The sequence below is a fragment of the Sphingomonas psychrotolerans genome (assembly GCF_002796605.1).
Classification (GTDB): domain Bacteria; phylum Pseudomonadota; class Alphaproteobacteria; order Sphingomonadales; family Sphingomonadaceae; genus Sphingomonas; species Sphingomonas psychrotolerans.
In genome coordinates this window covers 115343-170467 of sequence record NZ_CP024923.1, presented here as the reverse complement: position 1 = coordinate 170467, position 55125 = coordinate 115343, and the positions used below count along the sequence as shown (strand labels likewise).

Genomic DNA, 55125 nt, shown 5'->3' with positions numbered 1-55125 from the left:
GCCAATAAGAACGATGGCTCGTCCTCAGGTCCAGATCGTGCAGTGCCCGGAACCGGCAGAAGGGTGGGAGACGTCCGACCTGTCGAAGTCGTCGACCGGCGTGGCTACCAGTTCGCAAAAGACTGGAGCCCGCAAGCTGGCGACGTTCGTCGCATGGGCCTTGCTCTGCTCACGCTGACCGGCTGGACAGTCTAACCGGTATATTGATGACCGCTTTTAAGAGCAGCTGTTCCGCCCTGCAACGACCCCAAGTGCGCGTTAGCGGACTGACGGCCTTCTGTCTCCAGGCCACAGGGGAGTTTGCGAGGCTCCAAGGTGCGTTGGCCATCCGTGACCGAGATCGCGGCCAAGAAAGTCCGAAGACATTCCACCAAATCGTGGAATGGAAATGGGACCGTCAGTGGGACCGAAATCCCCCCACTGAGAAGTTTCCTTCGATATCAGTCGGATAGAATGAGGAAGTGGCGGAGAGGGTGGGATTCGAACCCACGGTACCCGTGAGGGCACGCCGCATTTCGAGTGCGGTACATTCGACCACTCTGCCACCTCTCCGCGAGGTCTTTGATGTCGTTTGTCGGGGTTTCCGACGAGCGCCACCGGTCGATGAGGGCGGGCCATTAGCGCAATGAATCGAGCCCCGCAAGCGCGGTGCTTGTACCGCGCTGCATAAGCATTAAATTATTGGCATGCCGCGTCAGCCAGTATCCAGCCTTCCCCTCGAAGCCGCCGTCCCGATGCCGCCGGTCTCTTCCGCGCGTTTCGCGATCGGCGATATCGTGCGGCACCGGCTGTTCGATTTCCGCGGGGTGGTCTTCGACGTCGATCCGGTCTTCGCCAATTCCGACGAATGGTATGACGCGATCCCGGAGAATGCCCGTCCGCGCAAGGACCAGCCCTTCTACCACCTGCTCGCCGAAAATTCGGACTCGAGCTACATCGCTTATGTCAGCCAGCAGAACCTCGTCGTCGACGACACCGACGAGCCGGTCGACCACCCCGCGATCAGCGGCCTGTTCGAGCATTATGCCGGCGGCCGCTACAAGCTGAAGCCCCACCACCGGCACTAGGACCGCGGCGGACTGCGCTCGCTTTTTGCGCCCCCCTCCCGTTTACGGGAGGGGTCGGGGGAGGGGCTTGGCCGCTGGCTGTATCGCGCTCGGGGCGTCCCCCCTAACCCCTCCCGCAAGCGGGAGGGGAACGTTCGCGTCAGAAGGTGAAGGCGATCCGCGAATAGACGAAGCGTCCGTTGAACCCGAACGGCGAGAAGGACGAATAAGGCAGGAAATAATTGTTGTTGCCGTACACCCCGCCTGCCGGTGCCTTGGTCGGATAGACGTCGAACACATTGTCCGCGCCCACCGCCAGCTGCACGCCGGGCAACGCCTGAACACGCAGCTCGACGTCGGTGATCCATTTCGGCTCGAGCCAGTAATCGGCGACACCCTGCCCCGCCGGGATCGTCAGAGCGGTCGAGCTGCCGGTCGAGAGCACCCGGCCATAGCGGTTGGTGCGCACCGTCAGCCCGACCGGATCCGCATCCCAATCGAGCGACACATTGATCTTGTCGCGCGGCTGGCCGTCGGTGAGGCGGAGCGATTCCGAACGGCCGAACACGATCAGGCCCGGCAGCGACGGCAGCGAGGCGCGATCGATGATTTTGGTCTGGTTGTGGTTATACCCCGCGGACAGTGTGAACCGCCCCGCCCCGAACTCGGGCACCTTGTACGTCGCCACAACATCGACGCCCTGCGTCCGCGTATCGACGCCGTTGACGAAGAACCGCGCCGAGGTCGCGTTGGTGATCCCCGCGCCGGTGAGCAATGCGACGACCGCCGCGCCGCTCAGCGATTCGCTCAGCACCACACGATCGCGGATCTTGATGTTGTAATAGTCGGCGGTGAGGGTGAGCCCGGGCACCAGCGAGAAGACCACGCCCGCGCCGAGATTGGTCGACTTCTCGGGCTCCAGATCCTTCGCGCCGAGCGCCCGCGAAACCGGATCGGAAACCGCGAAAGTGCCGGTCTCGATCAGATTGCCGCCGGTGAACACGGTCGAGGTCGCAGTGAAATATTGCTGGGCGAGGCTCGGCGCGCGGAAGCCGGTCGAGACCGAGCCGCGGATCGCGATGCCCTCCACCGGCTCGAGCCGCGCGGCGATCTTGCCGTTCCACGTATCGCCAAAGTCCGAATAATGCTCGTAGCGCCCGGCAAGCTGGACCGAGAAGAAGTCGGTCACGTCGGCATCGGCCTCGGCATAGCCGGCCCAGCTGTTGCGCGACACGTCGGTCGCGTTGTTCGGGCGGAAGCCGGGGAACACCTGCGATCCGCCTGCGGCGTTGAACGGCGCCGCCGAAAACGGTCCGTTGACGTAGCTGGCGACGTCGCCCGCGACGATCTTGTAATTCTCGTTGCGATATTCGCCGCCGAACGCGATGCCGAACGATTGCAGCCCGGCAAAGTCGAACTTCCGGCTGAGGTCGAGATTGACCACGGTCTGCCCCGAACGCAGCCCGCCCGCATAGAAATTGCGCGGGCTGTTCGCCGCGCCGAGCGAGACGTTGACGCTGTTGGTCACTTTATAATCGAGCTGGTTCGAACCATAGACCACCGAGAGATCGCCGGTGAAGCCGCCGACATCGCCGCGAATGCCGACCGCGCCCGAGACGTCCTCGACCTCGGTGGCGATGTACGGCAGATACCCGTCGGCATAGATCGGCACGAAGCTCGTGGTCGAAGCCGACCAGTCGCGATTGCGCACATCGTTGGCACGGCGATAGAAGCCGCCGCCCGAGGCATCGCGGATGCCGTAGCTGCCGAATGCGTAGAGCTCGAATCCGCCGCCGAATTCGTAGCCGGCATTGGCGAACAGATTATAGTCGATCGCCTCGCCGTCGCCGTAGCGATGGGTGAAGCGGTCGATCGTCAGTTCGCGCGGATCGCCGGCGGTGAGATATTGCCGCCGAGGATCGGCGCCCGAGCGATTGGTCGGGTCGCGGTCGCGGAATTGGGCGGTGAGGTTGAGATAGCCTCCCGCGCCCACCGGCAGCCCGAAATTGGTCGCCAGGGTCAGCGTGTCGCCGTCGTGGCGCTCGCGCTCGCCGCCGGTATTGAGCTGGAGGATGTCGTTGTTGGTGCCGCCCGGGGTGAGCACCGTCGGGATCCCGCCGGTATTGGCCACACCGGTCACGTCCGACACGCCGTCCATAGAGGTCAGATATTTGCCATAGGTGATGCTGGCGCGCACGCCCTCGCTGCGGCGCAGCCGGAGGTTGATCACCCCGGCGATCGCATCCGAACCGTAAAGCGACGACGCACCATCGCGCAGGATCTCGACCCGGTCGATCGCGATCGCCGGTATCTCGTTGAGATCGACGGCCGACGAGCCGCGGCCGACCGAACCGTTGAGGTTGAGCAGCGCCGACTGGTGCCGGCGCTTGCCGTTGACCAGCACCAGCACCTGATCGGGCGCGAGGCCGCGCAAGGTCGCCGGACGCTGCGAATCGGTGCCGTCGACCAGCGACGGCTGAGGGAAATTGAACGAGGGCACCAGATCGCGGAGCACGCGGTTGGTCTCGGTCGCGCCCGACCTGGTCAGCGCCTCGCCGCCGATCACGTCGACAGGGACCGGGCTGTCGGCGACGCTGCGCTCGGCAACGCGCGAGCCGGTGACGACGATATCCTCGCCGGCCGCTTCTTCAGCCACAGGATCCGCGGTCTGCGCGGCCGCCGAAGTTGCGAAGGCGACGAACGAAATGCCCGCAAGAAGCGGGGAAATACGTGAAAACATGGGCTACTCTCCTGGAAGCCTCAGGTACAACCTACCCTGATTCCAGCAACATGCTCCGCAATCGCCTCGGAACGAACCCGAAACCTCCTCCGGATCGGTATAGATTTTCTTGTCGCCACGGCCGGTGTCACAGTGACGTCAAACATCAAAGAATCGCCTGCGCGGCGGTTGACTTCCACACCCTCTTCCCTTAGCTGCGCCCTTCCTCCTGCCGAGGCATTCCTTGGCGGGCACATGCTTTTGTTAGAGAAGAGACCCATGTTCGCTATCGTGCGCACGGGCGGCAAGCAGTATCGCGTAGCCGCCGGAGACAAGATCGTCGTCGAGAAGCTCGAGGGTGAGGCGGGTTCGTCGATCTCGCTGACCGACATCCTGCTCGCCGGCGAAGGCTCGGACCTGCAGTCGGTCGAGGGACTGACCGTCTCGGCCGAAATCGTCGCGCAGGCGAAGGCGGACAAGGTTATCGTCTTCAAGAAGCGCCGTCGGCACAATTATCGCCGCAAGAACGGCCATCGCCAGAACCACACGATCCTGAAGATCACCGCGATCGGTGCGCAGGAAGAGAAGAAGAAGCCTGCGAAGGCAAAGAAGGCCGATGCTGCTCCCGCCCCGGCGGAAGCTCCGGCTGCCGAAGCCTGATCGCAAGACACGAGGAGTATAGCAAATGGCACATAAGAAAGCAGGCGGCTCTTCGCGCAACGGTCGCGATTCGGCAGGCCGTCGTCTCGGCGTCAAGAAGTTCGGCAGCGAAGCCGTGATCGCGGGCAACATCATCGTGCGCCAGCGCGGCACCAAGATCTATCCGGGCGTGAATGTCGGCATGGGCAAGGATCATACCCTGTTTGCGCTTACCGACGGCCGCGTGTCGTTCAAGGTCGGCAAGCTCGGCCGCAAATTCTGTTCGGTAGACATGATTGCGGAAGCAGCCGAATAACATCGGGTAACCGGACGGGTTGCCCACCAGGGTGACCCGGGTCCGGCGAACGGACCAGCTGAAAAGGGAGACGGGTCACCCCGGCTCCCTTTTTTATTGCTCCCTCGAAATGCGACTGCAAACTGGCTGTCACAGTGACACGTCAGGGGCACCGCTAGACCGAGGAGACTGGTCATGTTCGTGCGTACGCAAAGATTGACGTTACGGCCCGGCTGGCGCGAGGATGCCGCCGAGCTCGCCCGCGCGATCGGGCATGAAAGCGTGGTGCGCAATCTCGCCCGCGCGCCTTGGCCCTATACGATCGAGGCGGCCGAAACCTTCGCGGCGGGCTTCGGGGAGCCGCTGGAGCCCAAGTTCCTGATCTTCGAGCATCAGGGCGGCGGAGTGCGGCTGATCGGAGTCGCCAGTATCGGACCGTTCGAGGATGAACCGCATGAGTTCGGCTATTGGATAACGCCCGATGCCTGGGGGCGCGGCTATGCCACGGAGGCCGGCGCGGCCGTGCTGCGCGCAGCACGTGCGGTCGGAATTCGGCACGTCGGCGCGGGGCATTTCCTCGACAACCCGGCCTCGGGACGCGTTCTGCGCAAGCTCGGCTTCCGCCCCACCGGGCGGGGGACCCAGGTCTATTCGCGCGGCCGCGGCGCCCCGGTGCCGTCGGCCCGCTTCGAAATCGATCTCGCCGATACCGGAGCGGTCGACAATGATCCGCGAGCCCGCATGGCGGCGTGATCCGTCACGCCGCCAGGATCGCCAGCCCGGACGCGTCCCGATCGCGAATAGCATTGCGCATTCCGCGCTTTCGCCGCCGCGCGTCGTCGCCTAAGCCGGGGTCTCCCCAAGGCAAGAGTGCTTTTCCGTTGATGGCTTCCAGTGCACGCAAGCGCCTGTCTCCCGAAGAATCACGCGACGCAGCGATCGAGGCCGCGCGCGCGCTGTTGCTCGAAGCCGGTCCGCAAGCCGTCACGCTGAAGGCAGTCGCGGCGCGGATCGGCCGCACCCACGCCAATTTGCTTCACCATTTCGGCTCGGCCGCCGGGCTGCAGAAATCGCTCGCCGCGAACATTGCCTACACCGTCACTGCCGAGATCGGCGCCGCGGTGCTGCGCGCCCGGAGCGGCGATCACGATCCGCACGAAGTCGTCGACCTGACCTTCGACGCCTTCGGCAAAGGCGGCGCCGGTGCGCTGGCGAGTTGGATGATCCTCAACGGCAACGAGGATGCGCTCGACCCGATCCTCGAGGCCATCCACCGGCTGGTCGACGAGATCAGTGCCGACGATGGCATCGATCCCCAGCTCCTGCGCGAAGAGACTCTCCAGCTCACGCTGATGGCCTTGGGCGACGCGCTGCTCGGCGGCCCGATGGCCCGCGCGCTCGACCTGCCGCGCGAGCGTGCGCGTGAGATCGCCGTGGGGCAGCTCCGTCAGTCGGTCGCGAACGGGGGCTAGGAAGCCTCCTCTCCCTGCTTACAGGGAGAGGAATTTCGACGAATCTCAGGCCGCCTGCTGGGCCGCCCGTCGCGCCTCATACTCAACCGCCTCGCTCACCGCGCGCGCCAGCGAGGCCATGGTGAACGGTTTCCGCAGCACCGCGCGCCCGCCGAACAGCTCGGGATCGGCCTCGCCTGCGAAACCGGTGACGAACAGCACCGCAACCCCGTCCAGCCGTTCGCCGAGTCCGGCGATCATCTCGGGCCCGGTTTGTCCGGGCATCAGCACGTCGGAGATGATCAGGTCGAGCGCCGACATCCTCGCGACCGCCGCGGGCGCCTCCAGCGGATCGGGGCACGACGTCACTCGATGCCCGAGCTCGTGCAACGCACCGACGGTCGCCCCCAGCACGCGCGGATCGTCTTCGACGACGAGGATGTCGAAGCTGCGCATCGGAACAGGCTCCTCGGCTGCTGCGATCGGCACCGCGGATTCGGCCGTGGCGCTCGCCGGCTCACCGACGTGGCGCGGCAGATACACCTTCACCGTCGTGCCCTTGCCAGGTGCGGTGTCGATGGCGATCTCGCCGCCCGACTGACGGACGAAGCCGAAGATCTGGCTGAGCCCGAGCCCCGTCCCCTTGCCCACCGGCTTGGTGGTGAAGAACGGCTCGAACACGCGATCTGCGACTTCGGGCGACATGCCGCAGCCCGTATCGGTCACGCTGATCGTGACATAATCCCCTGCCGGACATTCGCCGACCTCCTCGGCCTCGAGCGTGCTGCCGCCGGTGGCGATCGTCAGCGTCCCACGCCCTTCCATCGCGTCGCGCGCGTTGACCGCGAGGTTGAGCAACGCGTTCTCCAGCTGGTGGCGATCGACCCACACCGTCCAGCCGACGCCCGCGTCGCGCGTCCGGACCTTGATCGTGTCGCCCAATGTCCGGTCGAGCAGATCGGACATGCCGGCGATCAACCCCCCGGCCTCGACCGGCTCGGGCAGCAAGGGTTCGGAGCGCGAGAAAGCGAGCAGCCGGCGGGTCAGCGCCGCGGCGCGGTTGGCGCCCTCCATCGCATTCTCGATATGCTGCTGCGCGTCGGGGCCGCCATTGTGCAGATGCCGCTTGGCGAGTTCGAGTCCACCTAGAACGACCGCCAGCATATTGTTGAAATCATGCGCAATTCCGCCAGTCAGCTGGCCTACCGCTTCCATCTTCTGGACTTGGCGAAGCTGCGCCTCGGCGTGCGCGCGCTCATGCGCTTCGGCACGCAGGTCGGCGGTCGCGGCATCGACGGCCAACTGGAGTTCGGCGGCGCGCTCGCGCTGCGCGGTCGCTTCCGCGTCTGCAGCGGCGCGTTCGCCCTCGGCGGCGATCGCGAGCCAGCCGAGCAGTACGGCGCCGACCACGATCATCACCCCGAACAAAGTCAGGATCCGCGAGGCGAAGCTCGAATTGTCGATCAAATCGCCGGCGGCGCGTGTCCGGTCGCGCAACAGCACGCGCTCGGCATCTACGACCCGGGCGAGCAATGCCTCCATATGCTGCCGCGCCGGGCTCTGCCGCACGCGGTAATAGGCGCCCCAGGCATCGTTGTGCCGCTTGTAGGTCGAATAAAGCGCGGTTTCCGCCAGTTCGCGGCCCCGCGCCTCGAATGCCCGCCGCAGCTGGGCGATCTGCGCCTGTTGGCGCGGGCTGTCGCGCGTGAGCTGCTGGAGCCGGGTGAGTTGCTCGGCGGCGCGCGCCCATTGCTCCGAATATTGTTGCCCCAGCGTTTTGTCTGCACTGACCACATACCGCCCGAGCGCGGCTTCGGCCGTGGATACCGCGCCCGAAAGCTGGTTGGCGCGGATCACGACCTCATAGGTGTGTTGCTGCCGCGCAACGGCGCGGTCGCGTTCATTGTCGGCACGCTGCTGGAGTACGATGATCGCAGCGAGCACGCCGAGCCCGAGCAGGGCCAGCAGCCCGAGCAGCAAGATGCGCCAGTTCGTCACGCGACGAACGCGCTCCAGCGCAATGCCCTGCCCCTCACTCATATAATTGAATTTAGGGCGGCTTTGCAGTGGAAGGAAGCTAATCCTTTCCGCTCAGCTTATCGCACCCACGCTTTGACCCGCAACGCGGAACATTCTCAGGATTCGTTCCACCTGGTCACTGCTATGTTCGGCGCAAAGCGAGCAGCGCAGCAGATAGGTGCCCGCCGGGGTTGCGGGCGGGCGGGCCATGTTGACGTAGAGTCCGCCGTCCAGCAGCACCTGCCACATCGCGACTGCCTGCTCCTGATCTTCGAGGATCACTGCGATGATCGCGCTGTCCGGCGTCTCGGTGCCGAGCTTGAAGCCCATTTGCTTGAGGCCGCCGTGCAGCGTCCGGGCGTTTTCCCACAGATGCTGGCGCTTGTTGTGGGCGAACCGGAGCTTGCGGATCGACGCCGCGGCGGTGGCGACCACCGAAGGCGGCAGCGACGCCGTGAAGATATAGGCCCGGCACGCCAGCCGGATCGCTTCGAATTTGGGATGGTTCGACACGCAGAAGCCGCCGACCGTGCCGACCGATTTGGAGAAGGTCCCGACGATGAAATCGACGTCGCCCTCGCATCCCTGCGCCTCGTATACGCCGCGCCCGTTAGGGCCGAAAAACCCCATGGAATGCGCCTCGTCGCTGAGCACCATCGCCCCGTGCCTCTTGGCCACGGCTACCATTTCCTTGAGCGGCGCGACGTCGCCGAGCATCGAATAGACGCCCTCGAGCACCACCAGTTTCCCCGCGTCCTTCGGCAGCCGGCCAAGCCTTTTGTCGAGATCGGCGATGTCGTTGTGGCGGAAGCGGACGATCTCGGCATTGCCCTGCTTGCAGCCGTCATAGATCGACGCATGGCTGTCGGCGTCGAGGATGACGTACTCGCCCTTCCCCGCCAGCGTCGAGATCATGCCGAGATTGGCCATGTAGCCGGTCGAGAACACGATCGCGCCGGTGGTGCCGTAGAATTCGCGGAGCGCCTCCTCGACTTCGACATGGTCGCGGAAAGTGCCGTTGAGCATCCGGCTGCCGTTGGTCCCCGAGCCGAACTGGTCGAGCGCATCCTTGCCGGCCTGGATCACGTCCGGGTCGAAGGTCATGCCCATATAATTGTAAGTGCCGAGCAGGATCGTATCCCTGCCCTGGATCACGGCCTCGGTCGGCGATTTCACCTGATCCATCACGATCGCGAAGGGATCGGTGACGCCGCTGTCGAGCAGTGCCTGGCGTTCGGCGATGAGCCCGTCGAACTTGGACATCAGGTCGCGCTCGGGAGCCACTGCCTCAGGATTCTCGGGAAGCGCGTCGGCGGTCTGGATCGCGTCGGTCATGTCAGGCCTTCAGTTTCTGCACCGCATCGACGAGCTGGCCGACAGTCTCGATCTCGGCCTGCATGTTCATCGTGATCAGGATGTCGAACTCGTCCTCGACCGCCGCGACGAAATCCATCACGGTCAGGCTGTCCCATTCCAGATCGCCAGCGAAGGTCGTGCTGTCGGTGAGCGCGACGCCCTTCTTGTTGAACGGTTCGATCTGGGCTTTGACAGTCTCGAAAACTTCGGCGCGGTCGCTCACGGTCGTTCCTCGGCAAGTGGAGCTATGCCGCCTGCCAAGCAAATGCGGCAGGCGTGGGGCGCGCCTATAGCAGCCCTTGACGGCGTTGCCATGCCGGACTTGCCTCTCCTCTCCCCGGAGAAGGCTGTGGTGACCCGGAGAGGATTCGAACCTCCGACCTCTCGATTAGGAATCGCTTGCTCTATCCTGCTGAGCTACCGGGCCACGCCGCCGCTGGTACCCAGCGCGGTGTTCAGGGTCAATTGCGCCGCTCGGGCGGCACCACCGGCACGAGCAAAGGTGCAACCGGCACGCCCTCGTCCACCAGTTCCTGCGCCTGCTCGGGCGTGGCCTGGCCGTGGATCTGCGCGGTCGGCTCCTCCCCCAGATGCATCGCACGCGCCTTGTCGACAAAGGCAGCGCCGACCCATCGCGACGTTTCGAGCATCTTCGCCTGCGCCGAGGCGATCATCTCCATCGCCGCCTTGATCACTTCGGGTGGCGGCGCATCAGCCGAAGGTGCCGGTGCCGGAGCGCGCTGATTGCCCTTGGCACCGACATTGGGCGCCATCACCGCCTTGGCGACATCACCGCTGCCGCAGATCGGGCATCCCACCAGCCCGCTCGCGCGCTGCGCCTCCCAGGCCGCGCTCGAGCCGAACCACGCCTCGAAGACATGCCCGCCGCCGCATTTGAGGTCAAAGACGATCACAGCCTTTCCACCGGCGGGATCGCGCGGCGATGGCGAAGCACCGGCACGCGGCTGCGCGCCGCCTCGGTCCGTGCCGGGTCGATCTCGGCAAACCCCACGCCGGCGGGCTCGCCCATGTCGAGCAGCAATTCGCCCCACGGATCTGCGACCAGCGAATGGCCCCAGGTCGCGCGGCCGTCCTCGTGCATTCCGGTCTGTGCCGCCGCGATCACGAACGCCGCCGCCTCGATTGCCCGCGCCCGCAGCAGTACGTGCCAGTGCGCCGCGCCGGTCGGCCGGGTAAATGCCGCCGGCACCGCCAATAACGTCGCGCCGGCATCGCTCAGCGAACGGAACAGGTCGGGAAAGCGCAGATCATAGCAGATCGCGAGCCCGAGTATCCCGAGCGGGGTCTGCACCGTCACAGCGCGCTCGCCCGGCGCATAGCTGTTCGATTCGCGCCAGCTCTCGCCGGTCGGCAAGTCGACGTCAAAGAGGTGCATCTTGTCGTAGCGCGCCCGGATCGCGCCCGAATCGTCGATCACGAAGCCGCGATTGGCGAGCCTGCCGTCCTCGCGCAGCACCGCGAGGCTGCCGAGATGCACCCACAGCCCATGCTTCACCGCCGCCTCGCGCACTGCCGCGAGCACGCGATCCTCATCCTCGTGCACCAATGATCCCGCCGCGCGGTCGCGATCCCGGTCGAGCAACCCCGACATTTCCGGGGTGAACAGCATCGCCGCCCCGCCCGCTTTCGCCTGCTCCACGCCGCCGACCAGCATACGGGCATTCGCCGCGGGATCGATCCCGCTGGTCATCTGGAGCAGCGCTGCCCTCATGCGGTCAGCAGCGGATCGAGCCCGCCTTGATGGTCGAGCGCGGCAAGATCGTCCGATCCGCCGATATGCTTGTCGTCGATGAAGATTTGCGGAACCGTGGTGCGGCCATTGGCGCGCTGGATCATCTCCTGGCGTCGCGGCCCGCCCATGGTGATGTCGATCTCTTCATACTCTACCTGCTTGGAATCGAGCAGCGCCTTGGCGCGGGTGCAATAAGGACAGAATGCCTTGGTGTAGATTTCGATCTTGGCCATTGGTGCCTCGAATTGTGGACCCGGGGGCGCTTGTCAATCCAGCGCCTCGTCTCCGAGAACGCGCGCCCAGCACAGAAGGATCACTTTGGCCGCCCCGCCGCGCTTGAGTACCCGCGCGCAGGCCGCCGCGGTCGCGCCGCTGGTATGCACATCGTCGATCAGCACCACGGTCTTGCCGGCCAATTTTGGCTTCGCATCACTCGCCAGCGCGAACGCCCCCGCCACCGCCTTTGCCCGGCCCCGCGGACCCAGCCCGCGCAGCACCGGCGTCGCCTTCACTCGCCGCAGCAGCTCGACATTGGCGGGCACTCGGGTGGCGCGGGACAAGGCGCCGGCGATCAGCGCGGCCTGATTGAACCCGCGCGACCAGATCCGCCAGCGGTGCAGCGGCACCGGCACCAGCAGATCGGCCCCCTCCGGCATCAGCCGCGCCATCGCGCGCGCCATGGTCTCGGCGCAGGCCAGCTTCCCCGAATATTTTAGCTTGAGCGCCACCTCGCGCGCGACATCGCCATACGCCACCGCCGCGCGCACGCCGTCATGCGGCGGGGGATCGGCGAGACACTCCCCGCAAAGCGCGCCCTCGCCGCGATCGAACTCGAACGGCAGCTGGCAGCCCGCGCACCAGGGCGGACCGAGGAAGCGCAGGCTCCCCCAGCAGCGCGCGCAGAAGCGATGGGGCGCCGCAATGACTTCGCCGCAGCCCGGGCAGCGCGGCGGCAGCGCAAGGTCGGCGAGCCGTGCAAGGGAAGCGAGCGCAGCCATGCCGCTCCTTGTCGCGGGCGCAGCCACGCGGCACAAGCCGCACGTGCCCGACTCCGAAACACCCTCCGAAATCTTCTCCCGCGCGCTCCGCCGCCGCCGCCGCGATCGCGCCGCGCCCGGTTTTGCCGGCTTTTCGTTCCTGCGCGAACATATGCTCGACGGCCTGCTCGAGCGGCTCGACGGCGTAAAGCGCGATTTCCGTGACGTGCTCGATCTCGGCAGCTTTGCCGGCGACCTGCACATTCCCGGCGCGCGCATCGCCCGGCTCGATGCCGGGTTCGGGTTCGCGCGCGCGGCGGGCGGAGTACAGGCCGACGAAGATCGCCTGCCCTTCGCCGACGCCGCATTCGATCTGGTGATCTCTGTCGGCGTGCTCGATCAGGTCAACGACGTGCCAGGCGCACTCGCGCTCGCACGGCGGATACTGCGCCCCGACGGGCTGTTCCTCGCTGCCTTTGCCGGTGCCGGCACGCTCGCCACGTTGCGCGGCTGTCTGCGCGAAGCCGAGACCGTGCGCCCTGCCGCCCGCTTCCACCCGCAGATCGACGTTCGCGCCGGCGGCGATCTGCTCAGCCGCGCCGGCTTCGCCTTGCCGGTGTCCGACGTCGAGACTTTGGTGGTGCGCTATGCCGGACTGCCCAATCTGCTGCGCGACCTGCGCGGCATGGCCGCGACCAACCTGCTTCCCAACCCTGCGCCGCTCACTCGCGACACCCTCGTCCGTGCATCGGCGGCCTTCGCCGATCGTGCCGAACCAGACGGCCGCACCCCCGAACGCTTCGAGATCGTCTATCTCACCGGCTGGGCGCCCGATCCTTCGCAGCCCAAGGCCGCGCGTCGGGGCAGTGCCACAGCCTCGCTCGCCGACGCGCTGAAGCCGAAGCGGCCGGACTAGAGCAGCCGCTCCAGCGCATCGACCAGCGGCACGTCCGCCGGGGGCATCGCCAGCGTCCGCATCTCCGCCGGGCGCACCCATTGCAGCGCGCTGGCATGCCGCGGTTCGGGAGTCCCTGCCCATTCATGCGCCACATAGAGCAGCAGCAGCAAATGCCGTTCGCCCAGCCCCTCGCTGGCGAAGGCGATCGGAGCCAGCGCCCCGGTTGCAACGTCGATCCCCAGTTCCTCGGCGAGTTCGCGCACCAAAGCCACCTCGGGCACTTCGCCCGCCTCGACCTTGCCGCCGGGGAATTCCCACAGCCCCGCCATCGGCTTACCCGGCGGGCGCTGCTGGACCAGCACGCGTCCTTCACGGTCGACGAGCGCGACCGCCACCACCAGCAATAGCCCGGATATCTCGATCGACACTTCGTTAACGCTCCTCGTTTATCTCCGCCAAATCCTGTGGGGGAGAAGCGGGCGTGATGCGAGCCCTTGTGAAGACGATCCACCGCCTCGCCGGCAATACGAAGGCGGCCACGGCAATCGAATATGGCCTGATCTGCGCACTGATCGTGCTTGCCATCATGGCAGCATTGGTCGCGCTCGGCTCAGTGACCAGCGAGATGTGGAACAGTGTCAGCAGCAAGGTGCAGACCGCCGGCTAAACATCGTTAATGGCTACGTAATTGTCCGATTTAGCCGTTTCTTTACTTCCCTTCCCTAAGGTTGTTGATGCCGTACCGGATCTCCGGGCCGGCCGGGTGAATGAAGTACTTCCTGAACGTTGGAGACCGGTTATGCAGAAGATTCGCAACTTCGTTAAGAATTCCAAGGGCGCCACCGCAATCGAGTACGGCCTTATCGCCGCTCTCATCGCCGTCGCCGCGATCGCCGCGATGCAGGGTCTGGGCAATCAGCTCAACAAGACCTTCAGCAACGTCACGTCGAACATGAAGGCTACCTAGGACTTTCTGGTCCAAGGACACGAAGGGCGGCGGAACTCGGTTCCGCCGCCCTTTTTGATTCCGGTCGCCACCAGGCGCACGGGGATATCTTCATTTTTCGTTGATTATTGTTCCGCATATGAAACGAGACTCGCGCAGAGGCGCCGGTCGCGATTTCTGTGGGAGAGTATCGATGATCCGCAAGTTTCTGAAGAACACCAAGGGCGCCACTGCGATCGAATATGGTCTGATCGCCGCGCTGATCGCCGTTGCCGCAATCGCAGCGATGCAGGGTCTGGGCAATCAGCTCAACAAGACCTTCAGCAACGTCACGTCGAACATGAAGGCAGAATAGGCCTCCTTGTCTGAAACTATGAAAAGGGCAGCGGAACTTCGGTTCCGCCGCCCTTTTTCTTGCTCGATCTAGGGGTAAGTTCAGATCCGCCCCATCGCCAGGAATTTGGCGCGCCGCGCCTGCCGCAGCGCCTCCGGCGGGAGGCCGTCAAAGCCGTCCAGCGCCGCCTCCACTGCGTCGCCCAGCGTCCGCACCGCCAGGCCGGGATCGCGGTGTGCGCCGCCCAGCGGCTCGGGGATGATGCCGTCGATCACCTTGAGCTCCTTCAGATGCTGCGCCGTCACCTTCATCGCTTCGGCGGCATCGGAAGCCTTGTCGGCGGTGCGCCACAGGATCGAGGCGCAGCCTTCGGGGGAGATCACCGAATAGACCGCATGCTCCATCATCAGCACCTGGTTGCCCGCCGCCAGCGCCACCGCCCCGCCCGAGCCGCCCTCGCCGAGGATCGTCGCCACCAGAGGCACGCCGAGGTTGAGGCACATTTCGGTCGAGCGCGCGATCGCTTCGGCCTGGCCGCGCTCCTCGGCCTGTACCCCGGGAAACGCGCCCGAAGTGTCTACCAAGGTGATCACCGGCAGCCGGAACTTGTCGGCGAGCCGCATCAGCCGGATCGCCTTGCGATAGCCCTCTGGCTTGCCCATGCCGAAATTGTGCTTGAGCCGACTCGCGGTGTCGTCGCCTTTTTCGTGGCCGATCACCATCACCCGGCGCCCGCGAAAGCGCCCCAGCCCGCCGATGATCGCATTGTCGTCGGCAAACGCGCGGTCGCCGCCCAGCGGCATGAAGTCTTCGATCAGCCCCGCGACATAATGTTTGAAGTGCGGCCGCTCGGGATGCCGCGCGACCTGCGTCTTCTGCCACGGCGTCAGCTTCGCATAGGTGTCCTGCAGCAGTCGCTCGGCCTTGGCCTGCAGCGGCGCGATCTCCGCGTCGATGTCCACCGCGCCGCCCTCGGCGGTGCGGCGCAGTTCGTCGATCCGGCTCTGCAGCTCGGCGATCGGTTTCTCGAAGTCGAGGAAGGTTGCCATCGTTGCGCGGCTAGCCCCGCCGCTCGGTCACGTCAACGCGTGCCGATGTCCAATCCTCCCCGGCCAAAGGGAGGATCATTTCCCCTTCCGCCCCAGCGCCTCGCCCAGTGGATGCCGCTCGTTCACCAGATCGACCAGCCGTTTGCTGTCGACATGCGTATAGATCTCGGTCGTCGCGATATCGGCATGGCCCAGCATCGCCTGCAACGCGCGCAGATCGGCCCCGCCTTCGAGCAGGTGCGTCGCAAAGGCATGACGCAGCACGTGCGGGCTCACCCGATCGGGCGGAATCCCCGCCTCCGCCGCCAGCGCCCGGACGAGCTGATAGAGCCGCACCCGCGAGAGATGCGCCTTGCCCGAAGGAAACAGCCACGGCCGGCCGGTTGCGACATGCTCGCGCCACGCCGCCACAGCCGCGCGCGCGCGATCCGAAATCGGCACCAGCCGCTCGCGCCCGCCTTTGCCCTTCAGAATCAGATACGGCCGGTCCGGCGCCACGGCGTTGCGCGGAAGCGACACCAATTCGGTCGCGCGCAGCCCGGATCCGTAGAGCAGTTCGATCAACGCCGCGAGCCGCAGGTCGAGCGGGTCGGCGGGCACCCGCGCCTGCCGCGCCGCGATCGCCGCGAACATCGCGTCGACATCGTCGGTGCTCAATATCTTGGGCAATGCCCGCGTCGTGCCTGGCCGGGGCAGCGCGGCGCCCGGATCGTCCTTGCGCAGCCCCTCATCGGCCAGAAAGGCGAAGAAGCGCCGCAGCGCCGCCGCCTTGCGCGCCACCGTCGAGCGCGCCAGCGCCTGCCATTCCCCGGCCACCTTCTCGAGCTCGCGCGCCCCGGCGTCGCCGAGCCGCCCGTCGAGCGTCGCCGAAGCCAGCCGCAAGTCGGTGCCGTATGCCGCGACGGTGTTCGCCGCCGCGCCGGCTTCCGCTCGCATCATTTCCAGAAAGCGCTCGATCAGCGCGCGGTCGTCGGCTCGGCTCAAGCCGACCGCGTGACCGCCTCGACGGCGATCATCCGCGCATAATTGCCCATCCCCGCCGCGCGCATCGCCGCGACGATGTGGAACAACGCCTCGGGGGAGACATAGTCCCAGCTGAGCGATTGCATGCCGACCCCGGCAAGCAAAGCCACCGTCGCCGCGTCGCCGCGCTGCCCGGCCGCATCGATCGCCTGCGTCCACGCATTCGCCCCGCCGATCTGCACGTCCAGCGCGGCCGCGGCATTCTGCGCCTCTCCCGCGCTCAACTTGCCGAGCCCGGCCAGCCCGGCGGCCAGCATCTGCGCCTTGCGCCGCGATCCGCCCTCGGCAAAGCCGGTGACGTCGCCGGCCGCGACGCTCGCGCCGCCCGGATCGGCGAGCGCGAGCAGCGCCCAGCCCTCGCTGCCACGCTTGGCCACGCCGCGCCATTCGAGCGCCGCCGCCTCATAGCCGGATGACAACATCGACGCGATCAGCCGGTCCGCATCCTCGACCTTGTCGCTCGCGGGGATCCACGCGGCCGCACGTGCAGTGAGAATCAGCCGGGCATAACGAGTGCGCGGCGTGTTCGCCGCATCCCACAAAGTGCGCAGCGCCTTGATCCGGTTGCCGACATTGCCGTCGGTATAGGCGGTGCGCAGATCGCGCGCGACGGTCTGGGCATCGCCGCTGTCTCCGCCCTGCTCGATCTCCGAATAGAGGTCGACCAGCCCCGCGTTCGAGAAGACGCCCGCTGTAGCGGCGAGCTCGGCCGCAGGCGCGCGCGCCACAGGGTCGAGATTGGGCGCGAGCGCCTGCCAATAGCGCACTTGCGGTCCCGCGGTCTGGTAGAGATCGGCCGGCACCTCGACTCCCGTCGCGGTCGCCAGTCCCCAACGCCACGCCGTCAGCTGGCGCACCGGGTTCCACTCGATCGTAACGGCACGACGCCCCTGCGCACCGGTGCCGAGCACCTTCTCGGCGAGCAGATTGTCGATATCCGACGGGCTGCTCCCCGAACGCGCGCGGTTGAAAGCTTGTCCCGCCTCGTTCGGCTTGCCGGCAAGCCCCGTGCACATCGCCTGCGCCAGCGCCCAGCCGCGCTGCGCGATCGCCGCCGCGCCCTTGTCGGCGATCGGGCAGAGCGCTGCCGGATCGCCATTGGCCAGCGCCGCCTGCATCGCAACCTGATAGAGCCAGGTCGTGTAATTGTCGGTGTCGACGTCGTCGATCACGGCGCGCGCGGCATTCGCTTCGCCCATCCGCAGCAGCGCCCAGGCGCGATCGGCGGCGAAATCGGCGCCGTTCACGCCTGCCGGCGTATCGAGCGGCGACATCAGCGCGCGCCGCAATACGATCGATGCCCAGCGCGACGCGATCGGCGCGTCCATCCGCCGCATCAGGACCTGCAGGAAACGCCCGTCGGCGCCTCCGAACGAATCCGCCGGGAACGCCGCATTGCCGGCCGCGAATGCGCCCACGCGATCGAGCGAATGTCTGGCGAATTCGGGCAGTTCGTATCTGGAAAGGTCGATCGCGACCTGCTCCTGAACACCTTCGGCAGCGTTGCCCGGTTCCGCGTCGGCGGGCAGCGTGACGCCGTCGACCGGCGCCCCCGGCGGGGCCACGCGCGTCGGCGCAGGCGCCGGACCTGGCGCAGGCGCGGGCGTCGGCGCCGGATCGTCGAACCCCGGCGGCAGCAGCGATTCGGGCGTATCCTGCCCCAGCGCGGGCATCCCCACGCCGGCGAGCAGCAGCGCCGCAAACCCGATCCGCGAAACCTTAGTTCGTGAGGTTATCAAGCGGGACCACCTTCTCCATGCGGACCGGTTCCTTCTCGGTGTTGCGCGTCGAGAGGAATATGATTCCGCCCACCAGCACGAGGAGGACGACAATGAGCGCGACGAGCGATCGGGACATGGAATGGTCCAAAAATTGAGAATATCGCGGGCCTTTTGCCCGAGACCCGCCCTCGCTGTATAGCCCCCCGACGATGTTGCAAGCGCATGTCCAAGACTGGCCCTGGAAGGGCAAGCCGATCGTGCTGGTCGGGCTGATGGGTGCGGGCAAGACGACGGTCGGCCGTCGTCTTGCCCAGCGCCTGCGGCTGCCCTTCGTCGATGCCGATCACGAGATCGAGGCCGCGGCGGGGATGAGCATCTCCGATATTTTCGAGAAGTTCGGCGAACCCTATTTCCGCGACGGGGAGCGCCGCGTCATCGCCCGGCTGATCGACGGCACGCCCAAGGTAATCGCCACCGGCGGCGGCGCCTTCATCAACGACGACACCCGTGGGTTGATCCTCGATCAGGCGATCGCGATCTGGCTCGATGCCGAGCCCGCGGTGCTCGCCGACCGCGTCCGCCGCCGCGACACCCGCCCGCTGCTCCGCGGTCGCGATCCCGAGGAGATCCTCGCCGAACTGGCAGCGATAAGAAATCCTTTCTATGCGCTCGCCCCGATCCGCGTGCAGAGCGTGGTGGCTCCGCACGACACCACCGTCGATGAAATCCTGAAGGCGATCCGCACTTGAACACCGTTCCCGTCGCGCTTGGCGACCGCAGCTACGACGTCCGCATCGAAGCCGGACTGCTCGCCCGTGCCGGCAAAGCGCTCGCCCCGCTCGCCGGCGGACGGACGGTGCCGATCGTGACCGACGGCAACGTCCTGCCGCATCTCGCCACGCTGCAGGCCAGCCTCACCGAGGAAGGCATCGCCAGCGAGGCGATCGTCCTCCCGCCAGGCGAATCGACCAAAAGCTGGACCCAGCTCGAGGCGCTGACCGATCGACTGCTCGAACTCGGCGTCGAACGCAGCGACCATGTCATCGCATTGGGCGGCGGCGTGATCGGCGATCTCGTCGGCTTCGCCACGTCGATCCTCAAGCGCGGCTGCAACTTCGTCCAGATCCCCACCACCCTGCTCGCCCAGGTCGACAGCTCGGTCGGCGGCAAGACAGCGATCAACAGCCGCGCCGGCAAGAATTTGATCGGCGCCTTCCACCAGCCCGCACTCGTGCTGATCGACCCGCAAGTGCTCGACACGTTGCCCCCGCGCCAGCTCCGCGCCGGCTATGCCGAAGTCGTCAAATACGGCCTGATCGACGATTTCGCCTTCTTCGAATGGTGCGAGGGCAATGCCGCGGCGTTGCTCGCCGGCGACCCGCAGGCGCGCGAACATGCAATCTCCCACTCGGTAGGCGCCAAAGCCCGCATCGTCGGCGAGGACGAGCGCGAAACCACCGGCAAGCGCGCATTGCTCAATCTCGGCCACACCTTCGGCCACGCGCTCGAGGCCGAGACCGGCTTTTCCGACAAGCTGCTCCACGGCGAAGGCGTCGCCGCCGGCATGGCGCTGGCCTTCGCATATTCGGCGCACCGGGGCCTCTGCTCCGGCCAGGAAGCCGAACGCGTCGCGGCGCATCTCCGCGCGATCGGCCTCCCCGACAGCCTCGCCGCCGCCGGCATCACCGCTTCGGGGGCGCGGCTGGTCGAACACATGCTCCACGACAAGAAGATGGCCGCCGGTACCCTTCCCTTCCTGCTCGCCCGCGGGATCGGCCAGACCTTCCTCGACAAGACGGTCGACCTGGGCGACGTCGCCACCTTCCTCGACGCGCAAAACGCCCGGCCCCGCTAGCGGGAGCGCGCCGGCCTTGCCCGACGCAGGGGCCGCGTGGTCCGCAATTGCGGTTGTTCCCTTCCTGTTCCTGCGCTAGCATCGCGGCATGGCGAAGCCGAAAAAGCGTTATGTCTGCCAGGCCTGCGGGTCGGTGTCGTCGCAATGGGCGGGGCAGTGCGCCGATTGTGGCGACTGGAACACCCTGGTCGAGGATGGCGGCGGCGTGGTGACGCCTTTCCAGGCGAAGCACAATCTTCAGTCGGGCGGACGCGCGATCCAGTTGGTCGGGCTCGATACCGACATCGCCTTGCCCGAGCGGACCGGCACAGGGATCGCCGAGCTCGACCGCGCGCTGGGCGGCGGTTTCGTCGAGGGGAGTGCGACCTTGATCGGCGGCGATCCGGGAATCGGCAAGTCGACCTTGCTGCTCCAGGCCGCGGCGCTGATCGCGCGGCGCGGGCTGCAGGTCGCCTATGTCTCGGGCGAGGAAGCGGCGGACCAGGTGCGGCTGCGCGCGCGGCGGCTGGGGCTGGGCGACGCCCCGGTGCAACTCGCCGCGGCGACTTCGGTGCGCGATATCCTGACCACCTTGGGCCAGGGACCCGCGCCCGCCCTGGTGGTGATCGATTCGATCCAGACGATGCACTCGGACCTGATCGAAGGCGCGCCCGGGACAGTGAGCCAGGTGCGGGCAAGCGCGCAGGAACTGATCCGCTTCGCCAAGGAGCGCGGGACCGCTCTGGTGCTGGTCGGGCACGTCACCAAGGACGGCAGCATCGCCGGGCCGCGCGTGCTAGAGCATATGGTCGATACCGTGCTGGCGTTCGAGGGCGAGCGCAGCCACCAATATCGCATCCTGCGCGCGGTCAAGAACCGCTTCGGCGGCACCGACGAGATCGGCGTGTTCGCAATGCAGGCCGAGGGGCTGAGCGAAGTCGGCAATCCCTCGTCCTTGTTCCTCACCCACCGCGACGAGAATATGAGCGGGACGATCGTCTTCCCCGCGCTCGAAGGGACGCGCCCGGTGCTCGTCGAGATCCAGGCGTTGACCGTGCGGTTGGCGAGCGGGGCGACGCCGCGGCGCGCGGTGGTCGGCTGGGACAGCGGCCGGCTGGCGATGATCCTCGCGGTGCTCGAGGCCCGTTGCGGACTGAGCTTCTCGTCCTGCGAAGTCTATCTCAACGTATCGGGCGGCTACCGGGTGCAGGACCCCGCGGCGGATCTCGCGGTGGCGGCGGCTCTGGTCTCCGCGCTGGCCGAGCGGCCGATGCCGGCGGACGCGATCGCGTTCGGCGAAGTGGCGCTGTCGGGCGAGGTGCGGCCGGTCGCGCACGGTGCGCTGCGGTGCAAGGAGGCGGCCAAGCTCGGGTTCGGGCGCGCGCTGGCCCCCGCGGCGCAGGCCGATACCGGCGGGCTGCAATTGGCGGGTTTCAAGTCGCTGGGGGCATTCGTGGACCATCTGCTCGGGCGGTGAGCCCCATCTACGTATATTTCCGGTTTGTTTCAGATCGCATCGCGTGCATGATCGGCGGTGCCGGGGGAGGACTCGGCACCGGAGCGGCTTGGATCCCTCTTCGCCGCTCCGGTTCGTCTTGTCCGATAATCCGCTTCCAATGTTGGATTTCGTCTGGGATAGAATCGTCGATGGCGCGATTTGCACCCTTCCAGAACCGGGTGAGGTTCCGGGGCTTTTGGGGCGCCGCGCCGCCAAGCGTCGCGCACGAAAATTACGCGATGCAGCGCGTTTCCGCAAACTGAGTCAATTTAGCGGTCCTGGCGAAGATGCCGGACTCGACGACAATGATCGCCATCGGCAGGGCTACCAATTCCCCGCGTCCGACCGCACAATGCCGGCATGAAGCAATCGACAGCAATCACGATCGCCACCGGCGTGGCCGCTGCCGCCATTGGCAGCATCTTCCTCTATTCGCGTGCGACGCGGCCCCCGGTGATCAACCCGGAGGTGCCCGAGCCGGCCAGGCCGGTCGAGCTCGCCCGCTATCTCGGCAAATGGTTCGAGATCGCGCGGCACGAGAACCGCTTCCAGAAGGGCCTCGACGCGGTGACCGCCGAATATGCGCTGGACGAGGACGGGCGAATCCGCATCGTCAACAGCGGCTCTCAAAGCGGGCAGCAGGGCGCAAGCAGCTCGGTCGAGGGGCGCGCGATCGTTGCCGACGAGACGACCAACGCCAAGCTCAGGGTGTCGTTCTTCGGGCCGCTCTACACGGGCGACTATTGGGTGCTCGATCACGGCGACGAATATGACTGGTCGATCGTCGGCGAGCCGAGCGGACGCTATCTCTGGGTACTGAGCCGCGAGGCCAGGCCGGCGCCCGCAATGGCCGAGACGCTGCTCAAGCGCGTCGAGGCGCTCGGCTACGATCGCTGGGCGCTGCGGATCACGCGGCAGGGCTAGGGACCCACATTAGACGCCTTCCGCAACGCCCGACAGCCGACTATCAGGACGGCGGGAGGGACGCATTTCATGTCGTTGACTGGTCTCGATATCGTGGTGCTGCTCGCGATCGGCGGGGCGGCGGTGCTCGGGTTCATCCGCGGGTTCGTGACCGAAGTGCTCGCGCTCGGCGCGTGGCTCGCGGTGGTGCTGGTGCTCAAGCTGTTCCACAGCCCGCTCGCCGAGTTCATGGCGTCGGCAGTGGGGACGGCGCAGGGCGGCGCGGTGCTCGCCTTCGCGATCCTTTCCGGCGCCACCTATTTCGCCGGGCGGATGATCGCCAACACCATCGGCGCGCGGATGCGCGACAGCTTTTTGGGACCGATCGATCGCGCGCTGGGCTTCGGCTTCGGCGCGCTCAAGGGGCTGGTGCTGGTCAGCGTCGGCTTCCTGCTGCTCGTCCTCGTATTTGACACCGTCGGCGGCGGACCCGACGGGCGGCCCGATTGGATCACCCACTCGACCACCTATCCTTTGCTCGACAAATCTAGCGCGACGGTAGCCGATTTCGTCGATCGGCGAAGGAAGGGCGAGCCGGTGTTCGGCGGGAACGAGGCCGAGCCCGAAGGGAATACGGCGAACTAGAATCCTCCCCCGCAAGGGGTAGGATTTATAGGGTCGCATCCTTGGCCGGGGTTCCCTAAGTCGAGAGCGGAATGAATGCGCCGCTCTACAACACCCAGATTCTCCGGCTCGCCGCAGAGATCCCCTTCCACGAACGGCTGGCCGATCCTGCCGCGAGCGTCGAGAAGCGCTCGCCGGTGTGCGGCAGCCGTATCACCGTCGATATCGAACTCGACGCCGACGGCCGGGTCGCGGCGGTGGGGATGCTGGTGCGGGCGTGTGCGCTGGGCCAGGCTTCCGCCTCGCTGATGGGCGCGCATGTCGTCGGGCGTAGCGCGGAGGAACTCGCCGCGGCGCGGGACCAGCTGACCGCGTGGCTGGCCGGCGAGCGCGATGCGCCGCCCGACTGGCCGGGAATGGAGATCTTCGCGCCCGCCCTCGCGCATCGCGGGCGCCATGCCTCGATCCGCCTCGCCTTCGAGGCTGCGGCCGAGGCCGCGGCCGAGGCGCGGCGTTGATGGAGGAGCATTCGGGCCTCTCGCTGCTCCACGACGGCGTGCCGCTGCTTGGCTTCGCCTTGATTTTCGTGCTGATCTTCCGACGGCTCGGGCTGGGTGCCACGTTGGGCTTCCTCGTCGCCGGCGCGGTCGTCGGTCCGCAAGGTCTCGGGCTGGTCGGCGACGCCGAGAGCAAGCTGGGCATCGCCGAACTCGGCATCGCGCTGCTGCTTTTCCTCGTCGGGCTCGAGCTGAGCCCGTCGCGGCTGTGGCGGATGCGGCGCGACATCTTCGGACTCGGCCTGATGCAGGTGAGCCTGTGCGGGCTCGCCGTCTCGGGGATCGTGTGGGCCGCCGCGCACAGCTCGCTGGCGGCCGCACTAGCACTCGGGCTTCCGCTTGCGCTCTCCTCGACCGCGCAGGTGCTGCCGCTGCTCCAATCGGCAGGTCGGCTGCGCACGCCGTTCGGCGAGCGCGCCTTTGCGATCCTGCTGTTCCAGGACCTGTCGATCGTCCCTTTGATCACGATCGTCGCAGCGATGTCGCGCAATCCCGCCGACCTCAACGGACCCCCGGGCTGGCTGCTCGCGGCCTATACGGTCGGCGCGATCGTCGGGCTGATCCTCGCCGGGCGTTATCTGTTGCGGCCGCTGTTCCGGCTGATCGGCAATCTCGGCGAGCGCGAGATGTTCGTGTTCGCAGGGCTGTTCACGGTGATCGCGAGCGCGGCGATCATGGAGATGCTCGGGCTCTCGGCGGCCTTGGGGGCGTTCATCGCCGGCGTGATGCTGGCGGATTCCCCCTATCGCCACGAGCTCGAGGCCGATGTCGAGCCGTTCCGCGCGATCCTGCTCGGGCTGTTCTTCCTGGCAGTGGGAATGACGCTCGACCTCCATGCCATTGCCGAGCGCCCATTGTTCGTCGCAGGCATGGCGCTGGCGCTGATCGCGACCAAGGCGGCGCTGATCATGGGGCTGGCGCTGCTGTTCGGGATGAAACGGCGGTCGGCCTTCGCGCTGGGCGTGCTGCTCAGCCAAGGCGGCGAGTTCGGCTTCGTGCTGTTCGCCCAGGCCCAATCGGCGATGCTGATCACCGGCGAGGCGGCGAGCATCTTCGGGGCGATCGTGACCTTGTCGATGGCGACCACGCCCTTCCTGATGATGGCGACCAAAAGGCTGCGCGCCGAACCGGAGCCGAGTTCGGACGGGATGGACGGGCCCCAAGAAGAGGGCTCGAACGCCGTGGTGGTCGGCTATGGCCGCTTCGGCCAGACCGTGGCGCAGATGTTGATCGGGCAAGGCATCCCGGTGACGATCGTCGACACCGATGTGGAGATGATCGAGACCGCCAACAGCTTCGGGATGAAGGTCTATTATGGCGACGGCACGCGGACCGACATCCTGCGCCAGGCCGGCGCCGCCGACGCCGAATTGCTGATGTTCTGCCAGGATGGCGACGGGCTCGACACCGAGGCGCTGGAGGGCATCCATCACGCCTTCCCCAAGGCGACGATCTTCGTGCGCGCTTATGACCGGCGCAGCGTGATGAAGATGAAGGGCGCGCCGATCGCGGGCGCAGTGCGCGAGCTGCTCGAGAGCGCGATCGTCATGGCGCGGCGCGCGATGAGCGCGGTCGGCGTGACGCAGCAGGAGATCGACAAGACCGAGGCCGAATATCGCCGGCGCGATTTCGAACGGCTCAAGCTGCAGCGCGAGACCGGCGACATCCGCGCCGGGATCGACGGAATGCTCACCCATGCCTCCCAGGCCGCGGCGGCGGAAGCCGATCTGGAGCGCAAATGAAGAATCGGCCCTTTCGCGAGCGGATGGGATTCGCGTTCGAGGGCATCCGTACCGGCTGGCGGCGCGAGGCAAGTTTTCGAACGCAGACCATATTGGCGGGCGTTGCCCTGCTCGCGCTGATCCTGCTGCGCCCGGCGCCGATCTGGTGGGGGCTGGTGGCAGTGACTTGCGCGCTGGTGCTTGCGCTGGAACTGCTCAATTCGGCGATGGAGGCAGTGATCGATCTGCTGCACCCCGACATCCATCCCTCGATCAAAGTGGCGAAGGACATGCTGGCCGGCGCGGTACTGGCGATCAGCATCGCCGCAGTCATAGTGGGATTCGCGATGGTGATCGCGACGGGGCCACGCTTTCTCGCGGAGATCGGGCTGTGAAATTGGTGGCGATGCTCGCCGCGCTTTCAGGCGCACTCGCCGTGGCGGCGGGTGCGTTTGGCGCGCATGGCGCCGAGGGCCAGGCGGCGGAATGGCTGCGGACCGGCGGGCAGTATCAGCTGATCCATGCCGTGGCGGCCTTGGTCGCGGTGCGGATGCAGGCGCGGGGCCGGCGTGGCTGTTCGTTGGCGGAGCCGGGCTGTTCGCGGGAACGCTGTATTTGATGGCGCTGGGGATGCCGCGCTGGCTGGGAGCGATCACGCCGATCGGCGGCGCGGCGCTGATCGTCGGCTGGATCTGGCTGGCGATATCGGCGGCGCGCCTGAGGTAAAACCCTCCCGGTGAAGAGCGCCTATTCGGGGCCGACGATCTTCGCGATCTGCGCCGCCGTTACCGGATGATAGGTCGTCCGCGCTTCCTCGAAGAAGCGCTTCGCGATCGGCTTGCCCCAATCACCCTGCTGCATCAGCCCTTCGTAGATCGGGCGGATCAGCAGGCCGCGGCCGACGCTGGTGACGAAGACGCCGATCGAAGTGAGCGCCGGATCGTAGCGATTGGCGATCGCGAGCTCGGCCCAGGCCGAGCGGACATAGGCATTGGTCGAGCCGGAAAGGCCGAGCGTGTCGTCGAGCTCCTTCAGGCGCGCAGGCGTCTGCTGGCGGGGCAGGCCATTAAGGAAGCGCAGCCACTGCTGGGTTGCCCAGCCCTTCGGATCGACCGCGGCCACCGGACCGCCCGCCTTCACCGCAGCGAGCTGGGCGTCGACCTTGGCAAGCGTGGCCGATTCGACGTGGACGGCGTTCTCGGGAAGCCCGGGCTGATAGGCCCAGCGATCGAGCTGGAGCTTCGCCTCGAGCGCTGCGTCGCCTTTGATCAGATTGGTGCGGATATCGGCAAGGAAGCCGGCGGTGGTCTGCGGCTGGAAGGCGTGGCGATCGAAATAGGAGCGCAGATAGGCGTCGAAGCGGGTGCGGCCAACCGCGCGCTCGATCGTGCGCAGCAACGTCGAGCCCTTGAAATAGTCCAGCTGGCCGGCGGTGGTGCCCGGGTCGCCGTGGAGACGCGTGGTCGGCGCCGACTGCCCCCCCGCCTCCGCGATGTCCCTGTTGAGCCCGTCCCAGTCGAGATCTGCGTACATCGCGGCGCGTTCGGGGCCGTAGACCGCCTCCATGATGCGGTTCTCGAAATAGGTGGTGAAGCCCTCGTTGAGCCACGAATCGGACCAGGTCGCGTTGGTGACGAGATTGCCCGACCAGCTGTGCGCGAGCTCGTGCGCGACGACGTCGGTGTTCGAGCGGTCGCCGGTGATGATCGTCGGGGTGAGGAAGGTGAGCGTGGGGTTCTCCATCCCGCCGAACGGGAAGCTCGGCGGCAATACGAGCATGTCGTAGCGGCCCCAGCGATAGGGGCCGTAAAGCGCCTCGGCCGCATCGATCATCTTCTCGACGTCGCCGACTTCATAGGCGGCGGCATCGAGCATGCTCGGCTCGCTCCACACGCCGGAGCGCTTGCCTGTAGCCTTGAAGGCGAGATCGCCCACCGCGAGCGCGATGAGATAGGGCGGGACCGGCTTGTCCATGCGGAAGCGAAAGCGGCGCTTCCGATGGGGCACGAGCGTGCCTTTGGCGCCGTCGAGCCGCGCGCCGCTCATCACCGCGACGAAGCCGTCGGGCACGGTGAGCGTCGCCGACCAGGTCTGGCGGATGCCGGGGCTGTCCTGGGTGGGGATCCAGCTGCGATTGTTGATCGGCTGGCCCTGGCTGAAGAGATAGGGCTGCTTCTTGCCGGCAGTGAGTTCGGGTGACAGCCATTGCAGCGCGCTGGCGCCGGGCCTGGTCTTGTAACGGATCGCGATGCGGTTGTTGTCGCCCGGGAGCGTGATGGTGAGCGCCGAGCCCAGCTCCTTGTCGCTCGGGCCGACGAAATAGTGGAGCGGCCGGTGACGTGCGTCGGTGATTTCGAGGATGTCGAGATCGTCAATGTCGAGCGTGATGCGTTCGGTACCCCGCGCTACGAGGACGTCGAGCAGCGCGCGGCCGGAGAGTGTTTTGGTCGCAAAATCGACGTCGAGGTCGAGATCGACATGCGTGACGCGCGCGCCCTCTGGTTCGGCGTGGGTCCAGACGTCCTTTGCCTCGGGAGTGGTGAGGATCGGCGCGGGCCTGGCCTGCTGGGCGGCGGCGGGGACGGCGATCGCGAGCGCGGCGATCGCGGGAAGGAGAATACGCATGGCGCGTTGCTATGCCGATCGCGGCTGAACGGCAACCGGGTCGCCCCCGGCTTCGGGTCCTGAACTTGCCCGCTCCTCCTCCCCCCGCTATCGCGCCGCGATGCAACCGTCCGACCTCCGCGTCGCCATGTTCAGCGGCAATTACAATTACGTCCGCGACGGCGCGAACCAGGCGCTCAACAAGCTGGCCGGCTATCTGCTGTCGCAGGGGGTGACGCTCAGGATCTATTCGCCGACCACCGACACTCCCGCCTTCCCGCCCACCGGCGATCTCGTCAGCGTTCCCGCCCTCCCCGTCCCCGGCGGCCGCGCCGAGTATAAATTCGCGTGGCACCTGCCGCGCACCACCCGCGAGGACCTCGCCGCCTTCAAGCCCAATCTCGTCCACGTCTCGGCGCCGGAAATACTCGGCCACCGCGCGGTCAGCTGGGCGCGCGCAAACGGGCTCGCGACGGTCGCCTCGCTTCACACCCGCTTCGAAACCTATCCGGCTTATTATGGCATCGGCTTCCTCGCGCCGCTGATGATCAAGGGACTGACTCGCTTCTACAATCGCGTCGACCAGGTCGTGACTCCCGGCGAATCCATGGCCGAACTGATCCGCTCCTGGGGTGTGACCAGGCCGGTTCGCATCTGGTCGCGCGGCGTCGATCACGCCCGCTTCGCTCCCGACCGGCGCGACATGGCATGGCGCCGCGGCCTCGGCATCCACGACGACGAGTTCGCGGTCGGCTTTCTCGGCCGGCTGGTGCTCGAAAAGGGTCTCGACATCTTCGCCGACGTCTGCGCCGCCTTGCGCGACCGCGGGGTCCGCCACCGCGTTCTCGTCATCGGCGACGGCCCGGCACGCGACTGGTTCGCCGAGCGGGTTCCCGATGCCGCCTTTGCCGGCTTCCAGCGCGGCGACGATCTCGGCCGCGCGGTCGCTTCGATGGACGTCCTGTTCAACCCCTCGGTCACCGAGACTTTCGGCAACGTCACGCTCGAGGCGATGGCCTGCGGCATCCCCGTCGTCGCCGCGCGCGCAACCGGCGCGGTCGACCTGATCGAGGACGGGATCAACGGCTTCCTCGTCCCTCCGCGCGACGTCGACGCCTATACCGGGGCGATCGCCCGCCTCGTCGCCGATCCCGCGCTCCACAAGGCGCAAGGCACCGCTGGCCACGCCAAAGCCCAGACCTATCAATGGGATGCGATCAACCAGAAGGTGATCGACACTTATCTCGAAGTCATGGAACGCCGCGCCGCGCCGCCGCGCTGAGGCTCGCACTCCGCAAAAGTATCGGATATGGCGTGCGCATGTCCTTCGCCCTGCTTCTGGCCGCCACGCTCCAGTCGGTCGAGCCGATCGACTTGCCGGCGCTCGACGCCGCGATCGAGCGCTGCGAACGCGCCACGATCCTCCCGATCTTTGCGGCCGAAGCGCGGCGGCGCAGTGCGGCGGTGACGGCATTCTATCAGGAGCAGGTCCAGATCGTCGCCGAACGCGTCGCCACTGCGGACCGGCGGCGCGCGCTGCGCGAGAGCCCGTCGACGCCGCCGGAGGCGCCCGCCGCATCGGATCAGACGCTCGCGCTTCGCCAGCTGGCACTCGACGATCGCCAGCGCGCGCTCGACGATCAGCGTCGCCTCGAGACCATGCGGCAGGAAGCGGTGGACCTGAAGCGCCAATATTTCCTGATGCGCTGCCCGGCCGACCGGAAGCCCGGCTAGGCCCGTCGCTTTACGCGATTTTCACGCCACAACCCCGGCTAGCCCCCGGCGATTTTACGCCGGGTCGCCGATCTGGAAGGCTCCGTTCTCGTGGAGTCCGACCGAATGTCCCCTGCTTCCCCCGCCCCCGCCGGGCGCTCCCGCCTGGCGCTCCTCACCCTCGGCGCGATCGGGGTGGTCTATGGGGATATCGGCACCAGCCCGCTTTATGCCTTTCGCGAAGCGCTGGCGCAGATGGGCGCGGCAGTCGGGCCGGCGGAAATCCTCGGGGTGCTCAGCCTCGCACTCTGGGCGCTGATCATCGTCGTCACGATCAAATATGTCCTGTTCCTCACCCGCGCCGACAATCATGGCGAAGGCGGCGTGCTCTCGCTGATGGCGCTCGCCAACGGCGCGACCGGCGGCCGCTGGCGGATCGTCCTGCTGCTCGGCGCGATCGGCGCGGCGCTGTTCTATGGCGATGCGATCATTACGCCCGCGCTCTCGGTGCTGTCGGCGGTCGAAGGGCTCAAGAGCGTCCCCGGCCTCGGCGCCGCGATCACGCCCGGGATCACCATCGGGATCGCGCTCGGCATCCTCGTCGCATTGTTCGCGGTCCAGGCGCACGGCACCGCCAAAGTAGCGCGGCTGTTCGGCCCGGTCTGCGTCGTCTGGTTCATTGCGATCGGCGGGCTGGGCCTGCTCCACATCGCCGACCAGCCCGGGATCCTGCTCGCCTTCAATCCGTGGTACGGTATTTCGCTGCTCGCCACCCACGGCACCATCGGCCTGTTCGTGCTCGGGGCGGTGTTCCTCACCGTCACCGGCGCCGAGGCGCTGATCGCCGACATGGGGCATTTCGGGCGGCGGCCGATCCAGCTCGGTTGGCTGGGCCTGGTCTGGCCGGCGCTGACGCTCAACTATCTCGGCCAGGGCGCGCTGGCGCTGTCGACGCTCGAAACCGCGCAGGCCGCGGGCCAGCCCTTCGCCAATGCCGACTGGTTCTTCCTGATGGCGCCCGACGCACTGCGCGCGCCGCTGGTCATCCTCGCCACCGCGGCGACGATCATCGCCAGCCAGGCAGTGATCACCGGTGCCTTTTCGCTCACCAGCCAGGCGATCGCGCTCGGCCTGCTGCCGCGGATGCGTATCCTCCAGACCGCCGCCGATGCGCGCGGCCAGATCTACATGCCGGCGATCAACTGGTTGCTGCTCGCCGGCGTCGTCGCACTGGTCCTCGCCTTCCGCACCAGCTCTTCGATGGCCGCCGCCTATGGCATCGCCGTCACCGGCACGATGGTGGTCACCACCTGCCTCGCATTCGTCATCCTGTGGAAGGCGTGGCGCTGGCAGCCCGAGCGCGCGGCACTCTTCATCCTGCCTTTGCTGTTGCTCGATCTGTTCTTCTTCGGCGCCAACATCCTGCGCGTCGCCGAAGGCGGCTGGGTGCCGCTGCTGGTCGGCGCGCTGATCGGCGTCACGATCTGGAGCTGGATGGCCGGCAAGCATGCGGCGACCTTGGCCATCGGACGCCGCGCCGTGCCGATCGCCGAGCTCGCCGCGTCGATCGAACGCCGCCCGCCGCCGATCGTGGAGGGCACGGCGGTGTTCCTCACCCAGGACAATCGCAGCGCACCCTCGGCGCTGCTCCACAGCCTCAAGCACGCCAAGGCGCTCCATGCCCGCAATCTGCTCCTGTCGGTGACGACGGTCGACCGGCCCTCGGTCCCCGAAGGCGAACGGCTCGTGATCGAGCCGGTCGACGGCCGCTTCGTGCGCGGAACGCTCAGTTATGGCTATATGGACCGGGTCGATTTGCCGAGCGATCTCTCGCGCGGCTATGACGGGCTTCTCCAGGCGGGGGGATTGAGCTTCTATGTCGGACGCAACACGCTGCGCCGCGCCCGCGCGTCGCGACTGCCTGGATGGATGATGCCGATCTACGCCTTCCTGCATCGCAACGCCGCCGATCCGACGGGATTCATGGGCATTCCCGCCAATCGCGTCGTGGAACTCGGCGCGCAGGTCGAATTGTGACCCGCATCGAGCAATGGGCCGCGTTCGTGCGGGGCCTCGCAGCCCTCACCGCCATCACCGCGATCACCGGTGCCGCGACGATCGAGGCATTGCGGATCGGCCCTGCCGCCGCGGGTCTGCTCTATCTGCTCCCGGTGCTCTGGGTCTCGGCCCGCGCCGGGCTGGCCGCGGGACTGGCGAGCGCCGGATTCGCCGCCTTCTGCTACAATTTCTTCCTGCTCGAGCCGCGCTACACCCTGCGCATCCACGGCCTCGGCGATGTCGCGGCCTTCGCAGTGCTCACCATCGTCGCGATTGTGACCAGCCGCCTCGCCTCGGGCCTCCGCGCCCGCGAGATGGAAGCGCAGGAGCGCGCCGAGGCGAGCGCCGCCGAAGCCGAGTTCGCCGCTTTGCTCGCCAAGGCGCATCGCCACGACACGCTCGATGCGATGGCGCTCGCCTTCCTCGCCGAACGATATGGCGATGCCCAGTTGATCCGTGGGGACGATCTCGCCGCGAAGCGCACCGCGCTCGCCCCGCTCGATGCGGCGGCCGCGGCGTGGGCGCTTCACAATGACGGACCGAGCGGGCATGCGAGCGAGGTGATGCCCTCCGCCGACTTTCGCTTCGTGCCGCTCGCGCCGGGCGGCGAAGACGTGCTCGCGCTCGCAGCCGGGGCGCATCCGCGGCCGCGCGATGGCGAGGTCGCCCGTGCCTTCGCCCGTTTATGGGTGCAGGCGCGCGACCGGCTGACCGCCGAGGCCGAGCGTCGGGCGCGCGAGGAAGCCGATCAGCGCGACGCGGTTCGTCGGGCGCTGCTCGCCGCGCTGGGCCATGATTTCCGCACGCCGCTCACCGTGCTCAAATCGGGGCTCGCCGAGCTCGACGGCGATGCGCCCGCCCGGCTCGGCCTCGAAGTGGATCGCATCATCCGGCTGAGCGAAGATCTGATCGCCACCGCCCGCATCGAAAGCGGGCAACCGGTGCGTCTCGATCCGGTCGATCTGGTCGACATCGTCGCCGCCGCCACGCCCCGGACGGCGGGGGTCACGCTCAGGACCGAATTGCCCGACGATCTGCCGCTGGTCCGCGCCGACGCGGTGATGCTTACCCACGTTCTCGGCAATCTGATCCACAATGCGCTCCGCCACGCCCGCGCAGAGGTGGTGATCGCCGCCCGCGCCGCCGGCGAGGCGGTCGAGCTCGCGGTGTGCGATGACGGTTCGGGGATCGACCCCGCCGTCGCCGCCACTATCTTCGATCGCTTCATCTCGGGCGGGGATCGCGAGGGCGGCCTCGGCCTCGGCCTCGCGATCGCCCGCGATCTCGCCACCGCGATGGGGGCGAGCCTGTCGGCTGCCGATGCGCCGGGCGGGGGCGCCTGCTTCACGGTGCGGCTCGCGATATTCCCGGCTCGGGGGCTTCCCACATGACCGGCGGGATTCTCGTGGTCGACGACGAGCCCGGCATTCGCCGTCTCGTCGCCGCGATATTGGCCCGCGGCGGTTTCGTCGCGCACGAGGCAGCCGATGCGCGGACCGCGCTGGCGCTTGCCGGGCGCGCTCCCGATGCGGCGATCGTCGATCTCGGCCTGCCCGACCGCGACGGGCTCGAACTGGTCGCCGGCTTCGCCGCGCGTGGCCTGCCGACTCTCGTCCTGTCGGCCCGGCTCGATACCGCCGACAAGGTGGCGGCGCTCGATCTCGGCGCCGATGACTATCTCACGAAACCGTTCGACGGCGACGAGTTGCTGGCGCGACTGCGCGTCATCCTGCGCCGGTCGGGCCGGCGCGACGACGGGGTGCTCGCCTACGGTCGCTTCCGGATCGAGGCGGCATTCCATCGCGCCACGCTCGACGGCGAACTGCTGGAGCTGACCCCGCGCGAATTCGCGTTGCTGTCGGCGCTCGTCGCCGGGGGCGGCCGGGTGCTCACGCATCGCGTATTGCTCAGCCAGGTCTGGGGGCCGGCGCACGTCTCGGACCTCGAATATCTGCGGGTCGCCATTCGTGCCCTGCGCAGGAAGGTCGAGGCGGCGCCCGCCGCCCCGACTCTGATCCTCAATGAACCAGGCGTCGGCTACCGGGTTGCTCCCTGACCTTTCCGTCATCCCGGCACAAGCCAGGATCTCATTGCCAGTCGAACGCCAGCGGCGCCTCGCGAAACGCAAACCGGTCGAGATGCCGCGCCACGGCGCCCTTCAGACCTTCCAGCTGCTCGTCGCTCGACGCATCGATCCGCACTTCCAGACCGGTCTCGGCGACGTTGAAGGTCGCCACCGCATCGCCCGGATGATTGGCGCCGCGCGCATCCTTCGGGAAGATCACCGTGCCGTTTTCGGGGGTGAACTCCACCTCGAGATTGTGCTCCCAATGCTTGCACAATTGCTGGAGATATTTGCTCGCGCTCATAGTCGGCACCAGCGCCGTTGCGCTCGCAGTCGTCATCGTCATGGTCTCTTCCTTCCCCTGCGGTGCCAGTCCCAGCCGGCGCCGCAGCATCTCCAGTCGCGGCATTTCAGAGCCGCTCGATCTTCCGCGCCGCTTCGTCGAGGATGTCGGCGACTGCGTGCAACGTATCGGGATCAACTTCCGAACCGCCCAGTCGCTCCTGCAACACGGCGCGTAAATTGCCCATCGCACGGCGAATCGGGCCGCCACTGGTACGTGCGTGATGTTCGCCGAGTTCGGCGAGGCGCTGGAACAGCGCTTCGACTTCGGCCGCCTTCGCGACGAGTTCGGCAGTGCCCGCCTCGGTGATCGCGAAGGCCTTACGCGCGCCCTCGGCCTTCGCCTCGACCAGGCCCATGTCGTCGAGCATGGTCAGCGTCGGATAGATCACGCCGGGGCTCGGCGCATAGGCGCCACCCGAACGCTCCTCGATCTCGCGGATCAAATCGTAGCCGTGGCGCGGCTGTTCCTCGATCAGCTTGAGCAGGACGAGGCGCAGCTCGCCGCCGTCGAACATCCGGCGTCCGCGCCCGCCGCCGCGGCCGCCTTCGCGGCCCTCGTGCATGCCCCAGCCGCCAAAGCCCCCGCGGCCCCAGCCGCCGCCGCGCGGCCCGCCGTGCCGGCCGCCACAGTCCTGGCCGCGCTCGCCGCGGCCGTGGTTAAATCCAAATCGCATGTTCATTCCTTCTAAATCGAATCACGATGCGTCTAAGATATATCTTGATAGGCTGAGCGCAAGCCCGAAAATTGACTTGTGGGAAATGTTCATGAAATGTTCCGTTTCGCAGTCTTGAGGTGAGGCATGGCAATTCAAGGGGCGATGACAGGAAGCGCGTTCGCGGCGCGTTGGTGTCGCGTGGCAGGTGCGTTTGTGTTGCGCGAGGGCGCACAGGTGCCGCGTCGCTGGCGCGTGTGCGTGGCGAGAGCGGCGCATCCCCGTCGCGCTGCCGTCGCTTCGGCATGACCGGGAGAGGAGCCTCAGCGATGCACCGCGAATCGAGTCAAGCGGAGTCAACCAAGCTCCATTTCGCCGGTGTAAAAGCGCAGCGCTCCGGCCTATCTATCGGTGCGATGGCTGATCTTTTCGCGACCGACGAACAACCCGCTCCCGCCGAAGTGCCGACCAGCGGCCCGCTCGCCGATCGCCTGCGTCCCCGCCAGCTCGACGAAGTGGTCGGCCAGGAACACCTCACCGGTCCCGAGGGCGCGATCGGGCGCATGGTCGCCGCGGGCAAGCTCAGCTCGATCATCCTGTGGGGTCCGCCCGGCACCGGCAAGACCACGATCGCCCGCCTGCTCGCCGCCGCGGTGGGGCTGCGCTTCGTCGCGATCTCGGCGGTCTTCTCGGGCGTCGCCGATCTCAAAAAGGTCTTCGCCGAGGCGCGCGAATATGCCCGGCTCGGCCGAAAGACCCTGCTCTTCGTCGACGAGATCCATCGATTCAATCGCGCCCAGCAGGACGGTTTCCTGCCCTATGTAGAGGACGGTACCGTCACCTTGGTCGGGGCTACGACCGAGAACCCCTCGTTCGAGCTCAATGCGGCACTGCTCAGCCGCGCGCAGGTCCTCATCCTCCAGCGGCTCGGCCATGAGGCTTTGTGCAAGCTGCTCGACCGCGCCGAGGCGCTCGAGGATCGCCCCCTCCCCCTCACGCCCGAGGCACGCGATGCGCTGGTCGCCAGCGCCGACGGCGACGGCCGCTTCCTGCTCAACCAGGCCGAGACGCTCTTCTCGGTCAGCTTCGAGGCGCCGCTGACGCCCGCGGCACTCGGCGATTTCCTCCAGCGCCGCGTCGCGGTCTACGACAAGGACCGCGAGGGCCATTACAACCTCATCTCGGCGCTGCATAAGTCGATCCGCGGCAGCGACCCGCAGGCCGCGCTTTATTATCTCGCCCGGATGCTGACCGCCGGCGAGGAGCCGCTCTACGTGCTGCGCCGCCTGACCCGCGCGGCGGTGGAGGATATCGGCCTCGCCGACCCCAATGCGCTCGTCCAGTGCATCGCGGCCAAGGATACCTACGACTTTCTCGGCTCGCCCGAGGGCGAGCTCGCGATCGCGCAGGCGTGCCTCTATCTCGCCACTGCGCCCAAATCGAATGCGGCCTATGCCGCGCAGAAGGCGGCGTGGCGCTCGGCGAAGGAAACCGGGTCGCTGATGCCGCCCCAGAACATCCTCAACGCGCCGACCAAGCTGATGAAGCAGATCGGCTACGGCAAGGGCTATACCTACGATCACGACGCCGAGGGCGGCTTTTCGGGCGACAATTACTGGCCCGACGAGATGACCCCGCAGACCTTCTACGCCCCCACCGATCGCGGCATGGAAAAGCGCATCGCCGAGCGCATGGCGTGGTGGGACGAGATGCGGGAAAAGCGCCGCGATGGCTGACTCTATTTTCGTCATCCCGGCGAAGGCCGGGATCCAGAGCCACAGGCGAGATCGCTCGAGATTCGGCACCCCGGCCTTTGCCGGGATAACGGATAAAAGGTGAAGCGATGGGTGATTGGGAAGAAGCCGTCGCCTTTGCGCGCACCCTGCCCGACGTGGTGATGGAAAGCTGGTGGGGCACGCTTTGTCCCAAGATCAACGGCAAGGGGCTGATGTCGCCCGGACGCGAGAAGGACAGCTTCGCCCTGATGGTCACCCATCCCGAAAAGCAGATCCTGTTCGAAACCGATCCGGACACCTTCTGGCAGACGGATCACTACGCCAATTATCCGATGCTGCTGGTCCGCTACGGCACCGGCAGCCGCGAGCGGATCACCCTCTACATCCAGCGCGCCTGGTGGGACCGCGCGAAGAAGCCGCAGCGCGTGGCCGCGGGAATGGGAGAGCGGCCTTGAGCTTCGACTGGGACGATGCGGTCGCCCATGCGCGCGCCTTTCCCGGCGTGACGATGGGTGCAGGCGCCAGGGGTTCGGTCTCGCCGCAGGTCCGCGGCCGACAGATCGTCTCCCAGGGGCGAGCGCCTGGAACCTATGTGCTTCGCGCCACGCGCGAGGAGATCGCAGTGCTCAAGGACACCGATCCCGAGACCTTCTGGCAGACGCCGCAATATGAGGGCTGGCCCACCGTGATCGTCCATGCCGCGAGCGCGGAGCCCGAGCGAATGAAGCTGCTGATCGCGCGCGCGTGGTGGGACCGGGCAAGCCTGTCGCAGCGCGCCGCCGCCGGAATGGAAGCGCGGCCATGATCCCGCGCCGCTCGCTCCTCCCGCGGGAAGGATAGGTGCCTCCCTTCACGGACTTCATTGCCATCGACTGGTCGGGCCAGGCGGCCGAGCGGCCGAAAGGACTCGCGGTCGCCCATGCCCGAGCGGGCAGCGACGCCCCCGAACTGGTCGACCGCGCCTGGTCGCGGCAGGACATCCTCGAATGGCTGGACCAACTCGCCGCCGACGGCACCCGCGCGCTGATCGGGCTCGATCTCTCTCCCGCCTTCCCCGTTCACGACGAAGGCGCCTATTTCCCCGGCTGGGATATGTCGCCCGCTGACGGCCCCGCGCTCTGGAAGCTGGTCGACCAGCTCAGCGCCGACGATCCGCATCTGGCCGCGACCAGCTTCGTCAACCACCCCGACGCCCGCCGTCATTTCCGCCAGCGCGGCGATTGCGGTGACCTCTTCCCCCCGGGCCGGGGTCGTTTTCGGGTTTGCGAACAAGGGCAGGAGGCGATGCGGCTATCGCCCTATAGCTGCTTCAATCTCGTCGGTGCCTCGCAGGTGGGCAAATCGAGCCTCACCGGCATGCGCGTGCTGCATCGGCTGCGCGGCAAGATCGGGTTGTGGCCCTTCGATCCCGTCCCCGAAACCGGCCCGGTGCTGGTCGAAATCTATACGGCGCTCGCCGCCCGCCTCGCCGGAATGCGCAAGGGCATCTCCAAGATCCGCGATGGCGAGACTCTCGATACGATGCTCGCCGCGTTCGGGTCGGCTCCGCACCGTCGCCTGCCCCGTTATGACGACCACGCCACCGATGCGATGCTCTCGGCCGCATGGCTGCGCGTCGCCGCCGTGCAATCAAACCTCTGGTCACCGCGGCTGCTCACGCCAGAGCTCGCGCAAACCGAAGGCTGGACCTTCGGGGTGCCCTGACCCGATCGGTCCGAACGCCCGGGAAGCGACGGCTTCCCGGGCGTCGAACCCGCTTCAGGCGAAGATCGCCTCGAGGTCCGCCGGCGCCACGCCTTCCTTGACGTTGCGCAGCTCGACATAGACGCACGACTGCACCGTCACCATCACCATGCTACCCAGCGCGCTGACGATCGCGGTGACCAGCGAGACAGCAATGACCGATCCGGTCGCGGCGACCGCGACGGTCAACAGGCCCACGGGGATGCTGAGCAGCCAAAGTCCGACCAGGACCAGCAGCATCGTCAGGAAGATCCGCCAGCGCGAACCCTCGGTAAGCGCCATGCTGCGCCCGAAAGCTTCGATCACGCCGACCTTCTCCTGCACATAGACCGGCACCACTACCGACCAGCACAACCACAGGATGATGCCCGGCACGATCAGCAGCAGCATCGCGAGACCGACGCCGAGCGCCAGCAGGATACCGATACCGATCATCGGCAGGATCATCGACACGCCGACTGTCAGGCATTGCGCGAAAACGGGCTTCTCGCCCGACAGATGCGTCACGGTCGCGCGGGTGAGCGACGCCTGAAGCACCGCGTTGGTCACCATTGCGACCAGCCAGCCCACGAACAGCGGGCCGAGATATGCCGCACTCAGGAGCGCGCTGAAATCGGGTTGCGCCGCGTTGAGATTCACGCCGAAGCTAGTTTGCCAGAGATTCAGGGCAAAGGCCGGCACTCCGGACAAGATCAGCGCGAGTCCGGCGAACAGCCCCAGATTCGATCTGACTGTTTCAAACGATCGCGAAATGACGCTGGCGATTTCGTATCGCCCCTCTCCAGCTTCGGCCATAATTCCCCCTTGTTCACGGGCGAACGATCTCGCCACGCCCGAACGTGAACCGAAACTGGGTGCGAAGTCCAGTCTGAACGGCTTTTCAGGCCGAGCCGGATCGGTTACGTCCGCGGCGTGGGGGCGATCAAGGCAATGGCGGAAGGTTCCGCGACAGACTCGGTCGCGGCCGCGCATGCGAAGCTGCGCGCGCGGACCGATATCCAGTTCGAGCTGCCGGCCGCCAAGCCCCCGGAGGTGCCCGCATGGCTGCGCTGGCTTGGACGCGCGCTCGAGCCGCTCGGCCCCTATATGGGCTGGATCTTCTGGACATTGGTTGCGCTCGGTGCCGCGACGATCCTGTGGCTCATCGTGCGGAGCCTGCTGCACAAGCGGGGCCAGACGGATGCGCATGCCGCGCCGGAAGGTGAAATCTCCACCTGGCGACCTGAGGAAAAAGTGGCGCGCGCGCTGCTCGCCGAAGCCGACGCAATGGCCGCCGAAGGCCGCTATGAGGAAGCCGCCCGCCTGCTGCTCCATCGCGGCCTCGAGGATATCGCCCGCAATCGGCCCCGGCTGCTCCGCCCGGCGCTCACCAGCCGCGAGATCGGCGCCATGGCGGGGCTGCCCGAACGCGTTCGGGCCGCTTTCGTCGCGCTCGCGGCGCCGGTCGAGCGGAGCCTGTTCGCCGGCCGCAGTCTTGCGCGCGCCGACTGGGAAGAAGCCCGGGCGGCATATGGCGCCTTCGCCCTGCCGGGTTCGTGGAAATGAACGGCGCTTCGACCCCCGCCTTCGCTGCGCGCACAATGCTGACCCTCGTCGCACTCGCAACTGTCGGCTTCCTCTCATTCCTGTTGCTGTTCGCCTATGCCGACGACTTGCGGCCGGCCCGCAATGGCGGCACGCACGCGCTGTCGACCTCGGCAGTCGGATTTGCGGGCCTCGCCGATCTGGTCAAGCACACCGGTGGCGAAGCGCGCATGGTGCGCAGCGAGGCCGACCTGGACGATGCCAGCTTCGTGATCCTGACCCCCGGCCCGGGAACCGACCCCGCCGCGGTCAAACGCATCCTCGAGCGCCGTCAGGGGCTATCCACGCTCGTGATCTTGCCGAAATGGGTCACCGCGCCCTTGCCCAACAACCCCCAATGGGTGCGTGCGACCAGCACGATTCCGGAGTTCATGGCTGCGCTGCCGATTTCGGAAGTCGTTCAGGTCGCCATCAAAAGCCCCGCCGGCCACGGCCTGCGCACGATTTCTGGAACCGGGCTGGAGCCCGTGTCCACCGACCCGCATGGTGCCACGCTCGTCGCCTCCCACGGCGATAGCCTGCTCACCATCACCGCGGATCCCGATCTGTTCGACAATAAGGGACTCGCGACGCGCGAGGGCGCCGAGCGGGCGATGCAGATCCTCGACGAACTCGGTGCGACCGAAGATGCTGTCGCCTTCGATCTCACGCTGCACGGCTTCGGGCGGAATCCAAACCTGCTCAAGCTCGCGTTCGAGGCGCCGTTCCTGCCGCTCACGCTGTGCGTCCTCGTCGCGGCGTTGCTGGCGGGCTGGCACGCGATGCTGCGCTTCGGACCGGCAGCCTCACCCGGGCGCGGCCTTGCCTTCGGCAAGCGCGCGCTCGCCGACAACGGCGCAGCGTTGCTACGCCTCGCCCGGCGCCGCCACCGGACCGGAGAGCGCTATGGGGCGCTCGTCCGCGAGACCGCCGCTCTGGCCACCGGTGCGCCGGCGGGATTGAGCGGCGACGCACTCGACCACTATCTCGATCGCCTCGACCCCGCCGGCGAACCCTTTTCGAGCATGGCTGCCCGCGCCGCCGATGCTCCCGACACGCGCCGCCTGCTCGATGCAGCGCGCGATCTTTATCATTGGAAGAGGACCGTGACGCGTGAACATCGATGAAGTGAAGGCGCTCGGCGATGCGATCCGCAGCGAAGTGGCCAAGGCCGTGGTCGGCCTCGACGACGCCGTCGAGCTGATGCTGGTCGCTTTGTTCGCCTCGGGTCACATCCTGCTCGAAGGGCCGCCCGGCACTGCCAAGACCTTCCTTGCGCAATGCTTCGCGCGCGCGGCGGGGCTCGATTACGGTCGCATCCAGTTCACGCCAGACTTGCTGCCAGGCGACATTCTCGGTTCCAACCTGTTCAATTTCCAGACCTCGTCCTTCACGCTGACCCGCGGGCCGATCTTCACCGAGCTGCTGCTCGCCGACGAGATCAATCGCACCCCGCCCAAGACGCAGGCGGCATTGCTCGAAGCGATGCAGGAGCGCACGGTCACGATCGACGGCGTCGATCATCGGCTGAGCGACCGCTTCATGGTGGTCGCCACGCAGAACCCGATCGAGAATCAGGGCGTCTATCCGCTGCCCGAGGCACAGCTCGACCGGTTCCTGTTCAAATATGTCGTCGGCTACCCTTCGGCAGAAGAAGAGCGACGGCTGGTCGCGGCGATGGGCAATCGCTTCGGCACACCGCATCCCGAAGATTGGGGAGTGACTCGCGTTGCCGACGCCGCGACGATCCGCGCCGCCGCCGATGCAGTCTCGGTCAACCGCCTCGCCGATGAAATCGTCGATTATGTCGTCCGTCTCGTCCGCGCCACGCGCAGCACGGGCGATCTCCAACTCGGCGCCTCGCCGCGTGCGGCCGCGACGCTCGCCGCCGCCGCACGCGCCTATGCCGCGCTCGACGGCCGCGACTTCGTGTTGCCCGACGACGTCAAGCGCCTCGCCCCCGCGGCGCTGCGGCACCGCGTCCTCTTGTCCCCGGCCGCGGAGATCGACGGCCGCTCGGCCGATGCAGTGATCGCGGCACTCGTCGAGCAGGTCGAGGCGCCGCGTTGATACGCCCGACGCGACGAAGCACAATGCTGCTGGCGGCCGGCGCGCCGCTCGCATTGCTGCTGGGCGTCGTCGCGCCGCATCTCTGGTTCGTCGGGCTGATCTGGGTGCCGCTCGTCCTGACCTTGATCGGACTCGACGCGCTGTTCGCCGCTCCGCCGCCGGACATCCGGCTGCACTGCCCCGGCGCGATCGAGATCGGCGCGCCGCTGGTTGTCGAGATCGCCGTCGAGCGCGGCGTCCGGTCGCCCGGCACGATCGAACTGGCGATCGCCACCGGACCGCGGCTTGCGCCGCTCGCCGACGATCGCGTCCATATCCGCTCCGACGAGCAAACCGCACTGATCGCCTTCACTGCGATCCGCCGCGGATCGGATGGTTTGCGCGAGCTCTGGAGCCGCTGGACCGGGCCGCTCGGGCTGATCTGGCGCCAGCGCGTCGAACCGCTCGACCGGGGCGTCGTGATCACCCCCGACATCCGCCCGGTGCGCGATGCGGCGACGATGCTGCTGCGCGACGCGCAGATCGGAGAGATGATGCGGGTCGATCGCGGCGAGGGCAGCGAATTCGACGCCCTCGCCGAATGGCGCTCGGGGATGGAACGCCGCTCGATCGACTGGAACCACAGCGCGCGCCACCTCAAGCTGGTCGCGCGCGAGAACCGGATCGAGCGCAACAACCAGATCGTGTTCGCGATCGATGCGGGCCGCGCGATGTGCGAGCCCGTCGCCGGCCTGCCGCGGATCGACCGCGCGATCACCGCCGCGCTGCTCGCCGCTTATTCCGCGCTCAAGCTGGGGGACCGCGTCGGCCTGTTCGGTTTCGATTCGAAGCCGCGCATCGCATCCGGCACCGTATCGGGCACGCGCGCCTTTCCGCTGATGCAGCGGCTCGCCGGCGAGCTCGACTATAGCACGGCCGAGACCAATTTCACCCTCGCGCTCGCCACGCTGGCAGGCGATCTGACGCGCCGCTCGCTGATCGTCGTGTTCACCGAGTTCACCGACCAGGCCGGTGCCGAACTGATGATCCGCGCCGCCGCCAGCCTGATGAAGCGACATCTCGTGCTGTTCGTCATCCTCGAAGATGTGGAGCTCGAAGCCATCGCCGCGGCCGAGCCGCGGGCGATCGACGATGTTTCGCGCGCGGTCGCTGCGGCGGCAATGTTGCGCGAGCGCCGGATCGTCGTATCGCGACTGCGCCATCTCGGCATCCACGTGCTCGAAGCGGCACACGACGCCGTCGGCCCCGCGCTGGTGCGGCAATATCTCGACTTCAAGCGAAGGAATTTGCTGTGAACGCGGACCCGAGCGGCGGGCGTTTCCGCGCGTCGCGCCAGCACGATTGGGAACGGCTCGAAACGCTGATCGACCGCATCGAGCGTGGCCGCGCGCCCTCGCTGAGCGACGAGGATCTGTTCGAACTTCCGGTGCTGTATCGCGCCACTTTGTCGTCACTGTCGGTCGCACGCGAGACTTCGCTCGACGTCGATCTGGTGGCCTATCTCGAATCGCTCGCCACCCGCGCCTATTTCATCCTCTACGGCGTCCAGCCGCCGCTATGGCGCCGGGTGAGCGGCTTCTTCGCACAGGCGTGGCCTGAGGCGATCCGCAGGATCGGGCGCGAGACCCTCGTCGCGGTGTTGCTGACGATGGTCGGCGCGGTCGCGGCTTATCTGCTGGTGATCCGCGATCCGGCGTGGTTCTACGCGATCGTCCCCGCCGATCTTGCGGGCGGGCGCGGCCCCCAGTCGTCGGCCGACGAATTGCGCGCGGTGCTCTATCATTCCGAGGGAGCGCTCGCGGTGTTCGCGGCGATGCTGTTCACGCATAATAGCCAGGTCTCGCTGATGTGCTTCGCGCTCGGCTTCGCGTTCGGCGTGCCGACGGTGCTGCTGCTTCTCTACAATGGCTGCATCCTCGGCGCCTTCCTCGCGATCTACGTTTCGAAAGGCCTCGGGCTACAGCTCACTGCGTGGCTTTCGATTCACGGCACTACCGAGCTGTTCGCGATCGCTCTCGCCGGCGCCGCGGGGCTGCACATCGGCATGGCGGTCGCCTTTCCCGGCCGGTCGTCACGTGGCGACGCAGCCGTCGCGGCGGGCCGCACTGCGGCGATCGTGATGCTTGGCGTGGTGGTGATGCTGGGCGTCGCCGGGCTGCTCGAAGGCGTCGGCCGCCAGGTCGTGCAGAGCGACGTGGCGCGCGCCGCGATCGGCGGAGCGGCGCTGCTCGGCTGGCTGCTTTATTTCTATTGCCTGCCCCTGCGCGAGAGCGCCGATGGCTGATCTCCGCGCCACAGCCGCCAGGAACGATGTTCGCGAATTCGTCACGCCTGAAGGCGTCGATCTCGGCCTGCGCCTCGGCAGCGTCGGCGAACGCGCCGGCGCCTTCGTGCTCGACTTGCTGATCATCGTCGGCCTGCTGTTCGTATTTACGTTCGTAACGATCTTTCTGTTCATCGGCGTCGCCAGCGGCGGCGGGCAGGCGGCGCTACAGACCCTTGCCGCGACCTGGCTGCTGGGGTTCTTCGTGCTGCGCAACTTCTACTTCACGGCGTTCGAGCTCGGCACCCGTTCGGCGACGATCGGAAAGCGCGTCATGAAGCTGCGTGTGGTCGCCCGCGACGGGCGACGCCTTTCCGGACACGCAGTCGTCGCGCGCAACGCGATGCGCGAGCTCGAATTCTTCCTGCCGCTTTCCTTCCTCGCTTACGAGACCAGCCAAGGGCTCGCCGGCTTCGCGATGTCGGCCGCGGGATTGCTGTGGAGCGGCGGCTTCCTGCTCTTTCCGCTGTTCAACCGCGATCATATGCGGGTCGGCGATCTGATCGCCGGCACCTGGGTCGTCCGGCTGCCGCGGCGCAGGCTCGGCGCCAGCGTGCTCGGCGTGGATGCGCCCGATCGCTATTCGTTCACCGATCAGCAGCTCGCGGCTTACGGCGAATTCGAACTCCAGAAGCTCGAGGACGTGCTGCGCAGACAGGACGAACTCGCGATGATCGTCGTGGCCCGCACGATCCGCGCGCGTATCGGCTGGGCCGGCGACGAAAGCGACGAACTGGCGTTCCTGCGCGCTTATTATGCGGCGCTCTGCACGCGTCTCGAACGCGGCATGCTGTTCGGCAAGCGCCGGCGCGACAAGCACGACGCGACATAATCCGATCTGGACGCACCGTCCGGGCGCAAGCCGTCGTGCCTCGCGCGGGCCGGAAGGCGATGCCGCGACTTTCTCACGATACCCGCCCCTTATTTCAGACGCGCCAGCAGATCTTCGAGCGAAGGTTCTGGCTCCGGCATTTCGTAACTCGCGTCGATCATCGAGCCGAGCACAGACTCGCGAGAGCCCCAGCCGAAGCGCTCGCGCACGATGTGTTGCAGGTTCGTCAGCAGCGGGATGCGCAGCTCGCGCAGCTTGATCAGCTCGCCGCCCGGAAAGACCATCGCGTTGCGTAGTCCGGACACCGACGACGCATTGCCCAGCGTCCGCGCCGTCGCCGACAGGATGTGCGCGACCACCTGGCGACTGCCCACCGCACCCGGCTCTTGCACCATCGCCAGCCGGTACAGCGTGTTGAACCCCAGCATCGCCGAGATCAGGAAGAAGAACTCGAGATGGGTGAACATCACCCCGAACTCGCTGGCGCCCGACGGGCTGGCCCAGCGCAGCGCGAGGCTCAACTGGCGCGCGGCGAAGAAGTCGCTCGCCCAGCCGCCTATCACCGGCGCGATTCCCGCCGCGACCGCGCATATCATTGCGTTCGAGGCCATGAACCCGGTCGCGCCACTCGGCGGACTGAGCTTCAGGACGATGTTTCCCGAGGCGAGCCCGACGCCCGCGCCCGAGGCGCCCATCAAGACATGGAGCACCACCAGATAGGCAGCGCGCAATGTCTGCCCCTCGACTTCGCTCGCGAACGCCATCGCCGCCACGCACAGGATGAACATCGGCGTGGCGACGCCCAGCACCGATTTGTTGGCGAAACGGTCGCTGAGCACGCCCCAGCCGCGGATCACTGCCAGGTTGGCGATCTGGCTGATGAAGCTCAGCACCAGCACGAAGCCCATGCTGAACCCGAGCTCGCGGACGAAATACACCGTGAAGAAGGGCGTCGCGAGGTTCACTGCGAATTGCCAGCTGGCCAGATAGCCCAGCATCGAGCGGAAGTTACGATCGCGCAACGGCGCGGCGAGCAGCCGGTAGATGGGCACGCTTTCGCTCGATGCCGGCATGCGCGGCTCGGGCACGCGGGCGAGCGCCGCAGTGCTCACCAATCCGCAGACGAAGCCGAACGAATAGAGCGTCGCGAAGATGTAATCGCCGGTCGCGCGGTCGCTCCCGGCACGCTCGAGCGCGAGCGCGCCGCCCACGGTCGCCAGCGCACTCACTGCAGTGCCGTACATCGTCCGGCGCGAGAAGAAGCGGCCGAGCCGGTCCGCGGGCACGAGGTCGCGCATCCAGCTGTTCCAGCTGCACGCGCCCACTGCGTTGAGTCCGTAATGGAGCAGCGCGGCGGCGATCAGCACGCCCGCGGCGAGCCCCCGATCGGGGATGAACGGCACTGCCGCATAGACGGGTAGCGCGAGCCGCGCCACGAACACGCACGCGACCGAGATCCGCCGCCGGGTGCGGAGGCGCTCCACCAGGGTCACCGCCGGCGCCTGCAGGATCTGGGTAAACAAAGGGATCGCCGCGAGCAGGCCGATTTCGAGGTTGCTCGCGCCGATGTGGAGCGCCAGCGCGAGCAGCACCACGCCGCTGTTCAGCGCCCCGATCGCGGTCGCGAACGAGGCGTCGACGAGCAGATAGCGCAGCCCGCGCCGAAGCTCGCCTTCGGTGACGCTGCTCTGCGGGGCCAGCATGCCTAAAAGACGCCCGGACCGCTTCGATGCCGTTCGCCCATCCGCGCTCCTCCGCTATGCCTGCCGGACCCGTCGGGCGACGCGCACCGCGCCGCCCGTCCTCCGACCTGTCACACGCCGAACGGCTTTTGCAGCGCGGATATCCCCGGAACGTGCGGTTCCTTAGCCAAAACCAGGCCGATCGGCAGCAGGCGCGCGACGTCCTGCAGACAAGAGGGCGGTGCGACTGAAGACTCTCCCCGAAAACCCTCTGTCTCCGCTGGCGGAGTTAGGCCGTAGGCTCATAAAAAGCTGCCGGTCCGCTAGCGCCCCATTTGCAGAAGCGAGGGAGGCATCGTAACTTGCCAGTAACCGGCCATCCGTCCAGTTGGTGACCGAGCCTCGGGAACGAGCCATGCGCCAGAGTGAACGGATGAACAGCGCGGCTAATGACTGGGAAGCCGCGCCGTGGGACGCGTGCGACGAGGTCGCTGATAGACAACTTGAAGGTTACCGCGAACGCTCTGTCAAGCCGATCCAATGGCAGGCAATTCGCAGCATCGTTCCCAACGGCAAGCTGTTTGGATTGGAGAAGCAGTGGTTCGTATCTCGCGATGTCGAATATTTCGCTGAGCATGGCGACGAACAGTTATTGCTGATCCAGCTTGCATGGCATGGATTTCCCGATCCGCCAGAATGGGGTTTGGTCTCAAGGGCGGCAGGAAACGAAAACGCGCGGTGGAGCGAATGGGGCTATTTCGCGCATCTGCCTGCTTGCTGGTCGCTTCCTCAGGACCAATAGATACCTGTCCGCCTTTTGATCTGACGCCTTGGAAGCCGACAGTCTGCTTTCCACCCAGTCCCGGACATTGGTAGTCGGCAAAGCGGACGCCGGAAGCGGGCTGGATACCGCCCAGTTGCGGACATCCGCTGCAAAGGGCATCCCCGCGTGGAGGAGCCGATGTATGCGAATAATCTTCTGCTTACTGCTGGGTCTCGTCGCGGTGTTCTTCGCGTTCGTCGGCGGGACCATCCCGCTCATGCTTCCTTCGCAAGCCGCCAAAGACCGAGCTTATTATCAGCAGTTCAAAACTGCCGCAGCTTACATCGACAATAATGGGCAGCTACCTGCAAACGAACCTGGCGGTTGGCGAAATACAGGCGACGTCGGCCCTCTCATACGATCATCAACCGAAATCCCAAACGACTGCGATCCGTCGTTCAAGAAGGCTCCCGCTGACCGTCTTATCCTGTCGTTCTGGCGAGGCGAGTGGACGGAGTGCTATGCATATCCTTCTGCTCGCACCACCTTGCCGATGAGTGTCCAAGCCTACCTGTTATCCGGCGTGGGCATGAATCTGGTCATTTACTGGCTCCTCGCAGCGGCAGCGGCTTGGGGCGCAATCCGTTTGCGACCGCGAAGAGGCGCTTCAGTGCTGTCGCCTTTGAGCGGCAGCTAACCACCCATAGTCGGTCGTTCAGCCCTTGCGCCGAAAGCGGTCGTTTATGAGTCCCCAACCTAGGCGGCCTGGGTTGCCGGCAGCGCGACGCTCTCCGCCGCCATTTCATCCTCCTGCTCGGCCCAGCGGGCCGCGAGGCGGCGGTAGGTCGCCAGCGCCTGCCCCACCACCTGATCCATATTGTAATAGCGATAGGTGGCCAGCCGCCCGACGAAGCTCACATCGGGCTGCGCCAGCGCGAGCGCCTCGTAGCGTTTGAACAGCGCCTGGTTTTCGGGGCGCGGGATCGGATAATAAGGATCGCCCTCGGCACTGGGATATTCGTAGGTGATGCTGGTCCGGTCGCACACCTGGCCGGTGAGGTGCTTATACTCGGTGACCCGGGTGTAAGGCACATCTTCCGACGGGTAATTGACCACCGCCACCGCCAGATGCTGCTCGGCATCGACCGTCTCGTGGCGGAACTGCAGCGAGCGGTAGGGCAGCTTGCCGTAGCAATAGCCGAAATACTCGTCGATCGGGCCGGTAAAGACGAGGTGCTGGTGCGGATAGGCCTCCCGTGCTTCGCAGAAATCGACGCCCAGCAGCAGATCGATGTTCGGGTGATCGAGCATCCGCTCGAACATCCTGGTATAACCCTCGGCCGGCATCGCCTGGAATTTATCGGTGAAATAGCGATCGTCGGTGTTGGTCCGCGTCGGCACGCGCGAGGTGACCGACTTGTCGAGCTCCGACGGATCCATTCCCCATTGCTTGCGCGTATAGCCCTGGAAGAAGGTCTCGTAGAGCTCGCGGCCCACCGCCGAAATCACCACATCCGCCGACGTACGCACCACCTCCACCGGCTCGGCGCGCGAGGCAAGGAATGCCGCGGCTTCCTCTTCGGTCTCGAGATCGAGCCCGTAGAGCAGGTTGAGCGTATTGCGGTTGATCGGCATCGGCACCAGCTTGCCGTCCACCTCGGCGAGCACGCGATGCTCATATCGCCGCCACTCGGTGAATTGCGACAGATAGTCGAACACTTCGGCCGAATTGGTGTGGAAGATGTGCGGGCCATATTGATGGATCAGCACCCCGGCATCGTCGCGCCGGTCAAAGGCGTTGCCCGCGATATGCGGCCGCCGATCGACCACCAACACGCGCTTGCCGGCGACGGCGAGCCGCTCGGCCATCACCGCGCCGGCAAAGCCCGCGCCGACTACCATCACGTCATAGGCCTGCGTCCGCCCGGCCGGCCAGACAACCGGCGAGACCACCGGTCGGACATGCGCGCGCTTCGCGATCGCTTCCTCGATCAGACTGGTCATCGCCGCGGACGTGCGATCCCAGCTGATCGTCTTGAGCATCGCGTCGACCGGGCCTAGCCACTCCGAGCCTCGCGACAGCGCCAGCGCCGACTCGCAACTGGCGATGAATTCGGCCGGCGACCCGGCGATCTCGACGGCTTCCATCTCGCCATAATGCCGGATCACATCGGTGATCGGAGTCGAAACCACCGGACAGCCCGCCGCGAGATATTCGGGGGTCTTGGTCGGGCTGATGAAGCGCGTCGCCTCGTTGATCGCGAACGGCATCAGCGCAATGTCCCAACCGCGCAGATAATCGGGCAACTCGGCATATTGCTTGCCGCCGAGATAATGCAGGTTCGGGCGACGCGGCAGATCGTTCTCGCTGATCTTGACCACCGGGCCGACGATCACCAGCGACCATTCGGGCCGCGCATCGGCGAGTTCCGCGAGCAAAGCGAGGTCCATCCGCTCGTCGACCACGCCGTAGAAGCCCAGCCGCGGACCGGGGATGTCCGCCTGATCGGCGGGCTCGGCGCCCGGAGCACGGGCCGCCGCGAAATGCGCCGCCTCGACGCTCGATGGAAAGGGATGAACCCCCGGATGGCGTCCGTTTTTGGCCTCATAGAGGCTGTAGCCGCCGGTGAAGACGAGGTCGGCTTGCTCGATCAGCCGCTGTTCGAGCGGCAGCAGCTCGGGCGGCGCGCCTTTGAAGTTGGCGAGCTCGTCCATGCAATCATAGACCACGCACGCGGCGGCGACATGCTCCGAGAAGGGAAGCATCATCGGCGTATAATACCAGCGCAGCACCGGCCCGGCCGGGTTTTCGTCTATTGCCTGGTCGACCAGCGCCTTGAGCGCGGCCATCTCCTCGGCGGGGCTCAGCCCGGCGGGCAGTTGCGGCACGAGCACGATGACACCGGTTTTCTCGCACATCGTGACATCGAGACGCGGTTCGGCAGCGCCGTAATCAGGTTCTTCCCAGAACAATACGCGCCAATCCCGCGCAAATCTGGCCATCAGATGTTGCGGGCGCTGGAGAACGAAATTCCAGCGCAGATGGCTGAAGCAAAGCAGAGTACCCTTGGCGCCTTCGGCATCCTCGGGAAAGAAAAGAGGAGTATCGATACGCTGCTCGATCATGCGGGAAACCTTGCTCGTTGATGAACGAGCCTAGAACCCTCGGACCTGATTCGGGTTCCTGAAGTATAACAATTTCAGTCACTTGATCTATGTTATCGGCATTGCGTCGATTGCATCGGGAAACAACCGCGCCGGGTGTTTGTTGGAACGCTTTCACCGGAGACAGGCGGATGGGGCAGCACGAACTCGAGCTCTGGGCAGGGCCGGAATGCACGGTGAACCGTGTCGGCGACGCGTTCGGGGATCAGTTCGAACGGTGCGGACACACCCGGCGGCTCGAAGATCTCGACCTGTTCGCCGGCCTCGGGATCAAGGCGATCCGCTATCCGGTGCTGTGGGAGCGGATCGCGCCCGAACGGCCGGACGTCTGCGACTGGCGCTGGGTCGATCCGCGGATGCATCGGCTGCGCGAACTCGGGATCGACGTGATCGCCGGGCTCGTCCATCACGGGAGCGGGCCGGCTTATACCAATCTGCTCGACGACGAGGGTTTCGCTCCCGGCCTGGCCGAGCATGCCCGCCGCGTTGCCGAGCGTTACGACTGGGTCGACCGCTACACTCCGGTCAACGAACCCCTCACCACCGCCCGCTTCTCCGCGCTCTACGGCCATTGGTATCCGCACGCCTGCGACGAGCGCTCTTTCTGGCGCGCATTGCTCAACCAGATCGACGGCGTGCGGCTGTCGATGGCGGCGATACGATCTGTCAATCCGGGCGCGAAACTGGTCCAGACCGATGATCTCGGTCGCACCTTCGCCACCGGCGAAGTCCGCGGACAGGCGGCGTTCGACAATATCCGCCGCTGGGCCGGCTGGGATCTGCTGTGCGGGCGGGTGACGCTCGAACATCCGCTCTGGGATCACATCGCGGCGTTCGGGCTCGCCGGGCGGCTCGACGCGATCGCCTCGGCCCCCTGCCCGCCCGACGTGATCGGCCTGAACCATTATCTGACCAGCGACCGCTTCCTCGACCACCGGCTGCATCGCTATCCGCCGCACCTTCATGGCGGCAACGGACGCCAGCATTATGCCGATGTCGAAGCGATCCGCGTGCTCGAGCCGGCGCCGCCGGGCCTGGAGGGTGTGCTGCGCGAGACCTGGGCGCGCTATGGAATCCCAATCGCGGTGACCGAAGTCCATAACGGCTGCACCCGCGAGGAGCAGATGCGCTGGATCGCGGAAGCATGGGACACCGCAGCCCGCCTCCGCCGCGAAGGCGTGGATGTACGAGCGATCACGATCTGGTCGCTACTAGGGAGTTGCGGCTGGAATACGTTGCTCACGGCGCGCGGACTCTATGAGTCCGGCGTGTTCGACGTGAGCGGCGACAAGCCGCGGGCGACCGCGCTGGCGGCGCTGATGCGCGGCCTGCCTGACGGTGAGTCGCGCCCCCCGGCGGCGCAAGGTGCTGGTTGGTGGCGTCGACCGATCCGACTGCTCTATCCAACCGTGCATTGCCCTGCCCTACGCGAGGCGCACGAACACGGCGAGGACGCACCGCCAGTATCCGCCCCCCTCCTGATCCTCGGCGCCACCGGTACCTTGGGGCAGGCGTTCGCGCGCGCTTGCGCGCATCGTAATATCGCGCATGTCCTCACCAGCCGCCACGAAATCGACCTCTGCGATCCGGACAGCATCGCCCGCACCCTCGATCAGCATGCGCCATGGGCAGTGATCAATGCCGCGGGCTGGGTTCGGGTGGACGAAGCCGAGGCCGAAGCGCATGCGTGTCACGAAGCCAATGCCGAGGGTGCGATCCGGCTTGGCGCCGCAGCGGGCAGCCGCGGCATTCCAACGCTCAATTTCTCGAGCGACCTCGTATTCGATGGCCGCGCCGCGGCGCCCTATGTCGAAACCGACGCTCCGGCACCGCTCGGGGTCTACGGCCAGAGCAAGCTCGATATGGAAGAAGGCCTTGCGTCGTTGCCCGGCCGGCATCTCGTGATCCGGACCGCAGCGTTCTTCTCTCCGTTCGACAGGCACAATTTCGCCGTCGCAGTCGCCTCCACTCTCGCGCGAGGCGAATGCTACCGTGCGGCGCGCGACCTGGTGGTGAGTCCGACCTATGTGCCGCACCTCGTCGACACTGCGCTCGATCTTCTGATCGATGGCGAAACGGGCCTATGGCACCTGACGAACGGCACTGCCGTGTCGTGGGCAGACTTCGCCATGATGATCGCCGACAAGCTCCATCTGCAGGCCAATTTGATCCAGCCGGTTCTAGCGGAGGATTTCGACTTGCGCGCTCCGCGCCCGGCGTTCGTGCCCCTCGCCACGACAAGGGGTGCGGGGCTGCCGCCACTCGATACCGCAATCGCTCAATTTGCATCGAGCTACATGCACGGGTCGGTGAAAGAGAATTCGGAAGCCGCGTGAAGCGGGATGGACCCTGCTGCGAGAGTCAACGCAAGCGAGCAGCGAGGAAGTCGACGAACGCTCGCACCCGCGCTGGTATACTCGCGCCGCCGACGAACACAGCATGGATCTGCTCGACATCGCCGGGATTGAACGACTCAAGGATCGGCACGAGCTGGCCGCTGGCGATCTCCGCGGCCACGCTGAAGCTGCCGACCCGCGCGATCCCCACACCCCCCGCCGCGAGTTGGCCCAAGGTCTCGCCATTATTCGCTTCGATGCTCCCCTTCACCGACAAGGCGAAGTCACGGCCGTCGCGGCGGAACGGCCAGACCGGCTCGGCGCGGCGAAAGTTGAAGTTGAGGCAATTGAAGCGATGCAGATCTTCGGGCATCTGCGGCGTGCCATGCGCCGCAAGATGGTCCGGAGAGGCGACGATCACGCGCCCGGTCTCGCCGAGCTTACGCGCGGTGAGCATGCTGTCGGCGAGCGGTCCGAAGCGGATCGCCACATCCGCCTGTCCGGCCGCGACATTCACCAGCGTGTCGGTCAGCGCGATGTCGATCAGGATATGCGGGTAGAGCGCGGCGAACTCCCCGAGCAACGGCACCACGCACAGGCGGCCATGCGAAAGCGCGGCGCTGATCCGCAGCCGCCCCCGCGGAGCCCCCTGATCGGCGATCTGGTGCTCGGCATCGTCGAGATCGGCGAGAATCCGACGCGCGCTCTGAAGATAGGCTTGCCCTTCCGCGGTCAGCGATAGCGCCCGGGTCGAACGCAGCAGCAGGCGCACGCCCAGTCGCGCCTCGATCCGGTCGATCGCGCGGCTGACTGCCGACGGGCTCAGATCGAGCACCCTTCCGGCGGCGGAAAAGCTGCCCTGCTCGACGACGACGACGAACAGCGCCAGCGCCCGCGCCCGGTCTGCCCCGCCTGCCATCTTTGAATTCATCGCAAAAATCCTCCGCGTTCGCTGGCGGTACTGCAGCGGACCCGCGGGGTCCATCTATGCACCGGCATAGCAAGGGAAGGTCGCATCATGGAATATCGGCAACTCGGATCCTCAGGGCTGCGCGTGCCGGCGCTGAGCTTCGGCACCGGCACCTTTGGCGGCCAGGGACCATTGTTCAGCGCCTGGGGACAAAGCGACGCGACCGAGGCGCGTCGATTGATCGACGTTTCGCTCGATGCCGGTGTGACCCTTTTCGACACTGCCGACGTCTATTCGGGCGGCGCTTCGGAGGAGATCCTCGGCGAAGCCGTGCGCGGGCGCCGTGACGCGGTGCTGATCTCGACCAAAACCGGCCTGCCGATGGGCGATGGGCCGCAGGACTGGGGCGTGTCGCGGGCGCGGCTGCTTCGTGCGGTCGATGACTCACTGCGCCGGCTCGGCACGGATTACATCGACATCCTCCAGCTCCACGCATTCGACGCATCGACTTCGGTCGAGGAACTGATGGGCACGCTCGACCGGCTGATCGCCGCGGGCAAGATCCGCTATGCCGGCGTGTCGAACTATCCAGGCTGGCAGTTGATGAAGGCGCAGGCCGCCGCCGAGCGCCACGGCTGGCAACGCCTCGTCGCGCACCAGGTCTATTATTCGCTGATCGGCCGCGCTTATGAGGCCGACCTGATGCCGCTTGGGGCCGATCAGGGCGTGGGAGCGCTGGTCTGGAGTCCGCTCGGCTGGGGCCGGCTGACAGGCAAGATCGGCCGCGACCGTCCCGTCCCGCAAGGCAGCCGGCTGCATGAGACCGAGCAATTCGCACCCCCGGTCGAAGCCGAGCACCTCTACCGCGTCGTCGACGCATTGGAGGAGATCGCCGCCGAGATCGGCAAGACCGTCCCCCAGATCGCGATCAACTGGCTGCTCCGGCGGCCGACCGTCTCCTCGGTGATCATCGGCGCGCGCAACGAGGAGCAGCTTCGGCAAAATCTCGGCGCGGTCGGCTGGTCCCTGACGCTGGAGCAGGTCGCCATTCTCGACGCGGCGAGCGACGTGCTGCCGCCCTACCCCCACACCCCTTATCGCCAGCAGGAAGGCTTTGCCCGCCTCGCTCCGTCGCTGGTCTGAGGAAACCGACATGAAGCTCAATCCAGGACTGATCGCGCTTTCGATCGGGGCATTCGGC

At 66.8% G+C, this 55125-nt stretch carries 58 protein-coding genes, 2 tRNA genes and 1 pseudogene (1 of these 61 running past the window's edge); 39 read left to right on the top strand and 22 right to left on the bottom strand.

Going from position 1 to position 55125, the window contains the following annotated elements; all coding sequences use genetic code 11:
- Window positions 1-462: 462 nt before the first annotated feature.
- A tRNA-Ser gene (locus CVN68_RS00780) sits at window positions 463-552 on the bottom strand.
- A 134-nt stretch (window positions 553-686) separates the two neighbouring features.
- Here CVN68_RS00780 and hspQ point away from each other — a divergent pair.
- Window positions 687-1067 (top strand): heat shock protein HspQ, encoded by a 381-nt coding sequence (gene hspQ / locus CVN68_RS00775; protein ID WP_100280515.1) that lies wholly within the window; start codon window positions 687-689, stop codon window positions 1065-1067.
- Between the two features lie 139 nt (window positions 1068-1206).
- On the opposite strand, the gene CVN68_RS00770 is transcribed toward hspQ, so the two are convergent.
- Window positions 1207-3786: a TonB-dependent receptor plug domain-containing protein gene (locus CVN68_RS00770; protein ID WP_100280514.1), complete on the bottom strand. Its 2580-nt coding sequence runs from the start codon at window positions 3784-3786 to the stop codon at window positions 1207-1209.
- Between the two features lie 258 nt (window positions 3787-4044).
- On the opposite strand from CVN68_RS00770, the gene rplU reads away from it, so the two are divergent.
- The 4 genes from rplU to CVN68_RS00750 all read left to right on the top strand — a co-directional run bounded on the left by rplU (window position 4045) and on the right by CVN68_RS00750 (window position 6171).
- A complete protein-coding gene (rplU, locus tag CVN68_RS00765; RefSeq protein ID WP_100280513.1) occupies window positions 4045-4425 on the top strand; it encodes a 50S ribosomal protein L21 in 381 nt (126 codons plus the stop codon).
- Between the two features lie 25 nt (window positions 4426-4450).
- Window positions 4451-4720: a 50S ribosomal protein L27 gene (gene rpmA / locus CVN68_RS00760; RefSeq protein ID WP_029935354.1), complete on the top strand. Its 270-nt coding sequence runs from the start codon at window positions 4451-4453 to the stop codon at window positions 4718-4720.
- A 174-nt stretch (window positions 4721-4894) separates the two neighbouring features.
- A complete protein-coding gene (locus tag CVN68_RS00755; protein ID WP_199560169.1) occupies window positions 4895-5452 on the top strand; it encodes a GNAT family N-acetyltransferase in 558 nt (185 codons plus the stop codon).
- A 131-nt stretch (window positions 5453-5583) separates the two neighbouring features.
- A complete protein-coding gene (locus tag CVN68_RS00750; protein WP_100280512.1) occupies window positions 5584-6171 on the top strand; it encodes a TetR/AcrR family transcriptional regulator in 588 nt (195 codons plus the stop codon).
- A gap of 45 nt (window positions 6172-6216) precedes the next feature.
- On the opposite strand, the gene CVN68_RS00745 is transcribed toward CVN68_RS00750, so the two are convergent.
- The 8 genes from CVN68_RS00745 to CVN68_RS00710 form a co-directional block, all read right to left on the bottom strand.
- On the bottom strand, window positions 6217-8190 hold the full coding sequence (locus tag CVN68_RS00745) for an ATP-binding protein (RefSeq protein WP_100280511.1): 1974 nt from the start codon (window positions 8188-8190) through the stop codon (window positions 6217-6219).
- 51 nt (window positions 8191-8241) lie between these two features.
- Window positions 8242-9504 carry a serine palmitoyltransferase gene (spt, locus tag CVN68_RS00740; protein WP_100280510.1) on the bottom strand — a complete coding sequence of 421 codons (1263 nt, stop codon included), beginning with the start codon at window positions 9502-9504 and terminating at the stop codon, window positions 8242-8244.
- A gap of 1 nt (window position 9505) precedes the next feature.
- The gene (locus CVN68_RS00735) at window positions 9506-9748 is read right to left on the bottom strand and encodes an acyl carrier protein (RefSeq protein WP_100280509.1); all 243 of its coding nucleotides are present in this window, start codon (window positions 9746-9748) and stop codon (window positions 9506-9508) included.
- 127 nt (window positions 9749-9875) lie between these two features.
- A tRNA-Arg gene (locus CVN68_RS00730) sits at window positions 9876-9952 on the bottom strand.
- A 34-nt stretch (window positions 9953-9986) separates the two neighbouring features.
- The gene (locus CVN68_RS00725; protein WP_100280508.1) at window positions 9987-10439 is read right to left on the bottom strand and encodes a DUF1178 family protein; all 453 of its coding nucleotides are present in this window, start codon (window positions 10437-10439) and stop codon (window positions 9987-9989) included.
- Window positions 10436-11257, bottom strand: coding sequence for a carbon-nitrogen hydrolase family protein (locus CVN68_RS00720; protein ID WP_100280507.1), 822 nt, complete (start codon window positions 11255-11257; stop codon window positions 10436-10438). Before CVN68_RS00720 ends, CVN68_RS00725 begins: the two co-directional genes overlap by 4 nt.
- Window positions 11254-11511, bottom strand: a complete 258-nt coding sequence (gene grxC, locus CVN68_RS00715) for a glutaredoxin 3 (protein WP_100280506.1) — start codon at window positions 11509-11511, stop codon at window positions 11254-11256. Before grxC ends, CVN68_RS00720 begins: the two co-directional genes overlap by 4 nt.
- 33 nt (window positions 11512-11544) lie before the next feature.
- Window positions 11545-12276, bottom strand: a complete 732-nt coding sequence (locus CVN68_RS00710; RefSeq protein ID WP_100280505.1) for a ComF family protein — start codon at window positions 12274-12276, stop codon at window positions 11545-11547.
- On the opposite strand from CVN68_RS00710, the gene CVN68_RS00705 reads away from it, so the two are divergent.
- The gene (locus tag CVN68_RS00705; RefSeq protein ID WP_100280504.1) at window positions 12275-13171 is read left to right on the top strand and encodes a class I SAM-dependent methyltransferase; all 897 of its coding nucleotides are present in this window, start codon (window positions 12275-12277) and stop codon (window positions 13169-13171) included. The genes CVN68_RS00710 and CVN68_RS00705 overlap by 2 nt on opposite strands.
- Here CVN68_RS00705 and CVN68_RS00700 read toward each other — a convergent pair.
- The gene (locus tag CVN68_RS00700) at window positions 13168-13575 is read right to left on the bottom strand and encodes a (deoxy)nucleoside triphosphate pyrophosphohydrolase (RefSeq protein WP_100284133.1); all 408 of its coding nucleotides are present in this window, start codon (window positions 13573-13575) and stop codon (window positions 13168-13170) included. The two genes, CVN68_RS00705 and CVN68_RS00700, sit on opposite strands and share 4 nt — an antisense overlap.
- A 62-nt stretch (window positions 13576-13637) precedes the next feature.
- On the opposite strand from CVN68_RS00700, the gene CVN68_RS00695 reads away from it, so the two are divergent.
- The 3 genes from CVN68_RS00695 (at window position 13638) to CVN68_RS00685 (ending at window position 14454) form a co-directional block, all read left to right on the top strand.
- A complete protein-coding gene (locus CVN68_RS00695) occupies window positions 13638-13820 on the top strand; it encodes a Flp family type IVb pilin (protein ID WP_100280503.1) in 183 nt (60 codons plus the stop codon).
- Between the two features lie 132 nt (window positions 13821-13952).
- Entirely contained in the window at window positions 13953-14120 is a 168-nt protein-coding gene (locus CVN68_RS00690) for a Flp family type IVb pilin (protein ID WP_100280502.1), read from the top strand.
- A 172-nt stretch (window positions 14121-14292) separates the two neighbouring features.
- The gene (locus CVN68_RS00685) at window positions 14293-14454 is read left to right on the top strand and encodes a Flp family type IVb pilin (protein ID WP_100280501.1); all 162 of its coding nucleotides are present in this window, start codon (window positions 14293-14295) and stop codon (window positions 14452-14454) included.
- An 80-nt stretch (window positions 14455-14534) separates the two neighbouring features.
- On the opposite strand, the gene CVN68_RS00680 is transcribed toward CVN68_RS00685, so the two are convergent.
- The 4 genes from CVN68_RS00680 to CVN68_RS23545 all read right to left on the bottom strand — a co-directional run bounded on the left by CVN68_RS00680 (window position 14535) and on the right by CVN68_RS23545 (window position 18362).
- On the bottom strand, window positions 14535-15482 hold the full coding sequence (locus tag CVN68_RS00680) for an acetyl-CoA carboxylase carboxyltransferase subunit alpha (RefSeq protein WP_100280500.1): 948 nt from the start codon (window positions 15480-15482) through the stop codon (window positions 14535-14537).
- Window positions 15483-15557: 75 nt separating this feature from the next.
- Complete coding sequence (locus CVN68_RS00675) at window positions 15558-16421, bottom strand: tyrosine-type recombinase/integrase (protein ID WP_100284131.1); 864 nt, start codon at window positions 16419-16421, stop codon at window positions 15558-15560.
- Window positions 16422-16462: 41 nt separating this feature from the next.
- Complete coding sequence (locus tag CVN68_RS00670; protein ID WP_233503500.1) at window positions 16463-18178, bottom strand: hypothetical protein; 1716 nt, start codon at window positions 18176-18178, stop codon at window positions 16463-16465.
- A 46-nt stretch (window positions 18179-18224) separates the two neighbouring features.
- Window positions 18225-18362 carry a hypothetical protein gene (locus CVN68_RS23545; protein ID WP_199560168.1) on the bottom strand — a complete coding sequence of 46 codons (138 nt, stop codon included), beginning with the start codon at window positions 18360-18362 and terminating at the stop codon, window positions 18225-18227.
- 73 nt (window positions 18363-18435) lie between these two features.
- Here CVN68_RS23545 and CVN68_RS00665 point away from each other — a divergent pair, with 73 nt between their 5' ends.
- The 10 genes and pseudogenes from CVN68_RS00665 (at window position 18436) to CVN68_RS00625 (ending at window position 26089) form a co-directional block, all read left to right on the top strand.
- Entirely contained in the window at window positions 18436-18975 is a 540-nt protein-coding gene (locus CVN68_RS00665) for a shikimate kinase (RefSeq protein WP_100280499.1), read from the top strand.
- Window positions 18972-20081, top strand: coding sequence for a 3-dehydroquinate synthase (gene aroB, locus CVN68_RS00660; protein ID WP_100280498.1), 1110 nt, complete (start codon window positions 18972-18974; stop codon window positions 20079-20081). Before CVN68_RS00665 ends, aroB begins: the two co-directional genes overlap by 4 nt.
- Before the next feature lie 88 nt (window positions 20082-20169).
- Window positions 20170-21537, top strand: coding sequence for a DNA repair protein RadA (radA, locus tag CVN68_RS00655; RefSeq protein WP_100280497.1), 1368 nt, complete (start codon window positions 20170-20172; stop codon window positions 21535-21537).
- 139 nt (window positions 21538-21676) lie between these two features.
- Window positions 21677-21922, top strand: a complete 246-nt coding sequence (locus CVN68_RS22910; protein WP_158298640.1) for a hypothetical protein — start codon at window positions 21677-21679, stop codon at window positions 21920-21922.
- The gene (locus tag CVN68_RS00650) at window positions 21919-22482 is read left to right on the top strand and encodes a lipocalin family protein (protein WP_100280496.1); all 564 of its coding nucleotides are present in this window, start codon (window positions 21919-21921) and stop codon (window positions 22480-22482) included. Before CVN68_RS22910 ends, CVN68_RS00650 begins: the two co-directional genes overlap by 4 nt.
- 69 nt (window positions 22483-22551) lie before the next feature.
- Window positions 22552-23106, top strand: coding sequence for a CvpA family protein (locus CVN68_RS00645; protein ID WP_100280495.1), 555 nt, complete (start codon window positions 22552-22554; stop codon window positions 23104-23106).
- Window positions 23107-23177: 71 nt separating this feature from the next.
- The gene (locus CVN68_RS00640) at window positions 23178-23603 is read left to right on the top strand and encodes an iron-sulfur cluster assembly scaffold protein (RefSeq protein ID WP_100280494.1); all 426 of its coding nucleotides are present in this window, start codon (window positions 23178-23180) and stop codon (window positions 23601-23603) included.
- Window positions 23603-25384 (top strand): cation:proton antiporter domain-containing protein, encoded by a 1782-nt coding sequence (locus tag CVN68_RS00635; RefSeq protein WP_100284130.1) that lies wholly within the window; start codon window positions 23603-23605, stop codon window positions 25382-25384. The genes CVN68_RS00640 and CVN68_RS00635 overlap by 1 nt, the downstream gene beginning before the upstream one ends.
- Window positions 25381-25758, top strand: coding sequence for a diacylglycerol kinase (locus CVN68_RS00630; protein WP_100280493.1), 378 nt, complete (start codon window positions 25381-25383; stop codon window positions 25756-25758). Before CVN68_RS00635 ends, CVN68_RS00630 begins: the two co-directional genes overlap by 4 nt.
- Window positions 25759-25769: 11 nt before the next feature.
- Window positions 25770-26089: pseudogene (locus tag CVN68_RS00625) on the top strand (DUF423 domain-containing protein).
- A gap of 21 nt (window positions 26090-26110) precedes the next feature.
- On the opposite strand, the gene CVN68_RS00620 reads toward CVN68_RS00625, so the two are convergent.
- Window positions 26111-27988: a M1 family metallopeptidase gene (locus tag CVN68_RS00620; protein WP_100280492.1), complete on the bottom strand. Its 1878-nt coding sequence runs from the start codon at window positions 27986-27988 to the stop codon at window positions 26111-26113.
- Window positions 27989-28088: 100 nt separating this feature from the next.
- On the opposite strand from CVN68_RS00620, the gene CVN68_RS00615 reads away from it, so the two are divergent.
- From CVN68_RS00615 to CVN68_RS00595, 5 genes are all read left to right on the top strand, one after another.
- Window positions 28089-29249 (top strand): glycosyltransferase family 4 protein, encoded by a 1161-nt coding sequence (locus tag CVN68_RS00615; protein WP_100280491.1) that lies wholly within the window; start codon window positions 28089-28091, stop codon window positions 29247-29249.
- A 38-nt stretch (window positions 29250-29287) separates the two neighbouring features.
- Window positions 29288-29701 carry a hypothetical protein gene (locus CVN68_RS00610; protein ID WP_100280490.1) on the top strand — a complete coding sequence of 138 codons (414 nt, stop codon included), beginning with the start codon at window positions 29288-29290 and terminating at the stop codon, window positions 29699-29701.
- A 105-nt stretch (window positions 29702-29806) separates the two neighbouring features.
- Window positions 29807-31717: a potassium transporter Kup gene (locus tag CVN68_RS00605; protein WP_100280489.1), complete on the top strand. Its 1911-nt coding sequence runs from the start codon at window positions 29807-29809 to the stop codon at window positions 31715-31717.
- Window positions 31714-33129: a DUF4118 domain-containing protein gene (locus CVN68_RS00600; protein ID WP_158298639.1), complete on the top strand. Its 1416-nt coding sequence runs from the start codon at window positions 31714-31716 to the stop codon at window positions 33127-33129. Before CVN68_RS00605 ends, CVN68_RS00600 begins: the two co-directional genes overlap by 4 nt.
- Entirely contained in the window at window positions 33126-33794 is a 669-nt protein-coding gene (locus tag CVN68_RS00595) for a response regulator (protein WP_100280487.1), read from the top strand. Before CVN68_RS00600 ends, CVN68_RS00595 begins: the two co-directional genes overlap by 4 nt.
- Window positions 33795-33825: 31 nt before the next feature.
- Here the strand turns inward: CVN68_RS00595 and CVN68_RS00590 are convergent, their stop codons facing one another.
- Both CVN68_RS00590 and CVN68_RS00585 read right to left on the bottom strand, forming a co-directional pair.
- Window positions 33826-34149: a DUF2218 domain-containing protein gene (locus CVN68_RS00590; protein WP_100284129.1), complete on the bottom strand. Its 324-nt coding sequence runs from the start codon at window positions 34147-34149 to the stop codon at window positions 33826-33828.
- A 64-nt stretch (window positions 34150-34213) separates the two neighbouring features.
- Window positions 34214-34822, bottom strand: coding sequence for a PadR family transcriptional regulator (locus CVN68_RS00585; protein WP_100284128.1), 609 nt, complete (start codon window positions 34820-34822; stop codon window positions 34214-34216).
- Window positions 34823-35217: 395 nt separating this feature from the next.
- Here CVN68_RS00585 and CVN68_RS00580 point away from each other — a divergent pair, with 395 nt between their 5' ends.
- The 4 genes from CVN68_RS00580 to CVN68_RS00565 all read left to right on the top strand — a co-directional run bounded on the left by CVN68_RS00580 (window position 35218) and on the right by CVN68_RS00565 (window position 38241).
- Entirely contained in the window at window positions 35218-36537 is a 1320-nt protein-coding gene (locus tag CVN68_RS00580) for a replication-associated recombination protein A (RefSeq protein WP_100280486.1), read from the top strand.
- A 107-nt stretch (window positions 36538-36644) separates the two neighbouring features.
- Window positions 36645-36992 (top strand): hypothetical protein, encoded by a 348-nt coding sequence (locus tag CVN68_RS00575; protein WP_100280485.1) that lies wholly within the window; start codon window positions 36645-36647, stop codon window positions 36990-36992.
- Window positions 36989-37342 carry a hypothetical protein gene (locus CVN68_RS00570; protein WP_100280484.1) on the top strand — a complete coding sequence of 118 codons (354 nt, stop codon included), beginning with the start codon at window positions 36989-36991 and terminating at the stop codon, window positions 37340-37342. Before CVN68_RS00575 ends, CVN68_RS00570 begins: the two co-directional genes overlap by 4 nt.
- 35 nt (window positions 37343-37377) lie before the next feature.
- Window positions 37378-38241 (top strand): hypothetical protein, encoded by an 864-nt coding sequence (locus CVN68_RS00565; RefSeq protein WP_100280483.1) that lies wholly within the window; start codon window positions 37378-37380, stop codon window positions 38239-38241.
- 54 nt (window positions 38242-38295) lie between these two features.
- Here CVN68_RS00565 and CVN68_RS00560 read toward each other — a convergent pair whose 3' ends face one another.
- On the bottom strand, window positions 38296-38919 hold the full coding sequence (locus CVN68_RS00560; protein WP_158298638.1) for a hypothetical protein: 624 nt from the start codon (window positions 38917-38919) through the stop codon (window positions 38296-38298).
- Window positions 38920-39210: 291 nt separating this feature from the next.
- On the opposite strand from CVN68_RS00560, the gene CVN68_RS00555 reads away from it, so the two are divergent.
- The 6 genes from CVN68_RS00555 to CVN68_RS00530 are packed head-to-tail and all read left to right on the top strand — an operon-like array spanning window position 39211 to window position 45068.
- A complete protein-coding gene (locus CVN68_RS00555) occupies window positions 39211-39825 on the top strand; it encodes a hypothetical protein (protein WP_100284127.1) in 615 nt (204 codons plus the stop codon).
- Entirely contained in the window at window positions 39822-40970 is a 1149-nt protein-coding gene (locus CVN68_RS00550) for a DUF4350 domain-containing protein (protein WP_100280481.1), read from the top strand. The genes CVN68_RS00555 and CVN68_RS00550 overlap by 4 nt, the downstream gene beginning before the upstream one ends.
- Window positions 40957-41913, top strand: a complete 957-nt coding sequence (locus CVN68_RS00545) for an AAA family ATPase (RefSeq protein WP_100280480.1) — start codon at window positions 40957-40959, stop codon at window positions 41911-41913. Before CVN68_RS00550 ends, CVN68_RS00545 begins: the two co-directional genes overlap by 14 nt.
- Window positions 41914-41936: 23 nt before the next feature.
- Window positions 41937-43208 carry a DUF58 domain-containing protein gene (locus CVN68_RS00540; RefSeq protein WP_233503499.1) on the top strand — a complete coding sequence of 424 codons (1272 nt, stop codon included), beginning with the start codon at window positions 41937-41939 and terminating at the stop codon, window positions 43206-43208.
- On the top strand, window positions 43205-44197 hold the full coding sequence (locus tag CVN68_RS00535) for a stage II sporulation protein M (protein ID WP_233503498.1): 993 nt from the start codon (window positions 43205-43207) through the stop codon (window positions 44195-44197). The genes CVN68_RS00540 and CVN68_RS00535 overlap by 4 nt, the downstream gene beginning before the upstream one ends.
- Complete coding sequence (locus CVN68_RS00530; protein ID WP_100280477.1) at window positions 44190-45068, top strand: RDD family protein; 879 nt, start codon at window positions 44190-44192, stop codon at window positions 45066-45068. Before CVN68_RS00535 ends, CVN68_RS00530 begins: the two co-directional genes overlap by 8 nt.
- Window positions 45069-45157: 89 nt before the next feature.
- Here the strand turns inward: CVN68_RS00530 and CVN68_RS00525 are convergent, their stop codons facing one another.
- Window positions 45158-46771 carry an MFS transporter gene (locus CVN68_RS00525; protein WP_100280476.1) on the bottom strand — a complete coding sequence of 538 codons (1614 nt, stop codon included), beginning with the start codon at window positions 46769-46771 and terminating at the stop codon, window positions 45158-45160.
- A 394-nt stretch (window positions 46772-47165) separates the two neighbouring features.
- On the opposite strand from CVN68_RS00525, the gene CVN68_RS00520 reads away from it, so the two are divergent.
- Window positions 47166-47552 carry a hypothetical protein gene (locus tag CVN68_RS00520; protein WP_158298637.1) on the top strand — a complete coding sequence of 129 codons (387 nt, stop codon included), beginning with the start codon at window positions 47166-47168 and terminating at the stop codon, window positions 47550-47552.
- Window positions 47553-47715: 163 nt separating this feature from the next.
- Entirely contained in the window at window positions 47716-48210 is a 495-nt protein-coding gene (locus CVN68_RS22905; protein ID WP_158298636.1) for a hypothetical protein, read from the top strand.
- Between the two features lie 59 nt (window positions 48211-48269).
- Here CVN68_RS22905 and glf read toward each other — a convergent pair whose 3' ends face one another.
- The gene (glf, locus tag CVN68_RS00515) at window positions 48270-50639 is read right to left on the bottom strand and encodes a UDP-galactopyranose mutase (RefSeq protein WP_233503497.1); all 2370 of its coding nucleotides are present in this window, start codon (window positions 50637-50639) and stop codon (window positions 48270-48272) included.
- A gap of 170 nt (window positions 50640-50809) precedes the next feature.
- Between glf and CVN68_RS00510 the strand changes: the two genes are divergently transcribed.
- The gene (locus CVN68_RS00510; protein WP_100280474.1) at window positions 50810-53014 is read left to right on the top strand and encodes a sugar nucleotide-binding protein; all 2205 of its coding nucleotides are present in this window, start codon (window positions 50810-50812) and stop codon (window positions 53012-53014) included.
- Window positions 53015-53039: 25 nt separating this feature from the next.
- Here CVN68_RS00510 and CVN68_RS00505 read toward each other — a convergent pair whose 3' ends face one another.
- Complete coding sequence (locus CVN68_RS00505; protein WP_100280473.1) at window positions 53040-53945, bottom strand: LysR family transcriptional regulator; 906 nt, start codon at window positions 53943-53945, stop codon at window positions 53040-53042.
- A gap of 87 nt (window positions 53946-54032) precedes the next feature.
- Here CVN68_RS00505 and CVN68_RS00500 point away from each other — a divergent pair, with 87 nt between their 5' ends.
- Entirely contained in the window at window positions 54033-55067 is a 1035-nt protein-coding gene (locus CVN68_RS00500; RefSeq protein WP_100280472.1) for an aldo/keto reductase, read from the top strand.
- A gap of 10 nt (window positions 55068-55077) precedes the next feature.
- Window positions 55078-55125: the 5' end (the start) of an MFS transporter gene (locus tag CVN68_RS00495; RefSeq protein WP_100280471.1), read on the top strand. 1137 nt of this gene lie beyond the right edge of the window; the window shows 48 of its 1185 coding nt (coding positions 1-48); the start codon lies at window positions 55078-55080; its stop codon lies beyond the right edge, outside the window.

Bases quoted from the DNA above. Each gene is read 5' to 3' on its own strand.
- CVN68_RS00645 (WP_100280495.1), top strand. From the start codon at position 22,552: ATGTCGTTGACTGGTCTCGATATCGTGGTGCTGCTCGCGATCGGCGGG.
- CVN68_RS00610 (WP_100280490.1), top strand. From the start codon at position 29,288: ATGTCCTTCGCCCTGCTTCTGGCCGCCACGCTCCAGTCGGTCGAGCCG.
- CVN68_RS23545 (WP_199560168.1), bottom strand. From the start codon at position 18,362: ATGTCCCGATCGCTCGTCGCGCTCATTGTCGTCCTCCTCGTGCTGGTG.
- CVN68_RS00665 (WP_100280499.1), top strand. From the start codon at position 18,436: ATGTTGCAAGCGCATGTCCAAGACTGGCCCTGGAAGGGCAAGCCGATC.
- CVN68_RS00510 (WP_100280474.1), top strand. From the start codon at position 50,810: ATGGGGCAGCACGAACTCGAGCTCTGGGCAGGGCCGGAATGCACGGTG.
- CVN68_RS00690 (WP_100280502.1), top strand. From the start codon at position 13,953: ATGCAGAAGATTCGCAACTTCGTTAAGAATTCCAAGGGCGCCACCGCA.
- CVN68_RS00640 (WP_100280494.1), top strand. From the start codon at position 23,178: ATGAATGCGCCGCTCTACAACACCCAGATTCTCCGGCTCGCCGCAGAG.
- CVN68_RS00620 (WP_100280492.1), bottom strand. From the start codon at position 27,988: ATGCGTATTCTCCTTCCCGCGATCGCCGCGCTCGCGATCGCCGTCCCC.
- CVN68_RS00520 (WP_158298637.1), top strand. From the start codon at position 47,166: ATGCGCCAGAGTGAACGGATGAACAGCGCGGCTAATGACTGGGAAGCC.
- CVN68_RS00615 (WP_100280491.1), top strand. From the start codon at position 28,089: ATGCAACCGTCCGACCTCCGCGTCGCCATGTTCAGCGGCAATTACAAT.
- CVN68_RS00630 (WP_100280493.1), top strand. From the start codon at position 25,381: ATGAAGAATCGGCCCTTTCGCGAGCGGATGGGATTCGCGTTCGAGGGC.
- grxC (WP_100280506.1), bottom strand. From the start codon at position 11,511: ATGGCCAAGATCGAAATCTACACCAAGGCATTCTGTCCTTATTGCACC.
- CVN68_RS00605 (WP_100280489.1), top strand. From the start codon at position 29,807: ATGTCCCCTGCTTCCCCCGCCCCCGCCGGGCGCTCCCGCCTGGCGCTC.
- spt (WP_100280510.1), bottom strand. From the start codon at position 9,504: ATGACCGACGCGATCCAGACCGCCGACGCGCTTCCCGAGAATCCTGAG.
- CVN68_RS22910 (WP_158298640.1), top strand. From the start codon at position 21,677: ATGTTGGATTTCGTCTGGGATAGAATCGTCGATGGCGCGATTTGCACC.
- CVN68_RS00590 (WP_100284129.1), bottom strand. From the start codon at position 34,149: ATGACGATGACGACTGCGAGCGCAACGGCGCTGGTGCCGACTATGAGC.
- CVN68_RS00685 (WP_100280501.1), top strand. From the start codon at position 14,293: ATGATCCGCAAGTTTCTGAAGAACACCAAGGGCGCCACTGCGATCGAA.
- CVN68_RS00670 (WP_233503500.1), bottom strand. From the start codon at position 18,178: ATGCCCGCGCTGGGGCAGGATACGCCCGAATCGCTGCTGCCGCCGGGG.
- CVN68_RS00680 (WP_100280500.1), bottom strand. From the start codon at position 15,482: ATGGCAACCTTCCTCGACTTCGAGAAACCGATCGCCGAGCTGCAGAGC.
- CVN68_RS00500 (WP_100280472.1), top strand. From the start codon at position 54,033: ATGGAATATCGGCAACTCGGATCCTCAGGGCTGCGCGTGCCGGCGCTG.
- rplU (WP_100280513.1), top strand. From the start codon at position 4,045: ATGTTCGCTATCGTGCGCACGGGCGGCAAGCAGTATCGCGTAGCCGCC.
- CVN68_RS00650 (WP_100280496.1), top strand. From the start codon at position 21,919: ATGAAGCAATCGACAGCAATCACGATCGCCACCGGCGTGGCCGCTGCC.
- radA (WP_100280497.1), top strand. From the start codon at position 20,170: ATGGCGAAGCCGAAAAAGCGTTATGTCTGCCAGGCCTGCGGGTCGGTG.
- hspQ (WP_100280515.1), top strand. From the start codon at position 687: ATGCCGCGTCAGCCAGTATCCAGCCTTCCCCTCGAAGCCGCCGTCCCG.
- CVN68_RS00675 (WP_100284131.1), bottom strand. From the start codon at position 16,421: ATGATGCGAGCGGAAGCCGGCGCGGCGGCGAACACCGTCGCGGCATAC.
- CVN68_RS00635 (WP_100284130.1), top strand. From the start codon at position 23,603: ATGGAGGAGCATTCGGGCCTCTCGCTGCTCCACGACGGCGTGCCGCTG.
- CVN68_RS00580 (WP_100280486.1), top strand. From the start codon at position 35,218: ATGGCTGATCTTTTCGCGACCGACGAACAACCCGCTCCCGCCGAAGTG.
- CVN68_RS00720 (WP_100280507.1), bottom strand. From the start codon at position 11,257: ATGAGGGCAGCGCTGCTCCAGATGACCAGCGGGATCGATCCCGCGGCG.
- CVN68_RS00585 (WP_100284128.1), bottom strand. From the start codon at position 34,822: ATGCGATTTGGATTTAACCACGGCCGCGGCGAGCGCGGCCAGGACTGT.
- CVN68_RS00710 (WP_100280505.1), bottom strand. From the start codon at position 12,276: ATGGCTGCGCTCGCTTCCCTTGCACGGCTCGCCGACCTTGCGCTGCCG.
- CVN68_RS00705 (WP_100280504.1), top strand. From the start codon at position 12,275: ATGCCGCTCCTTGTCGCGGGCGCAGCCACGCGGCACAAGCCGCACGTG.
- CVN68_RS22905 (WP_158298636.1), top strand. From the start codon at position 47,716: ATGCGAATAATCTTCTGCTTACTGCTGGGTCTCGTCGCGGTGTTCTTC.
- CVN68_RS00530 (WP_100280477.1), top strand. From the start codon at position 44,190: ATGGCTGATCTCCGCGCCACAGCCGCCAGGAACGATGTTCGCGAATTC.
- CVN68_RS00695 (WP_100280503.1), top strand. From the start codon at position 13,638: ATGCGAGCCCTTGTGAAGACGATCCACCGCCTCGCCGGCAATACGAAG.
- CVN68_RS00505 (WP_100280473.1), bottom strand. From the start codon at position 53,945: ATGAATTCAAAGATGGCAGGCGGGGCAGACCGGGCGCGGGCGCTGGCG.
- CVN68_RS00575 (WP_100280485.1), top strand. From the start codon at position 36,645: ATGGGTGATTGGGAAGAAGCCGTCGCCTTTGCGCGCACCCTGCCCGAC.
- CVN68_RS00750 (WP_100280512.1), top strand. From the start codon at position 5,584: ATGGCTTCCAGTGCACGCAAGCGCCTGTCTCCCGAAGAATCACGCGAC.
- CVN68_RS00745 (WP_100280511.1), bottom strand. From the start codon at position 8,190: ATGAGTGAGGGGCAGGGCATTGCGCTGGAGCGCGTTCGTCGCGTGACG.
- glf (WP_233503497.1), bottom strand. From the start codon at position 50,639: ATGATCGAGCAGCGTATCGATACTCCTCTTTTCTTTCCCGAGGATGCC.
- CVN68_RS00555 (WP_100284127.1), top strand. From the start codon at position 39,211: ATGGCGGAAGGTTCCGCGACAGACTCGGTCGCGGCCGCGCATGCGAAG.
- CVN68_RS00525 (WP_100280476.1), bottom strand. From the start codon at position 46,771: ATGCTGGCCCCGCAGAGCAGCGTCACCGAAGGCGAGCTTCGGCGCGGG.
- rpmA (WP_029935354.1), top strand. From the start codon at position 4,451: ATGGCACATAAGAAAGCAGGCGGCTCTTCGCGCAACGGTCGCGATTCG.
- CVN68_RS00770 (WP_100280514.1), bottom strand. From the start codon at position 3,786: ATGTTTTCACGTATTTCCCCGCTTCTTGCGGGCATTTCGTTCGTCGCC.
- CVN68_RS00755 (WP_199560169.1), top strand. From the start codon at position 4,895: ATGTTCGTGCGTACGCAAAGATTGACGTTACGGCCCGGCTGGCGCGAG.
- CVN68_RS00540 (WP_233503499.1), top strand. From the start codon at position 41,937: ATGCTGCTGGCGGCCGGCGCGCCGCTCGCATTGCTGCTGGGCGTCGTC.
- CVN68_RS00595 (WP_100280487.1), top strand. From the start codon at position 33,126: ATGACCGGCGGGATTCTCGTGGTCGACGACGAGCCCGGCATTCGCCGT.
- CVN68_RS00550 (WP_100280481.1), top strand. From the start codon at position 39,822: ATGAACGGCGCTTCGACCCCCGCCTTCGCTGCGCGCACAATGCTGACC.